Genomic DNA, 55457 nt, shown 5'->3' with positions numbered 1-55457 from the left:
TTGTCCCGCGGACTGTCGGTCAGCGCGATGTAGTTGTGCAGCGACTTCGACTGCTTCGCCCGCCCGTCGATTCCAGGGGTGATCGTCGTGGTGATGACGACCTGCGGCGGCGCGCCGAGCCGTTGCTGGAGGTGTCGGCCGAGCTGTTCGTTGAACAGCTGGTCGGATCCGACGATGGTCAGATCGCTCTGCATCGCGAAGCTGTCGTACCCCTGCAACACCGGGTACACCAGCTCGTGAACGGCGATCTCGCGACCGGCCGCGACCCGTTCGCGGAACATGTCACGGCCCATCAGCTGAGCCTGCGTGACGTGCGCGAACAGTCCGAGGAGCTCCGCGACCGGCATCGCGTCGTACCACTCGGAATTGCGCCGTACCTCGAACACCTCCGGATCGGTCCGCAGGATCAGCGACACCTGCTCGAACAGCGATGCGGCGTTCGCGTCGATCTGCGACGGCGTGAGCACCGGCCGGGTCTCGGAGCGTCCGGTCGGGTCGCCGACGCGGGTGGTGAGGTCTCCGAGCAGGAAGACGACCCGGTGCCCGAGGTCCTGCAGTTGCCGCATCATCCACAGGTTGACCGCGTGCCCGAGGTGCAGGTCGGGCGCGGTGCAGTCGACGCCGTACTTGATCCGCAGCGGCCGCCCGGACTCCAGCCGGGCACGTAGATCGTCCTCGCCGACGACGAGGTCGGTGGTACGGCGTAGGCGATCGATCACAGCATTCATGGGGTTCCTCTCGACCAGGAGGCACCCACGGACCAGTGCCTCCGGAAACACACGGAAGAGGCAGGAACCGAACGGTTCCTGCCTCTGAGGCTCTGGGTGGAGTGGCTGCGCGGACTACCGAAGGCCGGCTCCTCCCAGAGCCGGTCGATAGGTCACGCAGTGCTTGGTCACACTCCGAGGCTAACAGGCATCGGCGGCTGCGGAGAATCCGTTTAGGCTCGAGGGGTGACGGACGAGCGGGTTGTGCTGGTGGACGAGAGCGGACGTGCGGTCGGGACCGAGGCGAAGGCGACGGTCCATCATGCCGCGACGCCGCTGCACCTGGCGTTCTCCAGCTACGTGGTCGACGCGGCCGGGCGGGTGCTGCTGACCCAGCGCGCGTTCGGAAAGCCGACCTGGCCGGGAGTCTGGACCAACAGTTGCTGTGGGCACCCACTCCCGGGCGAGGCGCCGGACCACGCGGTACGGCGCCGGCTCGAGGACGAACTCGGCATCACCGCCGGACCCGGCGATGTGGACCTGGTGCTCCCGGAGTTCCGGTATCGCGCCGAGATGCCGACCGGCGTCGTCGAGAACGAACTCTGCCCGGTGTACCGCGTGTGGTGGACCGGCGCGCCCACGCCGAACCCGTCCGAGGTCGCCGACCTCCGCTGGGTCGCCTGGGACGACGTCCGCACCGTCCCGGACCTTTCACCCTGGTGCCTCCTGCAGCTCGACCAACTCGTCGGCTCGCCCAACGAGTGGCCGACCGCCGATGCATCCCGCCTACCAGCTGCTGCCCAGGTCTAGTTCCAGCAGATCGTTGTGTACGGCGACCGCCGTCGTGCTCGCCTGCCCGGCCGCACCGATCGCGAGCAGAGCCGGCGCCGCCGCGGTACCGACTGCGTACACGCCAGGCACTGTGGTGCGGCCCGCGTTGTCCGTGACGACTGCACCGTCCGCGAGTTGGCAGCCGAGCTGCTCCGCGAGGTCGCTCTGCTGATGCTCGCGTACGGTCACGAAGACCTGCCGGGTCGCCAGTTCCTCACCGTTCGCGAGCTGCACTGCTGCGCCCACCGCGACAACGCGCTCGGTGCGCACCTTCACGCCGGCCAGCGCCAGCCGATGCGACTGTGCCTCTGTGAGCTCATCGCCGTCGGTCAGCAGCACGACGTCGGAGCTCCACCGGCTCAGTAGCAGCGCCCGCGCCACCGAGCGCTCCGGCAAGCCCCGCATCCCGAGCTGAACCAGCGGCTCGTCGCGCACCTCCCATCCGTGGCAATGCGGACACGCCACGACCGACCGTCCCCAACCGTCCGCGACACCAGGCACCTCCGGCAGCTCGTCCCACAGCCCGGTCGCCAGCACCACAATCCGCACGCGCTCTCCGTCGACCACGAAGCCGTCGTCGTCTGCGGTCACCTCGTCGACCCGCCGAGTCCGCAGCTCCACGCCGTACTGCGCCACCTGCCGCCACCCGACCTCCAGCAGCTCCGAAGGCGCGAGCCCCTCAGCACCCAAGTAGTTGTGCACATGCTCAGCCGCCCGGTTCCGCGCCCGACCGTCGTCGTACAGCACCACCCGCCGCCGGGCGCGGCCCAACGTCAACGCAGCCTGCAGTCCCGCCACACTTCCACCGACCACCGCAACATCCATCGGCTCATAATATGAGAACTTGCGTCTCATATCCCGAAAATGGATGGCCCGGCCCAGATCGCGGACGGCCTAATGTCCGGGTGATCGAGATCCGGCCGGTCGAGACGGCCGCCGACTACGAGTCCTGGCGGCAGGTGCGCCTCGCCGCCCTGCCGTACGAACGCGCGCCGAGCGTCGCCGAACTGCAGCAGTCGAAGACGGCAGCTCGGCTGCTGCTCATCGCCGAGGAGGACGGTGTCGTCGTCGCCCACGGTGGTTCCGACCGCTCGAACGAGCCGGACCGAGCGGCGGTCGTCGCCAGGGTCCGCCCGGAGGCGCGCCGGCGCGGCATCGGGACCGCGCTGCTCCGCGAGCTCACCCGGCACGCGGCAGACCTCGGGTTCACGATCGCCGGCTGCAGCATCGACGACGAAGGCTCGTTGGAGTTCGCGAAGCGGTTCGGTTTCCGTGAGTACCTTCGCCAGGTCGAGCAGGTACGGCGGATCGCCGACGAACCGTGGCCGCCCGAGCCGACCGGGTACGACGTGATCCAGGTCGCGGAGCGCCCCGAGTTGTGGGCTGCGGCGTACGAGCAGGTCGCCGTACCGACCCTGCCGGAGCTGGACACCACCGCGACGCTCGACGTGACGGCGGAGGAGTGGGCGACCGAGTGGATCAACGACCCGGCCGCGATGTTCCTGGCAATCAAAGGTACCGAGGTCAAAGGTACCGAGGTCAAAGGCGACGAGGTCACAGGTCACGAGGTCACAGGTGACGAGGTCATCGGTGTCGCCGGTCTGCTGCTCGACACCGACCATCCCGAACGCGCCGAGGTCGCCTACACCGCGGTCCGGCCCGAGTGGCGCGGCAAGGGCGTGGCGTCGACGCTCAAGCGATCGAGCATGGCCTGGGCGGCCGAGCACGGCATCACCGAGATCTACACCTGGACGCAGGAGGGCAACGCGAACATGCGACGGCTCAACGAGCACCTCGGCTTCAGCTACCGGACCGTGAGCGTCAACGTCCGGGCCGAGCTACCGCTGCAGTTCCCGGAGGAGGTCGGCGCCTGACCAGGTCCGCCGTGACGTCTCGGCCTGGCGGATCAGCTCGACGAGCTTGCGGTTGACCGGGGCAGGACGACCAACGGACTCGGCCAGGCGGACGACCTCGCCGTTCAGGTAGTCGATCTCGGTCGGGCGGCCGACTTCGAGGTCCTCCCACATCGACGCGCGCGCGAGCGGGTCGATCGCGAGGACCTTGCTCGCCAGCCGGCGGAACAGGAAATCCGGCAGCCGCAGCACCGTCGGGAAGCGATGCATCGGCACGGCCAGCAACTGCGCCGGCCGGATCCCGGCGGCGTCGAGGACCGCGAGGCCCTCGGCCTGCGCCAACGCCAGGCAGCGGCGGTACGCGCGCTGCGAGAGCTCGTCGCGCAACGGCAGGTTCGACAGCGCGTTGATCGGGTTGTTCAGGTTGAGCAGGAGCTTCGCCCACTGCACCGCGAGGATGTCGTCGTGCTGCGTCAGCGGCAGCCCGGCCCGCTCGAAAGCATCCAGGTACGGCGTCAGCGCCGCATCCCGCTGTACGTCGAGCGCGCCCGCGGTGCCCTGGTGGAACACGCCACCGCCACGGTTCAGCACGTTGAACGGGACCATGCCCGTGACCACCACCTGCGAGGTCAGCCGCGCCCGCAGCACTTCACCGTTGCGGACACCGTTCTGAAAGCTGACCACGACCGCACCGGGCTTCAAGACCCCTGCCAGTTCGTCGGCGGCCCCATCGGTGGCGGCCGACTTCACCGTGACGAGCACCAGGTCCGCGCCGGCCGCGGCTGCCGGCGTCGTCTCGTACCTGACGTCCTCGACGCGGAGGTCCGCGCCGAGGTAGTCGGTCAGCCGCAGTCCGTGCTCGGCGAGCTCGGCCTTCATTCGCGGGCGGCCGATGAACGTCACCGGCGTACCGGTGGCCGCCAATCGACCGCCCAGGTAACACCCGATCCCGCCCGCGCCGTACACCGCGATGTCCATGACATCGCAGGATAGCTAGTGCAGCCGGACCCGTGGGTCGAGGACGGCGTACGCGATGTCGACCAGCAGGTTCGCGATCACGACGGCTGCCGAGGCGAACAGCACGATGCCGATGATCACCGGCAGGTCCTGCTGGTTGATCGCGGTGATCGCGGTCTTCCCCAGACCCGGCAGGCTGAACACGGTCTCGATCACCACCACCCCGCCGATCAGCTGCCCGAGGTCGATCCCGAACTGGGTGACGACCGGCGTCAGCGCGCTGCGCAGACCGTGCCGGACGATCACCCGGCGCTCCCGGATCCCCTTCGACCGCGCGGTCCGGATGTAGTCCTCGCCGAGCACGTCCAGCATCGAGCCCCGGGTCAGCCGGGTGTACGTTGCCGCCAGCAACAAGGCGAGTGCGATCCAGGGCAGCAGCAGGTGCTGGAACCACGGTCCGGCGCCCGCGGCCAGCGGCGCGTAACCGCCGGCCGGGAACCAGGCGAACCCGCTGAGCGTGAGCCGGAAGTACAGGAAGTACAACAGCAGCAGGCCGAGCAGGAAGGACGGGAAGGAGTAGAAGAACAACGAGAACAACGTCAGCCCGCGATCCGCGAGCGACCGCGGATGCGTCGCCGAGATCACGCCGTTGAAGACGCCGAGCGCCAGCCACAGGATGGACGCGCCGAGAGCCAGCGAGAGCGTGACCGGCAGCGCCTGGGCGATGATCTGCGTGACCGGCACCTGGTGGTAGTAGTCGAACCCGAGATCGCCCCGCAGCGCGTTGCCGAGGAAGTTCAGGTACTGCTTCCAAACCGGCAGGTCGAGGCCGAGCCGGTGCTGGATCAGCGCGATCGTCTCCGGTGTCGCCTGCCGGCCGGCGAGCGTCTGTGCGACGTTGCTCGGAGCAACGAAGAACAGCGCGAACACCGCCACGCTGATCAGCCACAAGACCAGGATCCCGTGGCCGATCCGGCGGATCAGGAACTTCAGCATGGTCAGGTCCGATCTGCGCGGGGGTCGAAGGCGTCGCGGACCCCGTCACCGAACAGGTTGAAGGCGAGCGTCGTGATCAGCAGGGCCAGACCGGGGAAGAGGATGAACCACCAGGCGGTGGTGTAGTAGTTCTGCGACTCGTTGATCATCCCGCCCCAGTCCGCGGTGGGCGGCGGCAGCCCGAGGCCGAGGAAGGCCAACGTCGCCTGGGTCACGATCACCACCGGAATCAGCAGCGTGGTGTAGACGATCACCGGCGCGAGGACGTTCGGCAGGATGTCGACGAACATGATCCGCGCGTCGCCGGACCCGAGCGACCGGGCCGCCTCGACGAACTCGCGTTCGCGCAGCGACAGCACCTGCCCGCGGACGATCCGGGCCACGGACGCCCAGCTGAAGCAGCCGATCACCAGCACCGTCACGGTCAGACTCGGCCCGGTCACCGACACCAGCGCGATTGCGACCAGCAGGAACGGGACGGACAGGACGACGTCGATCAGCCGCGCCAGGATCGTGTCGGTGATCCCCCCGAGGAACCCCGCCGCGAGTCCGAGGACGACGCCGATCGCGACCGTGATCGCGGTGGCGATCACGCCCACCAGCAACGAGATGCGGGCGCCGTAGGCGATCCGGACCAGGATGTCGCGGCCGAGGTCGTCGGTGCCCAGCCAGAACGTGCTGTTCGGGCCGCGGGGCAGGCCGTCCGGAGTCAGGCCGATATCGCGGTACTGCTCGTTCGGCGGATGGCCTGTGACGGCGGCGAACACCGGCGCGAAGATCGCGATCAAGACGATCAGCACGATCACGGCCAGCGAGATCATCGCCACCTTGTCCCGGCGCAACCGCCGTACCGCGAGCGAGAACGGGCTCCGCCCCTCGATCGCCTGCGGCTCGTCGGTCACATCGAGCGCTTCTATTGCGGTACTCATCGACGTCCTCGCTTCGCTCCGGGCGCCGACGAGGCACAAAACGGGCTGTGCCTGCTGATGAACTCGCTTCGCTCGCTCATGATGCCTTCAAGTCGGGTACGGCGGTGGAGAGGTCCTCGCCGACGGTCAGCGGGTAGAAGCAGGCGGTCCGGTGGTCGGGCCCATCGGTCAGCACCGGCTCCAGCAGCGGCTCCTCGGCCGCGCAGTCGAGCTTGGCCTTCGGGCAGCGGGTGTGGAACCGGCAGCCGGCCGGCGGGTTCGTCGCCGACGGGATGTCGCCGCCGAGGATGATTTGCTCGCGGCTGTCGGCGGTGTCCGGGTCCGCCACCGGGAGCGCCGACAGCAGCGCCCGCGTGTACGGGTGCCGGGTTTGCTCGAACAGCTCGTGGGTCGGCGCCTGCTCGATGATCTTGCCCAGGTACATCACCGCGATCCGGTCGCTCACGTGCCGGACCACGGACAGATCGTGCGAGATGAACACGTAGGTGAGGTCGAACTCCTTCTGCAGGTCCGCCAGCAAGTTGATGATCTGCGCCTGGATCGACACGTCGAGTGCCGACACCGGCTCGTCACAGATCACCAGCTTCGGCCGTAGGGCGAGCGCCCGGGCGACCCCGATCCGTTGCCGCTGGCCACCGGAGAACTCGGCTGGGAACCGGTTGTAGTGCTCGGGGTTCAGCCCGACCAGCTCCATCAGCTCCTGGACCTTCTTCTTCCGCTCGGCGCCGGAGGCGATGTTGTGCACGGCGAACGGGTCGCCGATGATCGACCCGACCCGGCGGCGCGGGTTCAGCGAGCCGTACGGGTCCTGGAAGATCACCTGGACGTCGCGGCGCAGCGGACGCATCTGCTTGCGCGACAGGTTGGTGATGTCCCGGCCCTCGAACTGAACCGACCCCGACGTCACGTCGTACAGGCGGGCCATGCAACGGGCCAGGGTGGACTTGCCGCAGCCGGTCTCACCGACCAGCCCGAGCGTCTCGCCCTTGCGGACGTCGAGCGTGACGCCCGCGACCGCCTGGACGATCTCCTTGGAGTGCGTCGGGAACTCCTTGCGGACGTTCTCGACCTGCAGAAGTACCTCGTTCATGAAGCCACCGCCTCGTTCACGGTCTCGACGTTGTGGGGGAGCCAGCACGCGGACTGGTGCCGCGCGTCGCCGCCCACGTCGGTCAGCGGCGGCGCCTCCACGCACTTGTCGAACACGTGCGGGCAACGAGCCGCGAACGGGCAGCCCTTCGGCAGGCTGATCAGGCTCGGCGGCGAGCCCGGGATCGGCGTCAGCCGCTCCCCGCTGCGGGCCGGCAGTGAGGCGAGCAGCCCTTGGGTGTACGGGTGGTGGTTGCGGTAGAAGATGTCCCGGCGCGGTGCGCGTTCCATCACCGTGCCGGCGTACATCACGACCACGTCGTCGGCCATCTCGGCCACCACGCCGAGGTCGTGGGTGATCAGGATGATCGCCGTTCCGAACTCCTCCTGCAACCGGCGCATCACGTTCAGCACCTGGGCCTGTACGGTCACGTCGAGTGCGGTGGTCGGCTCGTCCGCGATCAGCAGCGCGGGATCGAGGGCCATCGCCATCGCGATCATCACCCGCTGCCGCATGCCGCCGGAGAACTGGTGCGGGTAGTCGTCGATCCGCTCCGCCGCGCGCGGGATGCCGACCAGGCTGAGCAGGTCGGCGGCCCGTTTCCGGGCCGCCTGCTTGCTGATGTTCTGGTCGTGCGCGCGAATCATCTCGACGATCTGCCAGCCGATCCGGTACTGCGGGTGCAGGCTCGACAACGGGTCCTGGAAGATCATCCCGATCTCCGCGCCGCGCAGCCGGCGCAGCGTTGCCTGGTCCGCGCTGATCAGATCGGTGCCGTCGAAGTACGCCGTACCCGACACCGTCGCGCCCCGCGTGAGGCCGGTGATGGTCTGGGTGGAAACGCTCTTGCCGGAGCCGGACTCGCCCACCACCGCGAGCGTCTGGCCGGCCTCGACGTCGAACGACACCCCCCGGACGGCACGGACGGTGCCGTCCGGGGTGTCGAAGGAGACCCGGAGGTCCCTCACTTCAAGCAGTGCCATGGAATGTCAGCCGCCTTGCTTGTCCTTGGAGATCCAGACGTTGGTCGGGTCGAAGTTCTGCATGGACGGCACGTACACGGCGTTGTGCACCTGGGCGGCGTGGTAATTCGCCTGCTTGGGGTTGGTGATCGGGTAGAACGCCGCCTGGTCCATCACCCGGGCGTCGGCCTTGGCCCACAGGTCGGCGGCCTGCTGGTCGGTGGTGGCGCTGACCGCCTGCTTGATCAGGCTGTTGGTCTCGGGGTCGTTGTAGAGCCCGAAGTTGCTGCCGACCGGCGGGAACGACGCCTCGCCCGAGAACAGCGGGTTGAAGAACGACAGCGCCGCGTTGCCGTACCAGTCGGCGCCCCAGCCGGCCAGCGACAGGTCCCACACGCCGCGCTTCGCGACATCCGGCACCTGCAGGTACTTCACGTAGAAGTCCGCGTTCGGCGAGGGCACACCCTCGACCGTGATCCCGGCCTTGGACAGGTCCTGCTGGACCGTCTGGAACGTCTTGCTGCTGCCCTCGGTCGCGTTGCGGTAGAGGAACTTCAGCTTGAGGTTCGGGAAACCGGCCTCGGCGAGCAGCTGCTTGGCCTTGTCCGGGTTGTACGGGTAGGGGTCGAACTGCTTCGAACCGAGGATGACGTCGGGCAGCACGTGGGTCAGCGGTGGGCTCAGCGTCTTGCCGCCGTTCACCTGCAGGATGTGGTCACGGTTGATCGCGTAGCTGATCGCCTGCCGGACCTTCGGGTTCGCCATCGCCTTGTTGTTGTTCGGCGACGCGGTGTTGTACACGACGTACGGGTTCGAGCTGGACGTGTCGCCGATGTTCAGGTTCGGGTCCTTCTTGGCCTGCAGCGCGGGCAGCTGCGACGGCGGCGGTGCGACGTCCCACTCCATGTCCGCGGTCGGCGTACCGGTCTCCAGCTGCTGCTGGACCGAGTCCTGGGTGACCGTCTCGTTCACCACGATCTTGTCGACGTACGCCTTGCGCACCGGGTCGGAGTCGGCCTTCCACGCGGGGTTGCGGGAGTACGTGATCGACTTCGTCGGCACCCATGAGTCGACCTTGTACGGGCCGTCGGACGGGAAGTGGTTGCCGAGCTCGGTGCTGCCTGGGAGGTAGTTCAGCGACTCGACGGGCGCCGGCGAGAAGGCCGTCAGCGTCAGCATGTCGACGAAGTACGTCGCGGGGTGGGTGAGGTGGAAGACGACGGTGTTCGCGTCCTTGGCCTCGACACCCGGCAGCGGCGTCTTCTCGATGTACGCCTTGATTCCGGCGACCGTCTTCGGCGCCTTGGCGAAACCGTCCGCGAACGCCTGGTAACCGACGATCAGATCGGCGAAGTCCGGGATGCCGCCGAACGGCTGCACCGGGTTGGCGGTGCGCTTCACGCCCAGCACCATGTCCGCCGCGGTCACCGGGCGGGCCGGTGAGGTGTTCCACTGCGCGCCGGGCCGGATCTTGATCGTGTAGGTCTTGCCGTCGGCGCTGATGCCGCCGTTCGCCTGAGTCGGAATCTCGGTGGCGAGATCCGCGACCGGCGTGGTGTTCTTGCCGTTCGGGTCCGCCGGGTAGGTGAACAGTTGCCGGCTCCACATCCGCAGGTTGGTGTACCCGACGGAGTAGTAGCTGATGTTGGGATCCATGTAGTCGACGTCACCCGCGCCGAGCATGTTCAGGGTGCCGCCGGCGACCGGGGTGCCGGCGGAATCGGCGCCGGTCCCGGTCGTGGTACCGCCGCCGCTGCTGCAGGCGGCGAGCGCGACGAGACTCGCCACGGCGGCAAGAGATGCTGCCGCCAGCCGTGTTCTGGCCATTGGTCCTCCTCCGGACTCGATAGCGCCGAACGTAGGTCGGCCGGGGCGGCGGTCCGGGCCAGGTCATCGAAGCGTCACGATCACGTCATTGGCCGCACGCGGGGAACATGACAGATTCATGACGGACGTAACCTCGGGGTGCTTCCCCGGTAGGGGACACTGGAGGGCGTGGCACACAGCTTGCTCCTGGTCGACGACGAGCCCCGGATCCGTCGGGTACTGCGGCTCGCCCTGGAGGACGAGGGGTACCAGGTCGCGGAAGCGGCCAACGGGTACGACGCCTTGGCCGCCCTGCGCCGGGAGAAGCCGGACGTGGTGCTGCTGGATCTGATGCTGCCGGACCGCGACGGGTTCACGGTGTGCCGGGAGATCCGGCGCGCCAGCGACGTCCCGGTGATCATGGTCACCGCGCGCACCGACAGTCACGACGTGGTCGCCGGACTCGAGGCAGGCGCCGACGACTACGTGACGAAACCGCTGGTGGCCAAGGAGTTGTCGGCCCGGATCCGCGCACTGCTGCGGCGGGTCGAGCCGGCCGACGCGCGGCAGTCCGAGCTGCTCGAGGTCGGTGACCTGCGCATCGACGTACCGGCGGCGGAGGTGACCCGCGACGGCGAGGTGCTGCCGCTGACCCGCACCGAGTTCAAGCTGCTCGCCGAGCTGGCCGGTGCCGAGGGCAAGGTGCTCAGCCGCGAGCAGTTGCTGTCCAAGGTCTGGGGCTACGGGTACTTCGGTGACAGCCGGATCGTGGACGTGCACATTCGGCGACTGCGGCTGAAGGTCGAGCGCGACCCGGCCAGCCCGAAGCATGTCGTCACCGCCCGCGGCCTGGGCTACCGACTGGTGAGCTGACGTTGCTGGGGCAACGGTTCAGCCTCCGGGGCCGGGTGATGCTGGCCTACGGACTGCTGGCGCTCGGCCTGTCGACGGTGCTGGCCCTGGTCACCTGGAGCGTCGTCTCGGACTATCTCGTCAAGCAGCGCACGACCGCGGCCGTGACGGTCACCGCGGACAACGCGGCCGCCTTGCGGTACGGGCTGTTCGGTCCGCCCAAGCCGTGCCCACCGATTCGCGAACGGGTGGAATGCGAGGCCCCGACGCTCCAGAAGGGCATCTCGGTGATGGAAGTCCTGAACGGCTTGCCGTCGACCGACGCGGCGGCGTCGATGCTGTACCTGCAGGGCCGCTGGTACTCGCTGACCGGGAAACCGTCGGACCTGCCCGCCGATCTGATCCGGGACGCGACCGCGGGTACGACGGTCGAGCGCCGGATCCAGGTCGGCGATCAGCCGGTGCTCGCGGTCGGCGTACCGGTCGGGTTGCAGGGTGACGCGTTCTTCGAGTGGCATCCGCTCGCCGGCCTGGACGCGACGCTGCAGCGGATCCGGCTGACGCTGATCGCGGCGGCGATCGCGACGGCGCTGGCCGGGCTCGCGGTCGGGCGGCTGGCGAGCACGCTCGCGCTGCGGCCGCTGGCCGAGCTGACCCGGGTCGCGGACCAGGTTGCCCGCGGCAAACTCGACGCGCGGCTGGAGGCGGAGGACGACAAGGATCTCGGCGGACTCGCCCGGTCCTTCAACCAGACCGCGGCGGATCTGGAGCGGCGGGTGGCCGCCGACGCTCGATTCGCGGGCGACGTGAGCCACGAGCTCCGGACGCCGCTGATGACGATGCTGAACTCGATGCAGCTGATCCAGAACCACCGCGCCGAGCTGCCGGCGGCGGTCCGCGAGCCGGTCGAGCTGCTCGGCGACGACCTCGACCGCTTCCGCCGGCTGGTCATCGACCTGCTCGAGATCTCTCGCGACGACGGCGGTGATCGGGGCAGCCGGGAGATCGTCCGGATCGCCGATCTGGTCCGGGCCGCGGCGAACGCGACCGCCGGCCGCGACGTGACAGTCGTCGAGCCCGAGGCCGAAGGGCTCACGCTGCAGGCCGACAAGCGCCGGCTCGAGCGCGTCATCGCGAACCTGGTCGAGAACGCCGAGGACCACGCGGGCGGCTGCAAGGGCGTCGGCGTCGCGGCCGGCGGCCTCGGAGTCGTGATCACGGTCGACGACGCGGGTCCGGGGATCGCGCCCGAGGACCGGACCCGGATCTTCGAGCGGTTCGGCCGCGGCGAGAACTCGGGGCGTGGGCGCGGCGTCGGGCTGGGCCTCGCGATCGTCTCCCGGCATGTCCAGTGGCACCACGGCACGGTCCAGGTGACCGACCGGCCGGGCGGCGGCGCGCGCTTCGTCGTCGAGCTGCCGGCGAAGTGAGCTGACCGCTCCGCCGGTCCGGCCGGCTCGAAAATGAGCTGACGGCTGTTGCCGGTCCGGCTACTTTGGATCCATGGCTACTTGCCTCTGTGTCTAGCTGGCACACCCGCTTTCGCAGGTGAGGTGTGCCCACGAGCTATCACGGAGAGTAACCATCATGATCACCGTTCGCGGTGTAGACATTCGTGTCGGTGCCCAGCTGCTGCTGGCCGACATCTCGTTCACTGTCGGCGCGGGCGACCGCGTCGGGCTCGTCGGCCGCAACGGCGCGGGCAAGACCACGCTGATGCGGACCCTGGCCGGGGAGACCCGGCCCGCCACCGGGCAGATCGCTGTCACGGGTTCGGTCGGCTACCTGCCGCAGGACCCGCGGGCGGCCGATCCCGCGACCACCGTCACCGCGCGGATCCTGTCCGCGCGCGGCCTGGACGCCGCGGTCCGCGATCTCCGCGCGGCCGAGGCGGCGATGAGCTCCGCCCGTACCGAAGTGGAGCAGGACAAGGCGATGGCGGCGTACGCTCGCGCCGATGCCCTGTTCCAGGCCGGTGGCGGGTATGCCGCCGAGGCCGAAGCCGCGCAGCTGGCGGCCGGCGTCGGTCTGCCCAACCGTGCCCTCGAGCAGCCGATCGGCGAGGTGTCCGGCGGGCAGCGTCGGCGCGTCGAGCTGGCCCGGATCCTGTTCGCGCAGCACGACGTCCTGCTGCTCGACGAGCCGACCAACCACCTCGACGCGGACTCGGTGCAGTGGCTGCGGCAGTTCCTGCTGTCGTACCCGGGCGGGCTGATCGTGATCAGCCACGACCGCGAGTTGCTGAGGGCAACGGTCAACCGGGTGTTCCACCTGGACCCGCAGCGGCTGACCGTCGACATCCACAACACCGGCTGGGCGAAGTACCTCGAACAGCTCGAGGTGGACGAGCGGCGCCGGCAGCGCGAGCGCGCGGTCGCCGAACGCAAGGCCGCGGTCCTGCACGCGCAGGCGGCGAAGATGCAAGCCGGCGCCAACATGGCCGTTGCGGCGCGCAACATGGCACGTCGCGCGGACAAGCTGCTCGACGGTCTCGAGCCGGTACGGCGGGCCTCGCGGGTCGCGAAGATCCGCCTCCCGGCCCCGGCACCATCGGGTCGTACGCCGTTGTCCGCGGTCGGTCTGAAGAAGTCGTACGGCGCGTTGCAAGTGCTGGACGGTGTGGACCTGGCCGTGGACCGGGGGAGTCGCGTGGTCATCCTCGGGCTGAACGGTGCGGGCAAGACCACGCTGCTGCGGATCCTCGCGGGCCGCGAGCAGCCCGACGCCGGTCGCGTCGTACCGGGGCACGGTCTGCGGCTCGGGTACTTCGCCCAGGAGCACGACACGCTCGACCTGGCCGGCACCGTCCGGCAGAACCTGGCGTCGGTGGCTCCCGGGCTGACCGACGGCGAGGTGCGAAACGTGCTCGGGTCGTTCCTGTTCAGCGGCGACGACGTGGACAAGCCGGCCGGCGTGCTGTCCGGCGGGGAGAAGACCCGGCTGGCACTGGCCGGACTGGTCCACTCGAGCGCGAACGTGCTGCTGCTCGACGAGCCGACCAACAACCTCGACCCGGCCTCCCGCGACGAGGTACTGGGCGCGGTCGGCAGCTACCCCGGCGCGATCGTCATGGTCACCCACGACGAAGGCGCCATCGAGGCCCTCCGCCCGGACCGCGTCCTGATCCTGCCCGATGCGACCGAGGACCTGTGGTCCGACGACTACCTCGACTTGGTGTCGCTGGCCTGACCACAATCGGCTGCTGTCACCGACGTCTGGGTGGCCGAGCCCGCCATCGGCGGCGACCGCCGTTGTTCCCACGCCAGGGGATACGCGGCTCCTGTGACCGATTCGTGGGTGGGTCTGGATGATCGAGAGTCGGCGCGCGGGCTGGACCGCGCTGTATGACCGCACGCGTTCCCGCACGGTGGGTTCACCCATCGTGTTGTGGGTTCCTGACCCGTGTGAAGGGTGTGGAACCCACAACACCGTGGGTGAACCCACCCTGCGGCGGAAGTCCAAGAACTCCTTCGACCGCGGCACGGCGTACGAGCCCGGATATGCACACGTGTCGGGGTTCTCTGCTCGTACAGCAGCAGAGAACCCCCAACTCGTGGGGTTGACCCATCTCGTCGGCCTGCGCGTGTCGTCCTGTACGACCTGCCACGGGGGCCGTGCCGATGCGCGGAAACCTCCTAGATGATTGCTGCACGGGCCCGAAGGTGTGCACGCTCGACAGTTCGTGTGGTGTGAGGCGAGTGTGTTCGGTGTCCGGTTCACGCTCAGCCGTGGCCTCTGGCACGGGAGACGTCCTGTCGACCTGACACACGCCCCACCCCCGCCGCGGGTGTTGTTGCCGGGGGTGGGGACGGTGGTCTACCGTGAATATATGAAGAGTTCTGCAGATGTGCAGCTCGACTCGTGCAATGTGCGGCTGGTGGATCCGGAGCGGGTGGCCAGTGTTTACGCCAGGATGCCGGGTGAGGGCGACATCGTCGACACGGCCGACGTGTTCAGCCTGCTCGGGGATCCGCGCCGGCTGAAGCTGCTGGTCGCGCTGCTCGACGGGGAGTTGTGTGTCTGCGATCTCGCCGCGATCACCGGGCTGAGCGAGTCCGCGACCTCGCACGCGCTGCGGCTGCTGCGGGCGCATCGCGTGGTCGCCGTACGGCGGGACGGACGGAACGCGTTCTACCGCCTCGACGACGCCCACGTGCGGATGCTGCTGGACCTCGCCGTCGCCCACACCGAGCACACCGACGCCATCCACCCGGAGCGGAACCCGGAACGAAGCCCGGAGCCAAACCCGGAACGAAGCCCGGAACGAAACCCGGAACGAAGCAGCTACCCCGAGAGGAACGACCTGTCCAACGCGCGCGGTCGCGCCGAGCGGTCCGCTGATCCGGGCAGGTCGGCCTCGTGAGCGCGGGCCGCGGCCACGGGCACGGCCACGGTCACAGCCAGGCGGCCGGCGTCTCAGCGGACCGAAAGCTCCTCGGCGGCGCGCTTGCGCTGATCCTCGGCTTCATGGTCGCCGAGGTGATCGTCGGCGTCGCGGCCGGTTCGCTGGCGCTGATCACCGACGCGGCGCACATGCTCACCGACGCGATCGCGATCGCGCTCGCCCTGCTCGCGATCCGGCTGGCCGCGAAACCACCGGCCGGCGGGTTCACGTACGGGTTCAAGCGCGTCGAGATCCTGTCCGCGCAGGCGAACGGCATCACGTTGCTGCTGCTCGCGGTCTACTTCGTGTACGAGGCCGTCCACCGGATGATCGACCCGCCCGAGGTGAAGGGCGCGCTGGTGCTGATCACCGGCGTCGTCGGCATCGTGGTGAATCTCGCCGCCACCTGGCTGATCAGCAAGGCGAACCGCGCCAGCCTGAACGTCGAAGGGGCGTTCCAGCACATTCTGAACGATCTGTTCGCGTTCATCGCGACCGCGGTCGCCGGTCTCGTCGTCCTGCTGACCGGGTTCGCCCGGGCGGACGCGATCGCCGCGTTCGTGGTCGCCGTACTGATGCTGAAAGCCGGCATCTCCCTCGTCCGCGACTCCGGCCGGATCTTCCTCGAGGCGGCGCCGATCGCGATCGACCCGCAGGCACTGGGCGCGGAGCTGTGCGCCGTACCGGGCGTGGTCGAGGTCCACGACCTGCACGTCTGGGAGATCACCTCCGGTGAACCGGCCGCGTCCGCGCACGTCATGGTCGCCGAGGGCCTCGACTGCCACCAGATCCGGGTGCAGATCGAGGAGGTGCTTGCCGCGCGCCACCAGTTGACGCACTCCACCCTGCAGGTCGACCACGCCGTCGCGGGTCAGAGGCCGGATCACTGCACCGATGCGCACGGTCCGGTGCACACGACGGCGCATCGCGCGATCACAGGCGCTGGATCAGCACCTGACCCAGCCAATCCACCTCATTGACCCGCGGTACGGCGAATGCGACGTCCCGCGTGAATCCCTGCCGCTCGTAGTACCCGACCAGCGCTTGGTCGCCACCTGCGAAACAGTCCACCCGCAGCACGCGGACGTCGGCCGCCCGCGCCAGCTCGCGGGCGTGGTCGAGCAGCGCCCCGCCGAGGTTCTGCCCGGCGGACGCGCGGTCGGTGACGAGCAGCCGGATGTACAGCTCGGGCTCGGTCGGCGGCGAAACGTACTCCAGGGCTTCACCGACCGCGATCGCGCCGACGATCTCCTGCCGTGCGGATTCGCCCACCCAGAGGCCGCCGTCCGTGGCGAACCCCGTGACCTGCTCGACGCGGTGCGGACTCGTCGAGTGCGGCCTCGTCCCCCACTGACCAGTTCGTCCGCGCTCCACCAGCCACTCGGTCGCGCCGTCGAGGAGCGCCAGTACCGCCGGTACGTCGTCCCGCCCCGCCCGGCGAATCGTCATCTGCACGAGCCAAGAGTAGTTTGGCGATTGCCGAACGGAGGATGTCGAAATCCGGCCGGCTGTCTCTACTGAGGGGTGTAGAGAGGAGCTCACGATGAGCAAGAAGACCGGAAAACTGGACAAGACCTTCACCGCGCCGCTGCTGAAGAGCGACGCGAAGGGCGGCTGGACGTATGTGCAGCTGCCGGGCTCGGCCGAGTACTTCGGGACCCGCGGACTGGTCAAGGTGCGCGGCACGATGGACGGGCATCCGTTCGAGAGTTCGTTCATGGCACTCGGTGACGGAACGCACAAATTGCCCGTCAAAGGCGAGCTGCGGGACCTGCTCGGAAAGCAGCCGGGAGACGAGATCACCGTTTGTTTGGAGGAACGTCTCGGTTGAGAGTCACTTCCCTTTGATCTGAGATCACCGTCACAACCGGTCATGTCCTGAGTAAGGACTGTGTGAAGAATCAGTGCTGACCGGCTGCTCGGCTGGGGTCGACCGCGGACCGGACCGTACCGTCGAACGTGGGTGGTCCGTCGAAGTCAGGAGTGAACGAGGTGCAACGGGGCTCAAAGGGCATGCTTTTGGCATGCCCGGATCACGGCTGCCGCGAGGTGGTCGGCAGCACGCTCACGGAGCCGGTTTCGCTGTGAGCCCGCTGAACAGGATTCTCGGCATCGCCGGGTTGGTGCTGCTCGTCGTGGGCGCGCTGCTCGGATTCCGTTCGGTCTCGGCGGCCGGCGTCGACTGCGGTTCGGCCTTCCAGCCGGCCCGCGGGATCACCCCGATGGCGTGTGACGGCGCGCTGAGCAACACGAGCACACTGACCATGGTCGTGATGAGCGCCGGCGTGCTCTGCTTGATCGCTGCGCTCGCGATCAAGGTGCTGCGGGACCGCAGCGACGAGAAGGTCGACGCCTGACCGCTGCCCGCTCGAAATCGGGGTGCGGGATGCGGTCCGGGTGCGCCAGGCTGCCGGAGTGATCGAACCGTTCCGGATTGATGTGCCGGACTCCGAGCTGGACGACTTGCGCCGCCGGTTGGACCAGGTGCGCTGGCCGTCCGAGCTGCCGGGTGTGGGCTGGTCGCGCGGCGTACCGCTGGGGTACCTGCGTGACCTCGTCGACTACTGGCGTTCCGCGTACGACTGGCGCGCCGCCGAGGTGCGGCTGAACTCCTGGCCGCAGTACACGACTCTCATCGACGGCGCCGTGGTGCATTTCGCCCACATTCGCTCGTCGGCTGCGGACGCGCTTGCGTTGGTCGTCACGCACGGCTGGCCCGGGTCGATCGTCGAGTTCACCTCGCTGGCGCCGTTGCTGAAGGACTTCCATCTGATCCTCCCGACGATCCCTGGTTTCACTCTGTCGGGGCCGACGCGCGAGACCGGGTGGGAGTACCAGCGGGTCGCGCGCGCGTGGGTGGAGCTGGTGACGCGGCTCGGGTACGAGCGGTACGGCGTCCAAGGCGGTGACTGGGGCGCGGCAGTGTCGCGCGAGGTCGGGCGGATCGATGCGTCGCGCGTGGTCGGCGTACACCTCAATCTGATCCCCGGTGCGGGCGCGACCTCCGAACCGACCCCAGCCGAACTTGCGCCGCTCTCCGAAGCGGAGCGCTCGCGCACGTGGGCGTCGTGGCGCCGGCAGCAAGAGTTCGGGTCGGAGGGCCAGGGGTACGCCGACCTGCAGTCGACCCGGCCGCAGACGCTGGCCTACGCGCTGACCGACTCGCCGGTCGGGCAGCTGGCGTGGATCGCGGAGAAGTTTGCGCTGTGGTCTGATACGCCGATCGACCGGGACCTGCTGCTGACCAACGTCATGCTCTACTGGCTCACCCGTACGGCGGGTTCGGCCGGCGCAATCTACTACGAGCGCGCGCACGCGTCGTACTGGGGTCAGCCGCCGTTGCCCTCACGCACGCCGACCGCATTACTGGATCTGGCACACGAGAACTTCATTCCGCTCCGGCACAAGGTCGCGGACACCGACAACATCGTGCGGTGGACCAGTCATCCGGAGGGCGGTCACTTCGCGGCGCTGGAACAGCCGGAGGTGCTGGCCGCGGACATCCGCGCATTCTTCCAAGGGCTCGCGCACGGCTGACGCTGTTGCCGGTGGTCGCCTGCGCGCGCGTCGGCGGGCGAACTATCGTGGCCGCATGAGTTTCACCGGGTTCCCGGCTGCGGCGCCGGACTTCTACGACGACCTCGAGATGGACAACACCAAGACCTTCTGGACGGAGCACAAACACATCTACGAGTCGGCGGTCCGCGCGCCGATGACCGACCTGATGGCGGAGCTCGAAGACGAGTTCGGCCCGGCGAAACTCTTCCGCCCGTACCGCGACGTACGCTTCGCCAAGGACAAGACGCCGTACAAGACCCACCAGGGCGCGTTCATCGACGTTGCACCCTCCACCGGCTGGTACGTCCAGGTCTCCGCCCCCGGCGTCCGCGTCGCCGCCGGCTTCTACGAGGCCTCGTCGGAACGCCTCGCCCGCATCCGCACCGCCATCGACGACGACCGCCGCGGCGCGCAACTGGAGAAGATCCTGGCGAAGCTGACCCGGGCCGGCTTCGTGCTCCGCGGCGAGAAACTGAAGACCAGCCCACGCGGCTACGACGCCGACCATCCGCGCATCGAACTGCTGCGCCACAAGTCGCTCTCGGTCGGCAAGGACTACGGCTTCGAGCAGATCATCCACACCCCCGCCCTGGTCGGCGAGATCCGCAAGGACTGGCGAGCCGCGAAGCCCCTCATCACCTGGATCACCGACAACACCTGAACTCCCCAGTGCTGTAACGCTCACCGTCCCGCCCCCGATGTGGTGCGCAGGGGGACGCCTTGGGGAAGGCAGAAATGGGGGAACGGTTCTGATGCGGCGCCTGGCAGTTCATCGGTCCAGCGGGTCCGCGACTCGCTAGACACCTGAGCCTGCGCGGATCACCTCGGCCACCTGATCGGCCGAGCACTCGCGGACACAGCCAGCCAGTCGGCTTGTGACTTGCTGGGACGCTGAGCCCTGCGTCGACTGAACGTGCGTCGGCCGTGTCCGCGGGCGAGCAGCTGTCCAACCAGGTGGTTGCCTTGTGCAAGCAATCCGCCGACGTTGGGTCAACCACGGGCTGTTTCGACCGCGCTGAGTCCGCTGACCGCACGCGACCTACCTCACCCCGCAGCTCCAAACCGTCTTGTTCGTTCGTATCTTGAGCTGTCCGGGGGGACACATGGGGGACTTCAAAGAATGGTGCAAACTCTGGCAAGGCTTCCCAGCCGCCTTGGCCAAAGCCTGGGCCCTACTGGCCGCAGTCTTCCTGATCGTCTGGCTACTCCTGCGATAACAACAGAACGAGCGGTGCGCACCCGTACGAACCCGGCCTCGCCGTATGGGGTTGTACCCGGGTGCGCGGGGTGCCCGGAGTGCGCGGGGTGTGCGGGGTGTGCGGGGTGCGCGATGCCGGGGCCGCGCGGTGCCGGGCCACCGGCCTCCCATCGCCAACTGTCGGGGGCTTGAACAGGAACCGGTGCGCGTACACCGGTTATTACCTGTTCAAGGCCCCCGCCGCGCGGACACGCCCCCGGTTTCTGGCGCGGGAGGGTCGGCGTGGGCGGGCGCGCTGGCGCGTGGTGGCGTGTGGTGCTGTGTGGTGGCTTGCAGCCGGGCGGGCATGCTGGACCTGTCGCCCGTGCCCGTCCCGCTTTCCACAAGTTCGAGTCCGGCCCGAGGGATCATCGGTTGTGCCGCGAGTTAGCTTTCGAAGTCTTTCTTGATGGTGGTGAGGATGTCGCGGGTCTTGTTCGGCGGTGGGGCGGCGACGCAGAGGGCTTCCATGGTGGCCGTGTACTGGTCGAGATCCTCGAGCTTGTCCAGGTACAGGGCGCTGGTGAGGTGCTCGATGTAGACCATGTCCGGAAGGTCCTGCTCTGGGAACCGCAGGATGCTGTACGCGCCGCCGGTGGCTGCGTGGCCGCCGACGTTGAAGGGCATCACCTGGAGGGTGACGTTCGGCATCTCGGACGTCTCGATCAGGTGGTCGAGCTGGTTGATCATCGCCTTCACGCCGCCGATCGGCCGACGCAGGACCGCCTCGTCGACGACGGCCCAGACCCGGACCGGCTCCGGACGGGTGAGGATGTGCTGCCGGCTGGTGCGCAGCGCGACGCGTCGCTCGACCTCTTCGGCGGGGATGAGCCCGCGGCCGAGCTGGATCACGGCGCGGATGTAGTCCGGCGTTTGTAACAGGCCCGGGACGAACTGCAGCTCGTAGACACGGATCAGCTGCGCCGCGGCCTCGAGGTCCAGGTACGAGTGGAACCAGCTCGGGAGCACGTCGCCGTACCGGTGCCACCAGCCGGGGTTGTTCGCCTCGCGCGTGAGAGCGAGGAGGCGTTCGCGCTCTTCCTCGTCGTCGACGCCGTACAGCGTCAGCAGGTCGCGGACATCGCGCTCCTTGAGACCGACTCGGCCGAGCTCCATCCGGCTGACCTTGGACTCCGACGCCCGGATCTCCCACCCCGCGTCGGATCGGCTGATCCCTGCTGCCATCCGCATCCGACGGAGGTGCCCGCCGAGAATGATGCGCAGCGCGGTCGGTCCGCTTTGCGCGCCCGACTCGGTCACACCCACCTCCCAGCGGCCCCAGCGGTCTTCATCAGCAACCTCACCCGCAAGTGCACATCATCGCACGTAGCGGCGCCGATCTGGCGAAGTTCTTACCAAAGAGCGTCGGATCTGTCAGTGCGATCACGGAGCGTAAGAGTAGCCCACCCACACCAGCCTCAATTTGTCAGTACATAGTGCGGGCCTGACGCGCCCGCATCCCCCCTCGCGGACGCCGGTTTCAGGCGTGAACCACCCCAATCTGGTCTCGAAATGGAAAACGTGCGGATGCACGTGCATCGGGCGCTTGCATTCGTCGCGTGCCGACGCCATGATTGCTACATGCACAGAAGGTGAGCTGACTCTCGCGAAAAGTGACATCGCGTGGGAGTCGGCAGGCCGGTCCTACAGAGCGCCGACGGACCAGCGTTGGCATGACTGGTTGGGGAACCCGAGTCGATGAACGACGACGACAGTGAAGCTGTGGAGCAGACCGTCCGAGCAGTGGACGGCCGCGCACCCGAGGAACTGACGGAGCGGGAGATCCAGGACCTGGTCGCGCGTTGCCCCGAGCAACAACGCTGGGCGTTCGAGGGCTGGTTGCGCGGCGTCCGTCAACTCGACGGCGACCCGATCGTGAGCTTGGCCCCATGACCACCGACAAAGCAGCAGGAGGACGGAAGATGGTGCGGATCTGGCTGGGTGACCACCTGATCGCCGAGTACGTCGCCGAGCCGGACCGCGCCTCGCGGTACCAGCGGGTGATGACGCCGAAGTTCACCGGATTGCGAATCACCGTTGACAATGCGGCGACCGGCAAGGCCTCGGAGCTCCCGAGCGAGCAGCTCTGGCCGCTGACCGTCCAGTAGGCCCGTACCCGCCCCTCAGGCACGCCAGGACCGACTCTCGCCGGAGAGTCGGTCCTGGCGTTTTCTGTACGTCGGTACGCGCCGCGCCGGCGCCCGCGGCACGGTCCCGCGCGGATCGCCGTACCGGGCTCCAGGCAGTCGCCGCGGCGCCTGGAAACGAGCACAGGAAAGGGCCCCTTCGTCACTCGCCTGGCGAAGGGGCCCTTGCTTCTGAGTTGGTCGATTACTGCTCTATGGTCCTGCGCGCCGCTCAGATCAGGTAGCTGAACTCGCCGTCCTGAACGCCGCCGAAGAACGCTTCGATCTCTGCCTTCGTGAATACCAGCGCCGGGCCGTCGGTGAAGCGCGAGTTGCGCACCGCCACACCACCGTCCGGGAGCTTCGCTACCTCGACGCAGTTGCCGTTCGGGCCGCTGCGCTGGCTCTTGCGCCAGTTCAGCTCGCTGTTCGAGTCGCCGGGCATGCCGTTGTAGATCGCAGTCATCAGCTGCACCTTCCGTACGTCCTTGGCATATGCACGTGCATTTGGCCTTGCATTTGCATCGTACACGTTTTGGGGTCATGTGTCCGCTCCCTTACGTGCTGTGACCGATCTGGCATGAATTGCGGCGCGGAGCGGCTTGCGCCGGCCTCGAACTGGCGCTTTGGGGCGGAGCGTGAGACGGTTTGGGCTCTGGGTAGGTGGGTACTACTGCCCATGCAGGCATGACCGTGGTTCAGCTAAGTGCCACGCCGTGACAACAGTCGCGAGGTCATACCAATGGTCATCAACACCATCGAGCGGGAGTTCTCCCGCAGCGGAGCCCCTACGGATCGGGCCGCCCGCGAAGCAGCCACCCGGGAACTCATGGAGCGCCGGGCTGCCAGCACCGACGAGGTCGAACGACAGCAGCTTCTCGAAGAGGTCGTCGAACTCAATCTCGAAATGGCCAAGGGCATCGCGCGCCGCTTCCGCGGCCGGGGCGCCGAGGCCGACGACCTGGAACAGGTCGCGTACCTGGGGCTGGTCAAAGCAGCTCATCACTACCGTCTGGAAGCCGACACCCCGTTCATCGGGTTCGCGATCCCCACCATCCGCGGCGAGGTCAAGCGGTACTTCCGCGACTGCGCCTGGACGGTACGGATCCCGCGCCGGCTGCAGGAGATGCAGGGCACGATCGCCACCAAGCTGCCGGAGCTCGAGCAGCAGCTGAACCGTGAACCCACCCCGGCCGAACTGGCCGAGCACCTCGACGTCGAGGTGTCCGAGGTGGAACAGGCACTCGCCGCGCGCGGGTGCTTCAACGTCCTGTCGCTCGACCGGCCGGCCGAGGCCGACGCCGAGCTCACGCTCGCCGATGTGGTCGCCGACGACGAGGACGCGAGTATCGACCAGCTGGAAACGGTCGAGATGCTCGAACCGGTGCTCGCCGATCTCGGTGAGCGCGACCGCCGCATCCTGCAGCTGCGTTTCATCGAGGGCTGGACGCAGTCGGAGATCGGCAAGGACATCGGCGTCAGCCAGATGCAGGTGTCCCGGGTGCTGCGCCGGATCCTCGACGACCTCCGCAAGAAGCTGACCTCGCTGCAGGATGCTGCCTGATCACCTGTCTGGTCAGCGGTTTCGAGTAGTTCGTCAGTGATCCCCTGGTAATACAGACAACACCACGGTTCCGCCGGTCCGTCGCCAGCTCGCACTGCGACGGACCGGCGTTTCGCTGTCCGCGTTCCTTGTCCGCGTTCGCTGTCGGTGTTCCTTTGTCGGGCCGCGACCGTACGGCGGTCTTCCCGATGGCGACTCGCGGACCGCTGCTCGTGACTGCGGGTGCCCGGTGGTTGCACAATGGGGAGAACGAGGGGACGAGTCGTTGCTGTTGGCACTGCGGATGTTCAAGACCGTGCCGCTGGACGCGGTCGCGGTTCTGCGTGCCTACCCGCCGATGGTGGTGTGCTTCGCTGCTGCGCTGACCGGCACCGCGCTGGTGTTCGACGTCTTCTATCTCGTCGCCAGCCCCGGGCTCCTGCTGGCACTGGTCTATACGGTGCCGGTCCTCGCCGGACTGGTCGCCGGGCTGGTCGCAGCCGCTGACGACGTCGACCTGGAGCGACGGGTGCTGCTGCGGACGGTCGGTGTGGCCGTTGCCCTCGGCATCACCAATGCGATCGTTGTCGCGATGATCGCCGCGATGATCCGCACCGATCCGTCGAACTGGGGCGCCGGTGCCCAGGCGGTACTGTTCGCCGGCTGCTCCATCTTCGCGATCGCGCTGTCGATCGTTGCCTGCCGCAAGCTGATCGATGCGCTCGGCATCGAGTTGCGCACTCAGCTCCCGCACCGTCGTCCGCCGCGGAGTCCGCTGCCCCCGCCGGCGGCCCTGCGTCCGAAGGTGAGCAAGGAATCCGCTGCCCGCGCACAGCCGGCCGCGCCCGTCCCACCACCGACCGAGCCCCCCGAGCCGCCGGCACGGCAGGAAAGCGTTTTCGTTCCGCCGCCGCTGAAGGTCGTCGACCCCGACGAGCCGCGTCCGGTGACGGCCGCGGGCGCGGTCGGATCGCACACGTCGCGCGTCCGCCGTACCACCGCTCGCCGCCCCAACAAGCCGGGCCGCCGACCCGGGACGTGAGCCGCGGAACCTGGGCCGCGGGACCTGAGCCGCGCGGCCGAGCAGCCGGGCCGCTCGGCGCGCGGGACTGTCCTCGAACTGCGAGACTGAACAGCGGATCAGGGGAGGCTGGCTGTGTGGGATCTGATCATCGTCGGAGCCGGGCCCGCGGGGGCGTCGGCCGCGCTCGGGGCGCTGACGACGGATCCGTCGCTGTCGGTGCTGTTGCTCGACCGGCACGAGTTCCCTCGGGACAAGGCCTGCGGTGACGGGATCGCGCCGCACGTCCTCGATCTGCTCGCTGGTGTCGGTGTCACCGGGATCCTCGACGACTGGACGCCCGTACGGCGCTTCGTGCTGAACCGCGGCGCGGTCGGCGTGGATCGGCAGATGGCGCGACCGACCTGGGTGGTGCCGCGGACGGTCTTCGATCATCGGCTGGTCGACGCGGCGCGTTCGGCGGGTGCCGAATTCACGAAACGGCGCGTGCGTGAGGTCGTGGTGCAGCGCCAGTCGGTCGCGATCGACGATCTGCACGCGCGGTTCGTCGTCGGAGCCGACGGCGCGCATTCCGTCGTACGGCGGGAGCTCGGGTTGAAGGCGGGGCCGGCGGCGCTGGCGATTCGCGGGTATGCGCCGACGCCGGCGGCGCGCGCGGCGAGTCAGGTGATCGCGTACGGGCCGGGGCGGCAGCCGTCGTACGCGTGGTCCTTCGATCGCGGTGACGGGTGGTCCAACGTCGGGTACGGCGAACTGCTCGGTGCCCGCCCGACCCGGAGCGACCTGCTCACCAACCTGGAGACCTTGCTCCCGGGCGCGACCGAGGGCGGGAAGTCGTGGTGGGGGCATCACCTGCCGCTCGCCGGGTGGTCGTGGCGGCCGCGCAGCGGACCCGTACTGCTCGCGGGTGACGCCGCCGGGCTGATCAATCCGATGACCGGGGAGGGCATCTACTACGCGGTCGCGACCGGGTTGCTGGCCGGCGGTGCGATCGTGGAGGCTCTGCGCGCGGGCAGTTCGGACGCTGGTACGCCGTACCGTCGGCGGACGTCACGGCTCCTGGCTCGGCACCTGCGCGACACCGCACTCGTCGCGCAACTCAGTCGCTCCGATCGGATCCTCGACGGTGGCATCCGCGCTGCTGCTGAGGACCAGGCCGTTTTCGACGACCTGGTTGAGCTGGGGCTCGCCGATGGCGTGCTGACCCGGCGGCTCCTCCGCAGCATTCTTCGCTGACTCGCGGGGCGGTCGCATGATGGATTCATGGACCAGATGGATGCATGGGCCGTGGACCGGCCCGGGCCGATCGACAGCGGTCCGCTGAAGCGGGTACGCCGTACTGTCCCGGAGCCGGGGGCGGGCGAAGTGCTGGTGAAGGTGGAGGCGTGCGGTCTCTGCCGGACCGACCTCCACCTGGCCGAAGGCGACCTCGAACCCAAGCGGCCCGGCGTTGTCCCGGGCCATCAAGTGGTTGGCACGGTGGTGAACTCGGGCGAGCGGTTCGAGACGGGGGATCGGGTGGGGATCGCCTGGCTGCGGGGGACCTGCGGCGGGTGCGAGTTCTGCCGTCGCGGCGCCGAGAACCTTTGCCCGCGGTCCGTGTACACCGGGTGGGATGCGGACGGGGGGTTCGCCGAGTACGCCGTGGTGCCTGAGGATTACGCGTACGCGCTGCCGGCCGATCGCCCCGCGGCGGAGCTCGCGCCGTGGTTGTGCGCCGGCATCATCGGGTACCGGTCGCTCCTTCGTGCGAACCTGCCGCCGGGTGGCCGGCTCGGGATCTACGGGTTCGGGTCGAGCGCACACCTGACCGCGCAGATCGCCGCGGCGCAGGGCGCTGAGCTGTTCGTGATGTCGCGCGGTGAGGGTAACCGCGCGCTGGCGCGTGAGTTGGGTGCCGCGTTCGTCGGCGGGACGACGGATCGGCCGCCGGCCCCGCTGGACTCGGCGATTGTGTTCGCACCGGCCGGCGAGGTCGTGCCGTACGCACTCGAGGCGGTCCGACCGGGCGGGACCGTTGCGGTCGCGGGCATCTACCTGTCCGACGTACCGGCGCTGAACTACGAACGCCACCTCTTCCACGAACGCGACCTCCGCAGCGTCACCTCCAACACCCGCCGAGACGGCGAAGAACTCTTCCGCCTCATCGCCCGCCTCCCCGTCCGCCCTCACATCACCACCGTCCCCTTCACCCAGGTCGACCAAGCCCTCACCGCCCTGGCCCACAGCCGCACCAGCGGCTCGTTGGTCGCCCTCCCCGAGCGACGAGCGACGTACGGCGGTGAGGCCCGTTGAGTGTGGTGAAGGCGGTGGGTGAGAGCGGTGTGGTGAGGGCGGTGTGCTGAGGCGGCGTGGTGAGGCGGCGTGGTGAGGGCGGTGTGCTGCGGCGGCGTGGTGAGGCGGCGTGGTGAGGGCGGTGTGCTGCGGCGGCGTGGTGAGGCGGCGTGGTGAGGGCGGTGCCGGGTGAGGTCGGTGGCGGGTGAAGGTGAGGATGTTTCGGATACTGAACCGATGGGACTCGGAGTGCGTTAGAAGTGAGTGAAGATTCGAAGTCGGGATACTGCCCGACTTCAGACCTCGCTGCTAGCTGCGTTAGATTTGATCAAATCCAGCCAGCCGTCAAGGAGCGTGAGGGTGCGTATGTCGGAACTGAGCCGCCGTTCGCGGTCGGTGCTGACGAACTCCGGGCTGACGAACTCCGGGCTGGCGAACTCCGGGCTGGCGAACTCCGGCTGGTTTGCCCGAGAGGGCGGCCGGTGCTGAACAAGGTCATCGGCGCGGTGGGTGCGGTCCTGCTGATCGTCGGCATCGTGCTCGCCGTACGCCCGGTTCAGGCCGGCCGGGACAGTTGTGGTTCGGTGTTCCAGCCTGACAAGGGCATCACCCCCATGCAATGCGACGCCCGCCTCGACAGCCGCACGATCCTCGTCACCGGCTTCCTGGCCGGCGGCGTCGCCTTGCTCGCCACCACCATCACCCTCGCCGCAGTCCGCGACCGCCGCACCCGCGTGACCGCCTGACCACCTGGCTCCGAGACGCCGGCCTCGTCGCACCTGCCGTGACCGCCTGACCACCTGGCTCCGAGACGCCCGTCCGCCGCACGTGCCGTGACGCGTACCGGCGTCGGCGGAGCAGTCCGTTGGATCCCTTTGAGGAGGGTTTTCGACGCGACGATGGAGGATTTTAGGCGTCGTACGGTGGAAAACCCTCCTTTGATCCACGGTCTCGAAACCCTGGGCCCGCATCGCCCGCGTCACCGGCGTCACCGACGTCGCCCGCATCGCCGGCGTCACCGGCGTCGCCGGCGTCGCCCGCGTCGTCCGGCCCGGCTTGCCTTTCGCGGCTACCGACCACCACTGCACGGTGGAAGCTGAGCCATTCATCACGACTCGCTGCGCGGCGGAAAGATTTGGGAGGAACTTCGGGTCGGGTGCATCCGCGGGGGTTGTTGGGGCGGAAGTAGCAGACAACAACCGACTGTAGGAGGAGTTCCGATGGCTGTTCGCAAGGCTGTTGCAGTGGTCAGTGCAGGTCTGTTGCTTGCCGGGGGGCCGGTGGCGGCGGCTCAGGCGGCGCCGGCCGCGAGCGCCACCGTTTCCGTTCTGCACGGGGTTCCGGGGGCGACCGTCGATGTGTACGCCAACGGGCAGAAGTTGCTCACGAACTTCAAGCCGGGCACGCTGACCGATCCGTTGAAGCTGCCCGAGGGTGAGTACGACCTCAAGGTCACCGCGGCCGGCAAGACCGCCGCGCTGATTCAGGCGAACGACGTCGCGGTCCCGGGCGGTGCCAACGTCACCGTGGTCGCGCATCTCGATGCGTCGGGCAAGCCGGTGCTGACGCCGTACGTCAATGACACGTCGAAGCTGGCCGCCGGGCAGGCGCGGATCACGGTCCGGCACACGGCGGCCGCGCCGGCGGTCGACGTACGGGCGGGTGGCAAGCCGGTGTTCACCGGGCTGACGAATCCCAAGGAGGCGAAGGCCGATCTGCCGGCCGGAACCGTGAAGGCGGACGTCGTGCTCGCCGGTACGTCGACCGTCGCGCTCGGCCCGGCCGACGTCGATTTGAAGGAAGGCACGAACACGATCGTGTACGCGTGGGGTAGTGCGGCTGACAAGAACCTGAAGCTCGCGGTCCAGACGATCTCCGGTCTGCACGGGAACCCGTCCGGCGTGCCGGGTGGGACCGGCGGCCAGGCGGCGCAGCAGGACCTGCCGGTGTGGCCGGCGGTGGCGGTCGCGGTGCTCATGCTCGCGTTGCTCGGCGGTGGTACGGCGGCGGTCCGGACCCGATCGTGACCCAGAAACGTCGTGTAGTCGTCCTCGTGGCGGCCGCACTGCTCGCGATTCCCGGCTGCGGGTCCACCTCGCCCGCAGCCGGGCCGGGAGACGGCGCACCAGCGGACGCCGCACCGTCGACAGCGCGTACGTCGGCCGTGCCAACGGTGAAATCGTCGGGCCTGCCAACGAGCGTGCCGTCGGCAGCGGTGCGATCGCACGACGCAGGCATCCCGGCGGCACCAGCGGGCGAGGCGGCGGCGCCGACCCGTTTGATGGTTCAGTCCGTCGGGATCGACATCCCGATCCGCGCGGTCGGCGTGGCCGCCGACGGCCAGATGGAACTCCCGCCGAACCCAGCCGTCATCGGCTGGTACCGCTTCGGCCCAGCGCCCGCGAACCCGGAGGGTTCGGTGGTTCTCGGCGGCCATCTCGACAGCAAGGAGTACGGTGTCGGGCCGCTGGTCCGGCTGCGCAAACTCCGGGCGGGGCAGCTCGTCCGGATCACGTCGTACGGCGGACGCACGACGACGTACCGTGTCGACTCGGTCCGTGAGGTCGACAAGCATCGGCTGGCCCTCGCGGACGTGTTCGATCGGAGCGGAACGCCCAGGCTCCGGATCGTGACGTGTGGCGGACCCTATGATCCGGACAACGGTGGATATCAGCAGAACCTGGTCGTCGGTGCCGCGCGCATCTGATGGGACGGCCAACGGCCGGGCTAGAGTCGCTGCCGTGACCAGCATTGCCGGCGAACCCACGCCGGCCGAGATCGCCGAGGGCTTCGCCGCGGGACGCGAGGACAGTCTCGCGGCCGCGTACCGGCGCTGGTCGCGGCTGGTCTACACGCTGGCGCTGCGAGGACTCGGTGACCGGGGCGATGCGGAGGATGTGACCCAGCAGGTGTTCGTGTCGGCGTGGCGGGGGCGGCAGACGTTCGATCCGGCGTCCGGTGCGCTGGGGTCCTGGCTGACCGGGATCGCCAGGCACCGGATCGCGGACCGGCTCGAGGCGCGCAATCGAGACCGCCGTAACGCGGCGGCCGTGGGGGAGGGTACGGCGGTGCGGGCGACCGTCGACGACCAGCTCGTGGACCGCGTGCTGCTGGCCGACGAACTCGACCGCATCGGCGAGCCGCGGCGGACGATTCTGCGGCTCGCGTTCTACGAAGACCAGTCGTATCCGCAGATCGCGGAGCGGCTGAACCTTCCGCTCGGCACAGTGAAGAGTCACGCGCGGCGTGGCCTACTGTCCTTGCGGGACCGTTTGAAGGAGGTGAACAGTGACGCATCTTGACGAGGAACTCCTGGCCCAATGGGCGCTGGAGGGAACCGATCCCGACCCGGACGCGGCTGACCACCTCGCGACCTGCGCCGAATGCCGGGCCGCCCTGTCCGAACTCCGCGCGCTCAGCGGCGAGCTGCGCGAGGTCCCGGAACTCTCGACGCCGTCGACGGCCGTCTGGTCCGGCATCACGACCGAACTCGGCCTCGATTCCCCAAGTACCCAGCAGCAAACCGCCGCGGCGCAGGGCCGGCGGTACGGCCGTGGCATGCTGGCGCTGGCCGCCGGCGTGGCGGTGATCGCCGGGATCGGCATCGGCCTCGGCGCGGCGCAAGTGCTGGACAGGGACGACAAGACCACGCAACCGGTGGCCGTCGTGCAGTTGGAACCGTTGCCCGGGAAGAGCGGTGGCGGTACGGCGGACCTCATCCAGTCCGGCAACGAGCTGCAGGTCTCGGTCGAAGGACTCGACGCCGGCGACGGGTACTTCGAGCTCTGGCTGATCAACGCCGACGGCGAACGGATGGTCTCGCTCGGCGTCCTCGACCCGGCGACCGGCGGCACGTTCCGGATCCCCGACAACGCGACCGCCGAGGGCTACCGGATCGTCGACGTCTCCCTCGAGCCGAACGACGGCAACCCCGCCCACTCCCGCGACAGCGTCGTCCGCGGCACCCTCCCCAGCTGAGCTGCAACCAATGCGTCCTTGACCTTGACACCGTGTCAACCCGGAAGGTGGCTGCATGTTCACCATCGGAGACTTTGCGGCGTTCGGGCAGGTGTCGGCGCGGATGTTGCGGCATTACGACGCGCTCGGGCTGCTCCGGCCGGCCGTGGTCGATCAGGTCACCGGCTACCGGTACTACTCGGCCGACCAGTTCAGCCGGCTCAACCGGATCGTGGCGCTCAAGGACCTCGGGTTCAGCCTGCAGCAGGTCGGGGAGATCGTCGACGCGAAGCTGTCCGCCGAGGAACTGCGCGGCATGCTGCGGATGCGCCAGGCGCAACTGGAGGACGAACTGGCCCGCAGCACAGCGCGCCTGACGAGCGTCGAGGCAAGGCTCCGGCTCATCGAGAAAGAGGGTCACATGCCGACTGACGACGTCATCCTGAAACGCATCGCCCCGCTCCGGGTCGCCGAGCTGTCCGCGATCTCACCGAGCTACGACGGTGCCGACATCGGCCCGGTGCTCCAGCCGTTGTTCGGCCAGGTCTTCGAACGGCTCTGGAAAGCCGGGGTCAACCCGTCCGGTGCACCGATCGCGTACTACGAGGACGCCGAGAACGACACGATCCGCGTGCACGCCGCCGTACCTGCCGAAGCCGGTACGGCGGCGGACCTCGAGTTCCTCGAGCTCCCGGAGCTGGACCAGGCCGCCACCATCGTCCACCAGGGCGACATGATGGAGGCCGATCGCAGCATGCAGACGCTGGCCCGGTGGATCGAGGACAACGGCTACCGCAGCCAGGGGTATGCCCGGGAAGTGACACTCCAGTTCGACGAGAACGACCCGGCGAACTGGGTGCACGAGTTCCAGATCGCGGTCACAACACCAGACTGACCGTCGCGAACGAATGCGGCGGCAGGCTCACCCGCAGGCCGCGCGGCTCCGGCTCCACCGTGAGCGGGACCGGAGCCACCGCGTCCGGCGCGGCGGCCGAGTTGTACGCCTGCGGTTTCGATGCCGTCAGCAACCGCCCCGACGACTCCCAGGACGACTCGCCGCGCAGGTCCAGCACGACGTCCAGTGCCGTCTCGGCGTCGAGGTTGCTGAGCGACACCAGCGCGCGCCCGTCTTTCACCGACGCCGATGCAGACAGCAACGAAATCTCGGTGTCGTCGACGGAGCACGACGGCATGTCCAGGACGTGCACCGGCAAGGCGGCGGCGTCCTGATGGCCCTTGTTCATCTCGAACACGTGGTACGTCGGCGTTCGCACCAATCCGCCGTCCTCGGAAGTCAGCAGCATCGCCTGCAACACATTGACGGTCTGTGCGATGTTTGCCATCACCAACCGTTCCGCGTGCCGGTGGAACACGTCGAAGTGCAGGCTCGCGACCAGCGCGTCGCGCATTGCGTTCTGCTGGTACAGGAAGCCAGGGTTCGTCCCCGGCTCCACGTCCCACCAGGTGCCCCACTCGTCCAGGACCAGGCCGATCTTCCGCTCCGGGTCGTACGCGTCCATCAGCGCGGAGTGCGCGCGGATGATCCGCTCGATGTCCTGCGCCTTCGCCATCGTCCGGTAGTAGTCGTCGATGCCGAACTCGGTGGCGCTGCCCTTGTTCTCCCAGGTGCCGGCGATCGTGTAGTAGTGCACGGAGATCGCCTGGAAGATGTTCTTCGGGTCGCGCCCGCAGCCGAGGCAGCTGACCGCCTTCAGCAGCGCCTCGGTCCAGGCGAGATCGTCGTTCGAGGCGCCGGCCGCGATCCGGTACAGCTTGTTGTCGCCGTGGTCCTTCAGGAACGTCGCGTACTGCCGGGCGAGATCGGCGTACGCCTCCGCCCGCTGGTTCCCGCCGCAGCCCCAGGCTTCGTTGCCGATGCCCCAGAACGGCACCTGCCACGGCTCGTCGCGCCCGTTCGCCTTGCGCAGCCGCACCATCGGGCTGTCGCCGTCGCGGGTCAGGTACTCGACCCACTCGCTCATCTCGCGTACGGTCCCGCTGCCCACGTTGCCGTTCACGTACGGCGCCGCGCCCAGCAGCTCGCACAACGCCATGAACTCGTGGGTGCCGAAATGGTTGTTCTCCTCGACGTTGCCCCAGTGGGTGTTCACCATCGACGGCCGGTCCGCCTTCGGGCCGATGCCGTCCTTCCAGTGGTACTCGTCGGCGAAACACCCGCCCGGCCAGCGCAGGTTCGGGATGTTCAGCGCCCGCAGCGCCTCGACGACGTCCAGCCGGATCCCGCGCTCGTTCGGGATGCCGGAGTCCTCGCCGACGTAGAAACCGCCGTAGATACAGCGGCCGAGGTGCTCGGCGAAGTGGCCGTACAGGTGCCGGCTGATGGTCGGTCCGGGGACGTCGAGGTCGATCACGACCCGTGCTTCAGGCATCAAAGCCCTCCTGGTTCTCTACAGTGGCCCCATGGGGAAGCCGTCCGGCGTGGTGACGATGGCCGATGTCGCCCGGGTCGCCGGGGTGTCGACGATGACGGTCTCGAACGTGATCAACGGCCGCCCGCGCGTCGGTGCGGAGACGCGCGAACGCGTGCTGGCGGCGATCGGCGAGCTCGGATACCAGGTGAATCTCGCGGCCCGGCACCTGCGCGCGGGCCGCACCGGCGTGATCGGCCTGGCGGTTCCCGAACTCGAACGCCCGTACTTCGCCCAGCTGGCCGCCCGCCTCGCCGACCGGTTCGAGGCGCACGGCCTGCGCATCGTCACCGAACGGACCGGCGCCAGCCGCGAAGGCGAACTGGAGGCGGTCGCCTTCTCCCGGCTGCGGATGTACGACGGTCTGATCCTCAGCATCGTCGACATCGACCCGGCCGAACTCGGCCAGCTGCGCACCGACGCGCCGGTGGTGATGATCGGGGAGCGGGCGCTGCCGTCGCGCTTCGACCACGTGATGATGGACAACGTCGACGGCACCCGCCAGGCGGTCGGGCACCTGCTCGCCACCGGCGCGCGCCGGATCGCGATGATCGGCGGCGACCCAGGCGGTACGGCGACAATGCCCGCGCTCCGCGCCGAGGGCTACGCGCTCGCGCACGCCGACGCCGGCGTCCCGGTCGATCCGGAGCTGAACGTGCGCTGCTCCTTCGGGCTGCGCGACGGGTACGACGCGATCGGCGTACTGCGCTCGCGCGGGATCGCGTTCGACGCGGTGTTCGCGCTCACGGACGTGGTGGCGATGGGCGTACTGCGGGCACTTGCCGACGCCGGCCTGCGGGTGCCGGAGGACGTCCAGGTGGTCGGCTTCGACGACATCGACGAGGCGGCGTACCTCGTCCCGGCGCTGACCACGGTGAACCCGGGGCACGACGAGATGGCCGACGCGATCACCACGCTGCTCACCGCCCAGCTGGACCACGCCGGCGGCGAGCCGAAGGAAATCGTCGTGCCCGCCCGGCTGGTGCTCCGCGGCACGACCCGCTGAACCTCGTCCGCGTCGCACAGGTCAAGATATATCGATAAACCACCCACGCTGACAAGAGCCCTGCGCCCTCCGCGTCACGCCATGCCGTGCCATGCCATGCCGTGCCACGCCGCACGCCACGCCGCACGCCACGCCGACGTCGGTCCATGCCCACGTCCAGGGGTTGCCCACTGAAGTGGAGGGTTGCCCCCTGGAATTGTGAGTGGGCAACCCTCCACTTGAGGGGTTGCCCACTCGCCTGGAGGGTTGTGCCGAGGGGAGGGGTGGCCCGTCGCTCCCGTTTCCTGCCGTGCTCGATCAAACGAGGGTTTTCGGCGTATGGCGGGAGAAATACCTCCTACTTCGAGGCGATAACTCTCCTAAGACGGCTTCCGTGGGGGCGTGATGCCTGTCGAGTTGGGGGGTTGCCCGTCGAGGTGGAGAGTTGCCCATCTGGAGGCGGGGTTGCCTGCTGCGGATTCTCTGCGGGAGCTCCCCCGTGCGGGGGTGGGGGGTTCGCACGGGGGAGCGTAAGAGCGCCTCGGCGGGATCACCGCCGAAACTGGCCGCGAGGTGGTCGGTCTACTGCAGGAGTTCGGTGATCTGCTGCAGCTGTGCAGCGTTCAGCGGACCGAACTCGACCGCGCGGGCGTTCTCCTCGGCCTGGGCGACGGTCCGGAAGCCGGGGATCGGGACGGTCCGCGGGCTGCGCGCCCACAGCCAGGCGAGGGCGCCCTGGGCGAGCGTCCGTCCGTCGCTCTGCAGGACGTCGCGGATCGCGGACACCTTCTCCCACCACTCTGCCGCGGGCTTGCCGCCCTCGTCGAAGTACCGCAGCCAGGCCGGTGGCAGCGTCCGGATGTCCGCGCCGGTGGCCGGCGTCTTCTCGTCGCGACGACCGAGGATGCCCATCCCGAGCGGGGTCCGGTTGATGCTCGCCAGGTTCTCGCGCTCGCACAGCGCGAACATTGCCGGCGCGTCGTGCAGGACGCTCGCCTCGTGCTGGATCGCGGCGCAGTGCTCGCCCTGGGCGAACAGCGCCGCGCTGTGCACGGTGTCGGTGCTCCACGCGTACGCCCGGATCAGCCCTTCGCGGATCAGTTCCTCGCAGGCCTCGCGCAGCGGCAGTGCGATCTCGTCCGTGGTGTCACAGTGCAGTTGGTAGAGGTCCACGTAGTCGGTGTTCAGCCGTTCGAGGGAGGCCCGGACGGCCTTGTGGACGTACTCCGGTGATGTGTCCTGGTGGTGCATCACCCGGGTGGCCTCGTCGAACGTGTTGCCCCACTTGGTGGCGATCACCACCTGGTCGCGGATTCCTTCGAGCGCCTTGCCGAGTACGCGTTCACTGTGGCCGGCGCCGTACACGTCGGCGGTGTCGAAGAACGTCACCCCGAGCTCGACCGCCCGCCGGATCGCCCGCACCGACTCCTCGTCGTCGACCTCACCCCAACCGAGCGGCTCCCCACCCGGCGTGCTGAACGGCCCCCCGATCGCCCAGCAGCCGAAGCCGACCGGACTGACCTCGATCCCAGCTCTTCCCAACGTGCGCATTTCCATACCCCCGACCCAACCAGCCCCGCCGCCGTCGGTCCAATGAATCTTTCTCCCGGATTTGATGCATCAGACGCATCAACCAAATCTAACAGCACTTATATAAGTGCTGTTATGATCGGCCCATGGAGGATCCCAGCGAGCAGAGTTTGTGGCGGCCGTTGCACGAGTTGCTGGCCCGGATGGACGGCGAGATCGGGCGGATCTACGCCGAGCGGGGCATCGAGGGGCTCAAGCCGACGTACGTCCGGGAGCTGCTGCAGTTGCATTTCAGAGGCCCGCTGACGATCACCGAGCTGGCCGACGCGGTCGGGCGGACGCATTCGGCGCTCAGTCAGAAGGTGGCCGCGATGCGGTCCGCAGGTCTGGTGCGGACCGTGCCGGGCGCGGACGCGCGGAGCAAGCGGGTCACGCTCACCGCCAAGTCCAAGAAGCTCGTCGAGTTGCTGGCCGCAGAGTGGCGAGCCACCGAGGCCGCGATCGCCGAGCTCGAGGCCGAGCTGCCGTACCCGATGAGCCAGGTCGTCCGTGATGTCGAGGAAGCCCTGGCCCGCAAAGGCTTTCACGACCGCATCGCGGAGAAGCTGCGGTGAAGCGCGCGTTCATCGATCTCAGCCCGCTGCGCGTACCGACGTACCGGCGGCTGTGGATCGGTCAGGTGCTGTCGGCGTTCGGCGGCCAGTTGACCTTCGTCGCGGTGATGTTCCAGGTCTGGGACCAGACCGCGAGCCCCGCCTGGACCGGTGCGGTCGGCCTCGCGCAGGCGTTGCCGCTGATCGTGCTCGGGCTGTTCGCCGGCGCGCTCGTCGACCGGTTCGAACGGCGCCGGATCTACCTCGTCACCACGATCGGGCAGTTGCTCACGGCAACCGTCATGGCGAGCCAGTTGGCCGTCGGCCGGGTTCTGGTCGGCGTCCTGCTGGCGCTCGTCGCGGTCCAGTCCGCCCTCGGCGCGGCGGCCGGACCGGTGGCGCGGACCGTGCTGCCGCAACTGCTGACGCGTGATCAGCTGGCTGCCGGCCTCGCGCTCAACCGGATCGGATTCCAAGGCGCGATGCTGCTCGGCCCCGCGCTCGGCGGCGTGATCATCGGCGCGTGGGGTGTCGGTGTCTGCTACTTCGTCGACGCGGTCACCTTCCTCGCCGCGCTGTACGGCGTCCTCGGCCTGCCGGCGATGCGCCTGGAGACCACCGCCAAGCCGGGGTTGCGCGGGGTGTGGGACGGGTTGGTGTTCATCACCGCGACGCCGGTGATCAGGGGTGCGCTGATCACCGATCTGGCGGCAACCGTGCTGTCGATGCCGATCAGCCTGTTCCCGGTGATCAACGCGGAGCGGTTCGGCAACAATCCGCGGACACTCGGCCTGTTCCTGACCGCGATCGCCGTCGGTGGCGTGGCCGCGTCGGTGTTCTCCGGCTCGTTCACCCGGCTGCCACGGCACGGGCTGGTGATGTTGTGCGGCTCGGCCGCGTGGGGGATCGCGCTGCTGCTGTTCGCGTTCTCGCCGTGGGCGTGGGTCGCGTTGGTCTGCCTCGCCTTCGCGGGCGCAGCGGATACCGTCGCGGTTGTCTCGCGCGGCACGATCGTCCAGTTGCACACGCCGACCGAGTTGCTCGGGCGGGTCAGCGCCGCCGAGCAGATCGTCGGCTCGGCGGGACCGGACCTCGGCAACCTGCGCGGCGGCGTGGTCGCTCAACTGACGTCGCCGGTCGCCGCACTGGCGTCAGGTGCGCTGCTCTGTGTCGCCGCCGTCGCAGCGGTGGCCGGAACGACACCAGGATTGCGCGCGCCGGAACCTGTCCCCGCTCAGGACTGACGGCGTTACGGCTGCAGACCGACGGTGCGGAAGCCGGCGTTGCCCATCGACGAGTCCGGCGTGTTCGACGAGCGGGCGGCGACGCGGTAGCGGTTGCAGTACGAGTCGTGGCACAGGTACGAACCACCGCGGATCACCCGCGCCGCACCGAGCGACGGGCCCTGCGGGTTCTCGGTGGGGGAGAACTTGTAGTACCGCGGACCGAACCAGTCGGCGCACCACTCCCAGACGTTCCCGACCATCTGCCACAACCCGAACCCGTTCGGCCGGAACGTCCGGACCGGAGCAGTGGTGAGGTACCCGTCTTCCTCGGTGTTGGTCCCCGGGAACTCGCCCTGCCAGATGTTGCACTGCCACTGGCCGTCGTCGTCGAGCAGGTCGTCGCCCCACGGGTACCGGGCGTTCCCGAGTCCGCCGCGGGCGGCGTACTCCCACTCGGCCTCGGTCGGCAGCCGTCGGCCGGCCCACTTGCAGTACGCGACGGCGTCGTTCCAGCTGATGTGCACGACGGGATGGTCGTCGAGCCCGTCCAGGTCGGAGCGGGAGCCGCCGGGATGCCGCCAGTCGGCGCCGCGGACGCCGGCCCACCACGGCGTACCGGCCGCCGGGCCCATCACCTCGTCCGGCTCGGCGGCCAGCGCGAGGTGGAACACGGCGGAGAACCCGAAGGTCTCCGCCTCGGTCCGGTACCCGGTCGCGTCGACGAAGCGCGCGAAGTCGGCGTTCGTCACGCTGGTCGCGTCGATGCTGAACGGCGCGACCTCGACGTCGTGGACCGGCGTTTCGCCGTCGGCGGCGTTCTCGTCGCCGTGGGTGTTGCCCATCGCGAACGAGCCGCCGCCGAGCACGACCTGCTCGACTCGATGCTCGCCCGGTGATCCGGCTGAGGTAGGTGGCGGGAGCGGGAGGTCGAGCGGGGTCAAGGCTCGTGCGGGCGCGCAGCAGGCCGGGTGCTCGTCGCTCATGCCCGCCAGCTTAATCGGCGTCGCGGCGGCTCAGCCGAGGTGTGGCGGGCCCTGCTCGATCCGACGTAGGATCGGGTCGAGCCGGTAGAAGTCGCTGCCGCCGATGAGCTGCCGCTCGTCCCACCAGGTCGCCCCGGCCTCGGCGAGCGGCTCGATCAGGGCGCGGGCCTGGGCCGGATCGCCCGGGCTGATCCCGCCGACAATCACGTCGTACGTCGCATCGCGGCCGGCGCGTTGTTCGCCGATGAATGCGATCAGGTCCCGCAGTTCGTCGACCGGCGGTGCCTCGCCGTGATTCGCGGACGCGAACAGCGGTACGGCGCCGTCCCAGCGCGCGGCCCGGCGCATCGGGGCCTTGCGCGGCCAGTACCCGGCGATCCACACCGGCGGCCGCGGCTGCTGCACCGTCGCGGGCAGCAGTTCGACGTCGTCGACCCGGTAGTGCGCGCCGCTGTGGTGCACGCGTTCGCCGGACCAGTACGCCGTCAGCAGGTCGAGGCCCTCGTCCAGCCGCGCGGCCAGCACCTTCGGGTCGGTCTCGTCGCCGAAGCTGCCGAACTCGTCGTCGATCGGTCCGCCGAGTCCGGCGCCGAAGATCACCCGGCCGCCGCTCAGCCCGTCGAGTGTGGCGACCTGCCGGGCGAGCTGCTCGGGCCGGCGCCGCGCGATCGGCGTGACCAGCGGACCGAGCTTGATCCGCGAGGTCGCGAGCGCTGCCGCGGTCATCAGCATCCACGGGTCGCCGAACGGCTGCCCGCGCCGCCGCTCCTTGCTGTGCACCACGTGGTCCCACAGGAACAGGCCGTCCCAGCCGGCCTCCTCGGCCGCCGTCGCCACCCGGGCTACGGTCCGGGCGTCCGCGAAGTCGCCGAAGTTCGGGATGTTGATCGAGAAGCGCATGCGTCACTCGCTCAGTCGTAGGTGGAGGAACGGAATCGTGTCGCCCGGCAACAGGTACGTCTCGACCTCGACGAAACCGTGGGCCTTCGCGAACCGTACGCCGTCGGTGTTGCTGCTCAGGATGTGCGTCTCGATCCCGTCGCCGAGCTTCCGCCCGCGGCGTAGGCAGTGCTCGTAGATCGCCGTACCGAAACCACGTCGCCGGTAGGCCGGGAGCACCCGGGCGATCACGACCGCCGCCGCGCTCTCCTCCGACGGCGGTCGGACGGTGGAGCAGCCGACCAGCACGTCACCGTCGTAGGCCACCTCGAGCACGTTCCGCGTCGAGCGCTCGCGGATCTCGTCGACGGACAGCGGGGCGGTCGGGATGATCTCGTTGTGCACGCGCTGCCAGTCGAGCAGCGTCCGGTCGTCGGCGACCGGCACGATCCGCAGTTCACTCACTGGGCAACCCAACCTCCGCGCGAGGCTCGCGGTCAAACCGAATCCCCCTCGCCTGCGGAAGTAGTACGGTCCATGGCTTGCGGATCTTGTTCGTGGGTAACAGCTTCACGGCGCGGAACAACCTGCCCGGCCTGATCAAGAGCCTGGCCGCCGCGCGGGACCTCACGGTCGAGTCGAAGCTCATCTCGGCCGGTGGGGCGTCGCTGCGGCAGCATCTCAACGCGGGCAAGGCCCTCGACGACATCGCGACCGGCGGTTACGACACCGTCGTACTGCAGGAGCAGAGCACGCTGCCGATCAAGAGCCCGGACCGCTTCCGCGCGAGCGCCCGTGACTTCGGCGAGGCGATCAGCGCCGCCGGCGCACGCACCGCGCTGTACCTGACCTGGGCCCGCCGCAACGCCCCGGAGACCCAGCAGGCACTGACCGACGCGTACGGCGCCGCCGCAGTGGAGCTCGGTGCGACGCTCGTACCGGTCGGCATGGTGTGGGAACGCTTCTTCGAGCGGTACGACGAGCCCGCGCTGCACGATGCCGACAACAGCCATCCGGCGCTCGCCGGGAGCTACCTCGCCGCCTGCGTGTTCCTGATCGCCTTGCTCGAAGCGGACCCGGTCGGCATCGACACCCCGGTCAAGGGTCTCGACGCCGAGACCGCGGCCCTGCTTCGCCAAGCAGCGTGGGACATCTGCAGCTCTATGTAACCTTGCGGATCTGCTCGAGGACGGTGATCGGCGCCAGCATTGTGGCGTCGTCCAATGGTGCCTTCCCGGTGTCGAGCATGTCGAGGAAGATCTTGAGGCCGGGGAGTACGTAGTCCGAGGACAGCCCGATGTCGTGGCTGAGCAGTCCGGTGCGGCCGACCACCTCCGCGTGGAACGGCACCCGCCCGTCGCCGGTCGGCTTCACCAGTTGCAGCGTCACGAGTACGTCGCCGGTCCGGTAGCGAGCTACCACGGTCGATCCGACGCGCTCCACCGTCACCGGACCCGGTTCGCCCGGAACCAGCCGCTGCGCCACGTCGGCCGCGTGGATGCCGTAGAAGAAGATCCCGCTGTACTCACTGTCCGGATCGGCCGGCCCGGTCACGGTCACCGCCTGCAGCTCACCCACCTCGGCAGCGGCGAGTGCGTCCGCGTCCGGCACCCAGCGCACCGCGGAGTACGACGTCACCGGCGCACCGCCGCGTTGCGCCGCGTCCAGGATCGCCCGCGCATCCGCCGTACTCGCGGCCAGCGGCTTGTCCACCCACACCGGAACGCGCGCCTCGAGGAACGGTACGGCGTGCTCACGGTGCAGGGCGCCGTCGCGGCTGGTGACGATCAGCGCGTCGACGCTGCCGAGCAGATCGGTCGTCGTCGGCACCAGCTGCGAGATGCCACCGGCGTCGGCCAGCTTGCGATTGCGTTCGTCGTCCGGCCCGACCAGCGCCACGATGCGCGTGCTGCCGTCGACCGGATGGACGTTCAGGTGCTCGATGATGTGGTCGGCGTGGCTGTTCTCGGTGCCGACGAGGGCGACGCGCCGGGTCATCAGGGCTCCTTCAGTTCGACCGGTTGCCCGGTGCGGGCGGACTCGTAGACGGCGAGGACGGTCGCCAGCGAGCGGCGGCCGTCCTGCAGTGTCACCGCCGGCGGCCGGCCGTCGCGGACGGCGGCGATGAAGTCGCGGTACTGCGCCAGGTGCGCGACCTGGGTCGGACCCCAGCCGTCCGGCCCGTCGACCACCGGCGCCTCGGGTGCGCCGGCGTCCGCGGCCGCGAAGTACGCGAGCTGGTCGTCGTCGAGGATCGCCGTCCCCTGATCGCCGTGCACCGTCAGCCGCACCGGGCGGCCCGGGTACGCCGCCGTACTGGCGAGCATCAGCCCGATCGCCCCGCTCTCGAAGCGGATCGACGCGCCCGCGAGGTCCTCGACCTCGATGCCTTCGTGCGCGAGCCGGCCGGTCTGCGCGCTGACCTGGACCGGGCGGCCGAGCATCCAGACCAGCAGGTCGAGCGCGTGGATGCCCTGATTCATCAGCGCGCCGCCGCCGTCGACAGCCAGCGTGCCGCGCCAGTCGTCGCCGTCGTAGTACGACTGCGGCCGGAAGAACGCCGACTCGGCGATCCCCGAGGTCACCCGACCGAGCGCGCCGCCGTCGATCGCGGCGCGGATCTGCGCGACCGGCGGCTGGAACCGCCGCTGGCTGATCACCGACACCGTCAGCCCGGTCTCCCGCTGCACGTCGATCAGCCGATCGGCCGCGGCGAGCGTGATGTCCACCGGCTTCTCCACGATCACGTGCTTGCCCGCACGCAGCGCCTCGATCGCGACGTCGGCATGCAGCGCGCTGGGCAGGCAGATCGCGACCGCGTCGATCTCTTCCGCCGCGTAGGCCTCGGCCGGTGTCGCGTAGGCGCGGCCGCCGTACTGCGCGACGAGCTCGCCGGCGCGCTCGAGGTTCTGGTCGACGACGGCGGCCAGCACCGCCTCCTCGCCGAGGGTGTCGACAAGGCGAGCGTGCACGGCGCCGATCACACCGGCTCCGATGAGCGCGAAACGCATAGAACCTCTCTTCAGTCGGTCGTTTCTTCAGCTGTCTGTGCAGTTGTCTGAGCTGCCGTCCACGGGATCGGTGCGCCGCCGGTCTCGGCGGACCGTTGCGCGAGCAGGGCGAGCCGCGTGGCCAGCAGGCCGCGCTCGGTGGTGATGTCCGGCTCGTTGCCTGCAGCAAGCGCCTGCAGGGGAAGCTCGGCCGGGCGGAAGCCGGTCGGCAACGGTACGTCGTGCGGCGCCAGCTCGGTGGTGGTGAGGACGAGCCGGTTCCGGGCCCAGAGCAGCTCGGCGGTGCCCTCGGTGCCGACCAGCTTCATCCGGTAGTCGCCGTGCACAGGCGATCCGGCCGGCGTCATCCAGTCCACGCCCGCGGTCACGAGCGCGCCGGGTCCGCTCAGGGTCGCCACGCCGTACGAACTGCCCACGGTCGAACCGCTCACGCTGCCGCCGGTCAGACCGGTGAACAGCAGCGCGGCGTCGATGTCGTGGACAGCGAGATCGTTCAGGATCCCGCCGTACCGGGCGCGGTCGAAAAACCAGTCCGGGCGGGTCGGCCGGTTCAGTTTGTGCGGGCCGGACGACGTGACGCCATGGATCGTGCCGAGCCGGTCCGCGATCTCCAGGGCAGCCAGCGTCACCGGGTAGTACCGCTTCTCGAGCAGCAGCGTGACATGGCGGCCGGTGCGGCGGGTTGCCTCGGCGATCGCGTCGAGATCCTCGAGCGTCGTGCACAGCGGCTTGTCGGCGATCACCTGACAACCGGCCTCGAGCGCGTCGACCACGACCCGGCCGCGGTCGCCGTAGATCCCCGCGACCATGACCACGTCGGGCTTCGCCGCGGCGAGCATCTGCCGGTGGTCGGTGAACACCGCCGCGCCGTACGGCGCGGCCCACTGCTCGGCGGTCGCGTGGGACGGATCCGCGACCGCGACCAGCTCGAACTCCGCGACCTGGTCGACCTCCGCGGTCGCGTAGGCGACGTGCGGATGGGCGGCGCCGGCGATGGCGATGCGGGTCATGATGGTGATTCCAGCATGCAACCGGTTGCAGGTCAACGCGTCACGGCGCGTTCCGGGGCGGAGCGGCGGTGGTCGCGCGGGTCACCAGGTGGGTCGAGATCGTGATCGGGCCGGTGGCCGGCCCGGTCGATTCCAGCAGGTCGACCAGCAGTTTCGCGGCCGCCGTACCGGCCGTCGCGGCACCCGCGGAGACGCTGGTCAGGGCAGGGGTCATCAGTGGGGCGAGGGTGTCGTCACAGCCGACCAGACTGAAGTCGCCGGGCACCGAGAGGCCGCGCACCTCGAGCCCGGCCAGCACGCCCTGCGAGACCACGTCGTCGAACGCGATCGCCGCCGTCGCGCCGGACCGGACCAGCGCCGCGACCGAGTCCCGCCCGGCCGCATAGGTCGGACGGCCGACCTCGATGACCTCCACCGTCAGCCCGGCCGCCTCGGACGTCTGGGTCAGCACCGCGCGGCGCTGCTGGTCCGACCACGAGTCCCGCGGGCCGGCCAGGTACGCGAGCCGCTCGTGACCGAGTTTCCGCAACAACAGCACGGCCTCTGTCATGCCGCCGGACGAATCGATCAGCACCCGCGGGATGCCGTCCAGGTCGCGATTCACCAGGACGACCGGCCGGTGCGCGGCGAGGTCGCGGATCAGGTCCTCCGACAACCGCGGCGAGGCGAGCACGAAACCCTCGACCTGCGGGCCGAGTCGCGCGATCAGCTTCGCCTCCCGCTCGGCGGACTCGTCGGAGTCGCCGAGGAACACCGCGAGGTCGGCGGCCTCCGCGGCCAGTTGCAGGCTGCGCACCAGCGGCGGGAAGAACGGGTTCGCGATGTCCGGTACGACGACGGCGATGTTCCCGAACCGCCCGGTCGACAGCGCGCGCGCCGCCTGGTTGCCGACGTACCCGAGTCGCGCGGCCACCGCGCGGACGTGCTGGACGGTCTCTGGACTGAGCAACTGCGGCCGGGTGAACGCGCGCGAGACCGTCGACCGCGACACCTCGGCGGCGGCCGCCACGTCGCGAATCGTGACCCCGGACGGGCGGGGCGAACGCGGTGACATGCGACCACGATAGTGCAACCGGTTGCAGAACCGCCTCCGGTCGATCGGGTGCACCGGGTAATCCGTGCGCGGTGGCTTCAAAGCGGCGCGGAAACGAGTAACACTGGACTGGCGGGGGGAGCGTTGCGGGTCCGGTTGTGAGACCGGCCGATGGGCACTGGGGTGAACATGGTGGACGTCGAGCTGCGATATCTGCGGATCTGGCGGGCAGCCGTGATTCTGCTCGCGGTCGTCGGGGTACTTGCCGCGCTGGTGTTCGTGTCACCGACGACCAACCTGGCGGTCTTCGTCGTGGCCGCCTTCACAGCCGGAGCGCTGTGTCTGAGTATCGGTCTGGGCCGGGAACTCCCGTCCTCGGACCTGCTGTCCACGGTGCCGCGCGGTGCGGTGCTCGGTGGACTGGGCGTGATCTCGATCTGCGGGTACGCCGCGGCGATCGGGATGCGGACGGTGACGCTGCTCCTGCTCGTCGTGGGCGTGTCGCCACCAGTCGTCGGCTGGCTGCGATCCGGCCGCTCCGGGCAGACCGAGCGGACTGAGCGGACTGGGCGGACCGGGCAGACCGAGCGGCCGGGCCTGGCGGTGCCGAGCCTCCCGCGCCCGCTCAAGTTGCCCAAGGCATCGATCCGGCACCGGAAGCCCTGGCGGAGGCCGGTGCCCAAACCGGCCCGGAAGGCGGTCCGGGAGCTGGCCGGCAACACCGTCGAGCCACCCGCCGAGTGGCCGATGCCGAGTTTCGTCCATGCCGTGGTGCGGAGCGTCGGCGAGCTCAGCGACGAGGAGCTGTGCCTGGCCTGGCGGCGCAGTTTCAGCCAGCTGCAGCGGCCGATGAGCGCCGACCAGCGCCAGGCGATGATCGACGTACGGCGCGCATACCTGGACGAACTCGAACGCCGCCACCCGGAGTCGTTCGCGAGCTGGCTCGCCTCCAACCCGCGCGCGGCCGGCAACCCGGCCCGCTTCTTCATCCACCGCGCCGACCACTGAGGCCGGCGCGGGTCCGGTCAAGGGAGGCTGTTGCGCAGGTCGGCGGCGATCAGTTCGACCGCATGCCGGCCGGCGGACAGGGCGGCCGGGAAGTTCAGGAACGCGTGCATCGTGTCCGCGTACTCGACCAGGCGCGCCTCGTCCAGCCGGGCCGCATACGCGAGCGCGTCGTCGCGTAACCAGTCCCGCCCGGCCGCGAGCACGAGGGCGGGCGGAAGCCCGGCGAGGGACTCGGCCCGCAGCGGAACGGCGGTCGCCGGTACGTCACCTTTCGGGAAGTACCACTCGAACCACTCCGCGTCCCGATGCAGGTCGAGCGTCGGGTAGCAGAGGATCTGGCGATCGGGGAGCGGCGCGCCTTCGTCCCGCGCGAGCAGGCACGCGCCGGCCGCCAGCGCCGCGCCCGCACTCTGCCCGCCGACCGCGACCCGGCCGTCGCCCTCGAGGTTCTCCCGAATCCACCGCAGGGTCTCGTGAACGTCCAGCAGCCCCGCCGGGAACGGGTTCTCGGGCGCGAGCCGGTAGTTGAGCGAGACCACCGTGATGTGCGATCGGGCCGCGATCCCGGATGCCGCGTACTCGATGTCACGCAGATGCCCGCCGATGAACGCGCCGCCGTGCAACCACAGCAGCACCGGCTGCGGCGACCGCGACATCCGATAGATCCGTGCTTCCAGCGACCGCCCCGGCAGGTCGATCACGAGGTCCGCGACGCTCGGCCGCGGATCACGCTCACCCGCCAGCGCCGGATCGGGCAGATCCTCACGGTCGGCCAGCAGCGCCTGATACGGGTCCAGACCGGGGTACCCGGGCTGGTCGGCGAGCAGCTTTTGCAGTGCGTCCGTCTCCGGACCGTACGCCGGACTGTCGACAACCTCGTGGCTCATACGTTGATCAGTCCCAGGTGGCGTGCGGCGTGCGCGAACAGCACCCCGTCCGGTGTCGTCGACACGTACTCCGCGAGCGCCCCGATGCCGCCGTCGAACCCGGCACCCGTTGACGGATCCGCCCAGGTGTCCTCGTCGTACTGCGCGATCTCGTCCAGGAGCGCGGCGCCGACACCGCGGAACCGGTGCAGCACGAGTTCGGACGGGATCCGTCGTCCCGCCTCGACGCCACCGAGGTTCATCGCGCGCCCGATGTCAGGTGTCTCCCAGCGCGGGTCGAGGCTCCAGTGCAGATGGCCCGCGCGGGCGTCCCGCAGTACGGCGAGGGTGATTTCGTCCCACATCAGCACGTGCGCGACCAGGTCGTGCAACGAGTCGCAGAAGTCGCCGAGCGGCCCGGCCGTGACGTCGTACGGGGCGCGGAGTTCGGCTTCGGTCAATCCTTCGGTCCGGCCCAGCAGCAGATCCTGATCGCGCCGGATCAGCTCCACCGCCTGCGCCGGTGTTGTCGTGGCTGTACGCATGCGGACAATGAATCAGGCCGGGCAGCGTGGCGCCGGTCGATTGCGCGAACAGCTCAATCCAACGGCCGGTTGATCCGATGCGCGACACTGGTCCCCGGCCGTCAGCACCGGCCGGCGACAACGGGCATGGACAACTGAGGGAGCGGCTGTGCGGATCGGGATCGTCGGCGCGGGTGGGGTAGGCGGATACTTCGGCGCGCGATTGGCCGCCGCCGGGCAGGACGTGGCGTTCGTGGCCCGGGGCAAGCACCTGGAGGCGATCACCGCCGACGGGCTCGTGGTCCACAGCCCGGCCGGTGACCTGCAGTTGCCGGTGCAGGCGACCAGCGACCCGGCCGTCATCGGGGTGGTCGACTACGTGCTGATCTGTGTGAAGACGTGGCAGTTGCCCGAGGCGATCGAGTCGATCCGGCCGCTGGTCGGCCCGGACACCGCGATCGTCACCGTACAGAACGGAGTCGAGGCGCCAGAGCAGGTCGCCGCAGTGTACGGGCGCGGCGCCGTACTGCCCGGTGCTGCCGAGGTCATCGCGTACGTCGAGGGTCCGGGCGTCATCCGGCATCTCGGCAATGGCAAGCTCAACTTCGGCGAGTGGGACAACCAGGTCACCTCGCGCGTGGAGCGGCTGCGGGACGCGATCGTCGCATCCGGACTGCAGGTGCGGGTTCCGGACGACATCTGGGCGGCGTTGTGGACGAAGTTCCTCTCGGTCGTCCCCGGTGGCGGACTCGGTACGGCCACCGGCGCTCCGTACGGCGTACTCCGCGCGCATCCGCCCACGCGACGGCTGCTCACCTCGGCGATCGCCGAGATCCGCGACGTTGCGCTCGCCCGCGGGATCACGCTGCCCGAAGACGTCGTACCGAGCACGCTGGCCTGGATCGATCAGCTGCCGGCCGACGGGACCACCTCACTGCAGCGCGACCTGATTGCGGGGCGTCCGTCGGAGCTCGATGCCTGGACCGGCGCGGTCGTGCGTCTCGGCGCCGACGCCGGCGTCCCGACTCCGGTGAACACCTTCCTCTACGAGCTGGCTACTGCCAGAGCGCTTGCTGCTGGCAACTGATTCCTGTCGCGGTTACTCGAGTCCGAGGTCGGTCAGGACGTCCGGAACCGGGCGGTTCGGCGGGGCCGCGGTGACCAGGCCGCGGATGCAGCCGGTCATCACCATCCGGAAGTACGCCTCCGAGGTGATCGGCGGCAGTTCGAGGACCGCCGGGCCGAGCAGTTCGTCGGAGGCGAGCAGGGCGTGGACCTTCGCGAGCTCCCGCTGGTTCGGCCCCTCGTGGTACGGCCGGTGGCGTTCCTCGGCCGCGGTCAGGTTGATCGCGAGCGACGCGACCGTACCGGACATCATCACCGCACCGGCCGGACTGTAGCCGCGCCGGCCGAGGGCTTCAACGGCCTCCCGCTGCAGGCGCACGCCGGACGCGCCGCGCGGGAACAGCCCCTGCATGTACGCCGCGAGTCCCGGGTGCTCGAGGAGGAACACGCGGAGCTGGCGAGCGAACGACAACAGGTGCGCCGCGACGTCCTCGTCCGGGTCGTCGACGATCTGCAAGTCCCGCAGTACGGCCTCACCGACCACCGCCTCGAGGCCGTGCTTGCCGTCGATGTGCCGGTACAGCGCAGTCGGGGTGACGCCGAGCGCGGTGGCGACCCCGTTCACGGTGAGGTCGGACAGCCCGAGTCGCAGACCCTCCCGCTCGATGTCCGCGAGCGTGACCTGTGCCTGGCGGCCGCCGGTCTTCCGGCGGGGCGGATTCGCTGTCACAACGCTCCTTCTCGGGGCTGACCTCAAAGTTATGCTACTAACTTAGATCGATACCGTCACCGACGGTGATTGTTCTGTCCCTACTCCTTCAGGAGATCATGGTGAGCGCACCTCGCCCCACCCGGCGCACGATCCTCAAGGCCGCCGGCGGGCTGACTGTCGCCGCCGGCCTCGGCGCCGGCACCATTCTGGCCACTTCGGCCGCCGCGAACGCCGCCGACGACGGATTCGGCCTGCACATCACTGAGCGGAACGAAGCCGATCCACGGATGCGGTACTACCGCTTCGCGACCGACCAGATCGGCTGGGACCCCGCCGTCAACGTCCTGCTCCCGAGCGACTATCACACCAGCGGCCGGACGTACCCGGTCCTGTACCTGCTGCACGGCGGCCTCGGCGATTTCATCGAGTTCGACCGCCTCCGCATCCGCGAGTGGACCGCGAATCTGCCGATCATCATCGTGATGCCCGACGGCGGCAAGGCCGGCTGGTACTCCAACCCGGTCGCCTCCAACACCGGCCCGCGGAACTGGGAGAACTTCCACCTCAACCAGCTGGTGCCGTGGATCGACGCCAACTTCCGCACCTACGCCGAGTTCGCCGGCCGCGCCGTGTCCGGCTTCTCGATGGGTGGCTTCGGCGCGCTCAAGTACACCGCGAAGTACTACGGCCACTTCGCCTCGGTCAGCTCCCACTCCGGCCCCGCCAGCCTCCGCCGCGACGCCGGACTGGTCGTGCACTGGGCCAACGTCTCCTCCGCGACCGTCGACCTCGCCGGCGGCTCGATCTACGGCGTACCGCTCTGGGACGAGAAGCGCGTCAGCGCCGACAACCCGATGGAGAACATCGAACGCTACCGCGGCAAACGCATCTTCCTCGTCGCCGGCACCAGCCCCAGCCCCGACCCGTTCGACTACGCCAACGAAACCCAGGTCCTGGCCGGCCAGCGCGAATTCAAAGCCGCCCTCGACCGCGCCAACATCCCGTACATCGCCCACGAAGACGAAGGCGGCCACAAGGTCCGCATCAACCGCATGACCGAAGACCTCAACGGCATCATCGCCCACCTCAAGAAGGCCTGACCCCTCCGTGGCAGCCGGCGGCCCCTCGACGGACCGCCGGCACCCCACTTCCGCACCCACCCCACCAGCGCGCCGCCCTCGGGTCGCCTGGGCGGCACCCGCTGGATCGCTGCGCAGGTTGCCGCTGGCGGCTTCTTTCGCCGCTGGCGGTTTGTAACCCGTCAGCCGCAACACAAGCCGGCAGTGCCGGCGGGGGGCGGGGAGGGCTAGTCGGTGGCCAGGCGGGTGAGGAGGTGGGCGAGGGTTTGTTGTTCTTCGGGGGTGAGGCGGGACAGTTCCTCCGCCATGACGGCTCGGCGCTTTTCGCGGAGCGTGCTGAGGATCTTGCGGCCGGCGGGGGTGAGGTCGACCAGGGTGGCGCGGCGGTCGCTCGGGTCCGGGGTACGCGCGACCAGGCCGGCGGACTCGAGGTCGTCGACGACGGAGGTCGCCGAGCGGGGCACGATGCCCAGGCGCGCGGCCAGTTCGCTCAGGCGTAGTGCCGCACCGGCGCCGTCGAGCGTTCGCAGTACCCGGAACTGGCCGTGCGTGACACGTTCGCCGAACTCCTCCCGCGACGCTCGCCGCTGGCGCCGAACGATGCCGTCGAGCAAGCCGGCGATCTGCTCCGCGATGTCCTCGGCCTCAGGCATGCCCGAAGCCTAACGGGCCCTACCCCAACCCCCGCGGCAACAGCCACACCAGCCCAGCCCCCGAACGGCCGTACCTCCTGCCGACGTGCCCCGGCAGCAGGGAATAGCTGAAGATCTTGTGAGGTTCACTCATAGTGAGTTAGACTCAGTATATTGGTTCGAACGGAAGGAACTGGATGTCGCAGATTTCTGGGTTACCCGGTGGGGGAGGCGGCGGCGGGCGTGCGATGCGGTCGTTGTTGAAGGACTCCTCCGTTCGGCATCACAAGTTGTCGGCGGGGACGTTGCGCCGGATCATCGGGTTCGCGCGCCCGTACCGCGGCTGTCTCGCCGTCTTTCTGGTGCTCGTTGCGCTCGACGCCGGCACCGGCGCGGCGGCACCGTTGCTGTATCGCGAGATCATCGACCGCGGCATCGTCCCCGGCAATGCGAAGCTCGTCGTCTGGCTCGCGCTCGTGGTCGCCTTGCTGGCGATCCTGAACAGCGCGATCACCCTCGCCGAACGCTGGTTCTCGTCGCGGATCGGCGAAGGTTTGGTGTACGACCTTCGTACCGCGGTCTTCGATCATGTGCAGCAGTTACCCGTCGCGTTCTTCAGCCGTACGCAGACCGGCGCCCTCATCCAGCGCCTGAACGGTGACGTCCTCGGCGCACAGCAGGCGTTCACCTCAACCCTGTCGAATGTCGTCAGCAATCTGCTCAGCGTCACGCTCGTGCTCGCGGCAATGTTCGTGATGTCGTGGCAGATCACGCTGCTCGCGCTCGTGGTGCTCCCGTTGTTCGTGATCCCCGCCCGCCTGCTCGCCGGGAAGTTGCGCGAGGCAACCTCCGAGACGTACAAGCTCAATGCGACCATGGCGCAGACCATGACCGAGCGGTTCAACGTCGCCGGCGCGGTGCTCGCCAAGGTGTTCGGCCGGACGGAGGACGCGTCGCGTGAGTTCGCGGGCAAGGCCGCGCGGGTTCGCGACATCGGCGTCACCACGTCGATGTACGCCGGGGTGTTCCGCGTCTCGCTGACCCTGGTGGCGGCGCTCGCGGTCGCGCTGGTGTACGGCGTCGGTGGTGTCTTCGCGGTCGAGGGGATGCTCGGAATCGGTACGGTCGTCGCGCTGACGGCGTACCTGAACCGCCTGTACGGCCCGCTGACCGCCCTGTCAAACATCCAGGTCGACGTGATGACCACCCTGGTCAGTTTCGAGCGCGTGCTCGAGGTGCTCGACCTGCCGCCGATGGTTGCCGATCGCAAGGATGCGGAGACGCTGCCCGCCGACGCGGAGCCGTCGATCGAGTTCGACCAGGTGTCGTTCCGCTACCCGTCGGCCGACGAGGTATCGCTCGCTTCGCTGGAGTCGGTCGCGACGTTGTCGGCCGAGGCCGGTGAAGAAGTGCTCAAGGACGTGACGTTCACTGTCGAGCCCGGCCAGCTGGTCGCCGTCGTCGGTCCGTCCGGCGCCGGCAAGTCCACGTTGTCGTCGCTCGTCTCGCGGATGTACGACGCGACAGGCGGTGTGGTCCGCGTCGGCGGGTACGACGTACGCGACGTCACGCAGGCGTCCTTGCGCGCGGTGATCGGAGTCGTCACGCAGGACTCGCACATGTACCACGACACGATTCGCGCCAACCTGCAACTGGCGCGCCCGGACGCAACCGACGACGAACTGCACGCGGCGCTGGAGGCGGCGCAGATCGCGACGCTGGTCGACAGCCTGCCGGACGGTCTGGACACCGTGGTCGGCGACCGCGGGTACCGCCTCTCGGGTGGTGAACGCCAGCGTCTCGCGATCGCCCGGCTGCTGCTCAAGTCGCCGTCGATCGTGATCCTCGACGAGGCCACCGCCCACCTCGACTCCGAGTCCGAGGCCGCCGTCCAGACCGCGCTCGCGAACGCGCTGGTCGGCCGTACGTCGCTGGTGATCGCGCACCGCCTCTCGACGATCCGCAACGCAGACGTCATCCTCGTCCTCGACGACGGCCGCATCCAGCAACGCGGCACCCACGAGGAACTCCTCCGCGAAGGCGGCCTGTACGCCGACCTGTACGCAACCCAGTACGCCGCAGCCGCCTGACCGATCCGGCGGACCTCCAGGTATGCAGAAACCGCCGCTGAGGCCCTGTTCGGCACCGAAATGCGGGGTTCTGCATACCTGGACGTCCACGCGCGGCCAGGCGGGCGGGCCGGACGTGCTCAGCAGACGGACCCCAGGTCGCGAGACCGGCATCGGTCGGGAGAGGATCACGACATGAGAGATCGGATGACTGCGGCCGCTACGGAGCTGGTGTACGACGCTCCGGCGGAGGACTGGTTGGCGGCGTTCCCGCTCGGCAACGGCCGGATCGGGGCGATGTGGTTCGGCGGGACCGGCCGGGACCGGATCGCGCTGAACGACGAGACGCTGTGGTCCGGGAGCCCGGAGACGAACCGCCGGCTCGCGACGCCGGGTGGGGAGGTCGGTGCGGCCGCGGTTGATCGGGTTCGGACCGCGTTGGCGCGAGGGGACGTCCGTGCGGCGGAGGAGCTTTCGACCGCGTTCCACAGCGGTTACTCGCAGACCTACCTTCCGCTCGGTGACCTGTTGCTGGACTTCCAGGGCGCGGGTGATGTGACGAGCTACCGCAGGCGTCTCGACCTGGACACCGCGGTCGCTCGGGCCGAGTACGAGGTGGACGGTGCAGCGGTCTGGCAGGAGGTCTTTGTCAGTGCGCCGGCGCAGGTATTGATCCTACGTCTCGGCAGTTCGCGGCCGCTCACGGTCGCCCTCAGTCTGACCTCGCAGCTCCGCGCGACCACGCAGGCGCTCGGCGGCGACGGGCTCGCGCTGCTCGCGACCTGCCCGTCGTCCGTCGCGCCGCCGCACGCCGACGTGCCGGATCCGGTTCAGTACTCCGACGGCGCGGACCGGGGGATGAGCGCGGCCGTCGTACTGCGCTCGCGCACCAACGGCACTGTCACCGCGGCCGACGACCGCCTGACGATCACCGACACCACGGAGTTGCTCGTCGTCCTCTCCACCGCGACCGGGTACGTCGACCCGCACACCGCCCCGACCCGCACCGCCGAGGAATGCCGAGACGCTGCGGACGCCACGGTCCGCGCCACCCTGACCCAGGCAGAGGGAAGCAACGAGGGGCTCCGCGCCGAGCATGTGGCCGACTACCAGGCACTCTTCCGTCGTTCGGTCCTGACGCTCCCGTCGAGCGCAGACCTGCCCACCGAGTTGCCCACCGACCGCAGGCTGACCGAGGCCGGCGACGACCCTGCGCTGGCGGCCTTGATCTACAACTTCGGGCGCTACCTGATGCTCTCGAGCTCGCGGCCGGGCGGGCTGCCGACCACGCTGCAGGGGATTTGGAACGAGCACCTCCAGCCGCCGTGGAGCAGTAACTACACGGTCAACATCAACACCGAGATGAACTACTGGCCGGCCGAGGTCACCTCGCTGTCCGAGTGCCACCAGCCGCTCCTCGACTACGTGCAGCAGCTCGCCCGAGCAGGCAGTCGGACTGCCGAGCAGTTGTACGGCGTTCGCGGTTGGACCGCGCATCACAACGCCGACGCCTGGTGCTGGACGGCGCCGGTCGACGGCAACCCGAAGTGGTCGAACTGGCCGATGGCCGGCGTGTGGCTGTGCCGCCATCTGTGGGACCACTACGCGTTCACCGGCGACCGCGAGTTCCTGCGCGATGCCTGGCCGGTGCTGCGCGGCGCCGCCGAGTTCTGCCTCGACTGGCTGATCGAACTCCCGGACGGAACGCTCGGTACGTCGCCCTCGACCTCCCCGGAGAACGAGTACGTCGCCCCCGATGGGCAGCCGGCCTCCGTGAGCACGTCGTCGACGATGGATCTGTCGCTGATCGCCGACCTGTTCGACCGCTGCGTGCAGACGACCGCCGAGCTCGGCATCACCGACCCGCTGATCGCCGACATCGAGACCGCTCGCAAACGGATCCCTGAGCCGACAATCGGTGGCCGTGGGCAACTACAAGAATGGCTCGCGGACCTCCCCGAGGCCGAGCCGCAGCACCGCCACACCTCGCACCTGATCGCGCTCCACCCCGGCGATCAGATCACTCCGGACGGTACGCCGGAACTCGCCGCGGCCGCTGCCCGCACCCTGGAGTTGCGTGGTGACAAGAGCACCGGCTGGTCGCTGGCGTGGCGCATCTCGTTGTGGGCCAGGCTGCGTGACGGCGAGGCCGCGCACCGGCTGGTTCGCGAACTCCTGACGCCCGCGTCGGATTCGGGCACGGACTACGTGGGTGACGGGTCAGGCCTGTACCCGAATCTGTTCTGCGCGCACCCGCCGTTCCAGATCGACGGCAACTTCGGTGCGACCGCCGGGATCGCGGAGATGCTGCTGCAGAGCCACACCGGGGAGGTCGAACTGTTCCCGGCGCTGCCGGACGTCTGGTCGGAGGGGTCGATCACCGGTCTGCGCGCCCGCGGCGGCATCACGGTCGACCTCGACTGGTCCGCCGACGGCGCCCACGCCGTACTCACGGCCGACCGGGACACCACGGTCACCCTCCGCCACGGTGAGCACCGCGCAACCCTGGCGCTTCGCGGAGGCGAAAGTGAAACGATCGCGCTCCGCCAAGGCGAAGCACACACCCGCACCCAGATCCACCGGTTGGCGCGCCGTGACCAGCCGTGACCCGGCGGCGGCGCGAAAAACCTGAAATCGAACGATCTGAAGGGACCTGAAACGACGCGGGGCGGCCGCGGACCGGGTCCCCGGGCGCCCCACCGCGTCAGGTTTTGTGGTCATACAGAGCGGGCAGGGGGTC

57 protein-coding genes (1 of these 57 running past the window's edge) are annotated in these 55457 nt (G+C 69.3%); 33 read left to right on the top strand and 24 right to left on the bottom strand.

Annotated elements, in window-relative coordinates; all coding sequences use genetic code 11:
* Window positions 1-728, bottom strand: partial view of a tyrosine--tRNA ligase gene (gene tyrS, locus AB0B82_RS05350; protein ID WP_360162773.1) — the 5' portion only. 457 nt of this gene lie to the left of the window's left edge; the window shows 728 of its 1185 coding nt (coding positions 1-728); its start codon is at window positions 726-728; its stop codon lies beyond the left edge, outside the window.
* A 225-nt stretch (window positions 729-953) separates the two neighbouring features.
* On the opposite strand from tyrS, the gene idi reads away from it, so the two are divergent.
* Window positions 954-1517 (top strand): isopentenyl-diphosphate Delta-isomerase, encoded by a 564-nt coding sequence (gene idi / locus AB0B82_RS05345; protein WP_360162770.1) that lies wholly within the window; start codon window positions 954-956, stop codon window positions 1515-1517.
* On the opposite strand, the gene AB0B82_RS05340 is transcribed toward idi, so the two are convergent.
* On the bottom strand, window positions 1494-2363 hold the full coding sequence (locus AB0B82_RS05340) for an NAD(P)/FAD-dependent oxidoreductase (protein WP_360162767.1): 870 nt from the start codon (window positions 2361-2363) through the stop codon (window positions 1494-1496). The genes idi and AB0B82_RS05340 overlap by 24 nt on opposite strands.
* A gap of 80 nt (window positions 2364-2443) precedes the next feature.
* On the opposite strand from AB0B82_RS05340, the gene AB0B82_RS05335 reads away from it, so the two are divergent.
* Window positions 2444-3412: a GNAT family N-acetyltransferase gene (locus AB0B82_RS05335; protein ID WP_360162764.1), complete on the top strand. Its 969-nt coding sequence runs from the start codon at window positions 2444-2446 to the stop codon at window positions 3410-3412.
* On the opposite strand, the gene AB0B82_RS05330 is transcribed toward AB0B82_RS05335, so the two are convergent.
* The 6 genes from AB0B82_RS05330 to AB0B82_RS05305 all read right to left on the bottom strand — a co-directional run bounded on the left by AB0B82_RS05330 (window position 3377) and on the right by AB0B82_RS05305 (window position 10152).
* Entirely contained in the window at window positions 3377-4369 is a 993-nt protein-coding gene (locus AB0B82_RS05330; protein ID WP_360162761.1) for a 2-dehydropantoate 2-reductase, read from the bottom strand. The two genes, AB0B82_RS05335 and AB0B82_RS05330, sit on opposite strands and share 36 nt — an antisense overlap.
* Window positions 4370-4384: 15 nt before the next feature.
* Window positions 4385-5344, bottom strand: coding sequence for an ABC transporter permease (locus AB0B82_RS05325; protein ID WP_360162758.1), 960 nt, complete (start codon window positions 5342-5344; stop codon window positions 4385-4387).
* Between the two features lie 2 nt (window positions 5345-5346).
* Window positions 5347-6273, bottom strand: coding sequence for an ABC transporter permease (locus AB0B82_RS05320; RefSeq protein WP_360162755.1), 927 nt, complete (start codon window positions 6271-6273; stop codon window positions 5347-5349).
* 76 nt (window positions 6274-6349) lie between these two features.
* Window positions 6350-7363 carry an oligopeptide/dipeptide ABC transporter ATP-binding protein gene (locus tag AB0B82_RS05315; RefSeq protein WP_360162752.1) on the bottom strand — a complete coding sequence of 338 codons (1014 nt, stop codon included), beginning with the start codon at window positions 7361-7363 and terminating at the stop codon, window positions 6350-6352.
* On the bottom strand, window positions 7360-8346 hold the full coding sequence (locus AB0B82_RS05310; protein WP_360162749.1) for an ABC transporter ATP-binding protein: 987 nt from the start codon (window positions 8344-8346) through the stop codon (window positions 7360-7362). The genes AB0B82_RS05315 and AB0B82_RS05310 overlap by 4 nt, the downstream gene beginning before the upstream one ends.
* Window positions 8347-8352: 6 nt before the next feature.
* A complete protein-coding gene (locus AB0B82_RS05305) occupies window positions 8353-10152 on the bottom strand; it encodes an ABC transporter substrate-binding protein (protein WP_360162746.1) in 1800 nt (599 codons plus the stop codon).
* Between the two features lie 168 nt (window positions 10153-10320).
* Here AB0B82_RS05305 and AB0B82_RS05300 point away from each other — a divergent pair, with 168 nt between their 5' ends.
* The 5 genes from AB0B82_RS05300 to AB0B82_RS05280 all read left to right on the top strand — a co-directional run bounded on the left by AB0B82_RS05300 (window position 10321) and on the right by AB0B82_RS05280 (window position 16347).
* Complete coding sequence (locus AB0B82_RS05300) at window positions 10321-11004, top strand: response regulator transcription factor (RefSeq protein ID WP_360162739.1); 684 nt, start codon at window positions 10321-10323, stop codon at window positions 11002-11004.
* 38 nt (window positions 11005-11042) lie between these two features.
* Entirely contained in the window at window positions 11043-12413 is a 1371-nt protein-coding gene (locus AB0B82_RS05295; RefSeq protein ID WP_360163128.1) for a HAMP domain-containing sensor histidine kinase, read from the top strand.
* Between the two features lie 157 nt (window positions 12414-12570).
* On the top strand, window positions 12571-14172 hold the full coding sequence (locus AB0B82_RS05290; protein WP_360162737.1) for an ABC-F family ATP-binding cassette domain-containing protein: 1602 nt from the start codon (window positions 12571-12573) through the stop codon (window positions 14170-14172).
* 640 nt (window positions 14173-14812) lie between these two features.
* The gene (locus AB0B82_RS05285; RefSeq protein ID WP_360162735.1) at window positions 14813-15346 is read left to right on the top strand and encodes a metalloregulator ArsR/SmtB family transcription factor; all 534 of its coding nucleotides are present in this window, start codon (window positions 14813-14815) and stop codon (window positions 15344-15346) included.
* On the top strand, window positions 15343-16347 hold the full coding sequence (locus tag AB0B82_RS05280; RefSeq protein WP_360162733.1) for a cation diffusion facilitator family transporter: 1005 nt from the start codon (window positions 15343-15345) through the stop codon (window positions 16345-16347). Before AB0B82_RS05285 ends, AB0B82_RS05280 begins: the two co-directional genes overlap by 4 nt.
* Here the strand turns inward: AB0B82_RS05280 and AB0B82_RS05275 are convergent.
* On the bottom strand, window positions 16301-16816 hold the full coding sequence (locus AB0B82_RS05275) for a GNAT family N-acetyltransferase (protein ID WP_360162731.1): 516 nt from the start codon (window positions 16814-16816) through the stop codon (window positions 16301-16303). The two genes, AB0B82_RS05280 and AB0B82_RS05275, sit on opposite strands and share 47 nt — an antisense overlap.
* Window positions 16817-16910: 94 nt before the next feature.
* Between AB0B82_RS05275 and AB0B82_RS05270 the strand changes: the two genes are divergently transcribed.
* The 4 genes from AB0B82_RS05270 to AB0B82_RS05255 all read left to right on the top strand — a co-directional run bounded on the left by AB0B82_RS05270 (window position 16911) and on the right by AB0B82_RS05255 (window position 19586).
* Window positions 16911-17198 carry a DUF1905 domain-containing protein gene (locus AB0B82_RS05270; protein ID WP_360162729.1) on the top strand — a complete coding sequence of 96 codons (288 nt, stop codon included), beginning with the start codon at window positions 16911-16913 and terminating at the stop codon, window positions 17196-17198.
* 253 nt (window positions 17199-17451) lie between these two features.
* Window positions 17452-17724, top strand: a complete 273-nt coding sequence (locus AB0B82_RS05265; protein ID WP_360162727.1) for a hypothetical protein — start codon at window positions 17452-17454, stop codon at window positions 17722-17724.
* Between the two features lie 58 nt (window positions 17725-17782).
* Window positions 17783-18904, top strand: a complete 1122-nt coding sequence (locus AB0B82_RS05260) for an epoxide hydrolase (RefSeq protein WP_360162725.1) — start codon at window positions 17783-17785, stop codon at window positions 18902-18904.
* A gap of 55 nt (window positions 18905-18959) precedes the next feature.
* Window positions 18960-19586 (top strand): DUF2461 domain-containing protein, encoded by a 627-nt coding sequence (locus AB0B82_RS05255; RefSeq protein ID WP_360162723.1) that lies wholly within the window; start codon window positions 18960-18962, stop codon window positions 19584-19586.
* 963 nt (window positions 19587-20549) lie between these two features.
* Here the strand turns inward: AB0B82_RS05255 and AB0B82_RS05250 are convergent.
* Complete coding sequence (locus AB0B82_RS05250) at window positions 20550-21422, bottom strand: helix-turn-helix transcriptional regulator (protein ID WP_360162721.1); 873 nt, start codon at window positions 21420-21422, stop codon at window positions 20550-20552.
* A gap of 438 nt (window positions 21423-21860) precedes the next feature.
* Between AB0B82_RS05250 and AB0B82_RS05245 the strand changes: the two genes are divergently transcribed.
* Entirely contained in the window at window positions 21861-22055 is a 195-nt protein-coding gene (locus AB0B82_RS05245; protein ID WP_360162719.1) for a hypothetical protein, read from the top strand.
* Window positions 22052-22270, top strand: a complete 219-nt coding sequence (locus AB0B82_RS05240; protein WP_360162717.1) for a hypothetical protein — start codon at window positions 22052-22054, stop codon at window positions 22268-22270. The genes AB0B82_RS05245 and AB0B82_RS05240 overlap by 4 nt, the downstream gene beginning before the upstream one ends.
* A 250-nt stretch (window positions 22271-22520) precedes the next feature.
* Here the strand turns inward: AB0B82_RS05240 and AB0B82_RS05235 are convergent, their stop codons facing one another.
* The gene (locus AB0B82_RS05235) at window positions 22521-22754 is read right to left on the bottom strand and encodes a DUF397 domain-containing protein (protein ID WP_360162715.1); all 234 of its coding nucleotides are present in this window, start codon (window positions 22752-22754) and stop codon (window positions 22521-22523) included.
* A 276-nt stretch (window positions 22755-23030) separates the two neighbouring features.
* Between AB0B82_RS05235 and AB0B82_RS05230 the strand changes: the two genes are divergently transcribed.
* The 11 genes from AB0B82_RS05230 to AB0B82_RS05180 all read left to right on the top strand — a co-directional run bounded on the left by AB0B82_RS05230 (window position 23031) and on the right by AB0B82_RS05180 (window position 31978).
* Window positions 23031-23852, top strand: a complete 822-nt coding sequence (locus tag AB0B82_RS05230; protein ID WP_360162713.1) for a SigB/SigF/SigG family RNA polymerase sigma factor — start codon at window positions 23031-23033, stop codon at window positions 23850-23852.
* 265 nt (window positions 23853-24117) lie between these two features.
* Window positions 24118-24873 carry a hypothetical protein gene (locus AB0B82_RS05225; protein WP_360162711.1) on the top strand — a complete coding sequence of 252 codons (756 nt, stop codon included), beginning with the start codon at window positions 24118-24120 and terminating at the stop codon, window positions 24871-24873.
* 114 nt (window positions 24874-24987) lie between these two features.
* On the top strand, window positions 24988-26088 hold the full coding sequence (locus AB0B82_RS05220) for an NAD(P)/FAD-dependent oxidoreductase (RefSeq protein ID WP_360162709.1): 1101 nt from the start codon (window positions 24988-24990) through the stop codon (window positions 26086-26088).
* 27 nt (window positions 26089-26115) lie between these two features.
* Complete coding sequence (locus AB0B82_RS05215; protein ID WP_360162707.1) at window positions 26116-27147, top strand: zinc-dependent alcohol dehydrogenase family protein; 1032 nt, start codon at window positions 26116-26118, stop codon at window positions 27145-27147.
* Between the two features lie 339 nt (window positions 27148-27486).
* Window positions 27487-27615 (top strand): hypothetical protein, encoded by a 129-nt coding sequence (locus tag AB0B82_RS05210; protein WP_360162705.1) that lies wholly within the window; start codon window positions 27487-27489, stop codon window positions 27613-27615.
* Window positions 27609-27872 (top strand): hypothetical protein, encoded by a 264-nt coding sequence (locus tag AB0B82_RS05205; RefSeq protein WP_360162703.1) that lies wholly within the window; start codon window positions 27609-27611, stop codon window positions 27870-27872. Before AB0B82_RS05210 ends, AB0B82_RS05205 begins: the two co-directional genes overlap by 7 nt.
* A 474-nt stretch (window positions 27873-28346) precedes the next feature.
* On the top strand, window positions 28347-29153 hold the full coding sequence (locus tag AB0B82_RS05200; protein ID WP_360162701.1) for a DUF4397 domain-containing protein: 807 nt from the start codon (window positions 28347-28349) through the stop codon (window positions 29151-29153).
* Window positions 29154-29341: 188 nt separating this feature from the next.
* Complete coding sequence (locus tag AB0B82_RS05195; protein WP_360162699.1) at window positions 29342-29833, top strand: class F sortase; 492 nt, start codon at window positions 29342-29344, stop codon at window positions 29831-29833.
* A gap of 34 nt (window positions 29834-29867) precedes the next feature.
* On the top strand, window positions 29868-30428 hold the full coding sequence (locus AB0B82_RS05190) for a sigma-70 family RNA polymerase sigma factor (protein ID WP_360162697.1): 561 nt from the start codon (window positions 29868-29870) through the stop codon (window positions 30426-30428).
* The gene (locus AB0B82_RS05185) at window positions 30415-31104 is read left to right on the top strand and encodes an anti-sigma factor (RefSeq protein WP_360162695.1); all 690 of its coding nucleotides are present in this window, start codon (window positions 30415-30417) and stop codon (window positions 31102-31104) included. The genes AB0B82_RS05190 and AB0B82_RS05185 overlap by 14 nt, the downstream gene beginning before the upstream one ends.
* 55 nt (window positions 31105-31159) lie before the next feature.
* Window positions 31160-31978 (top strand): MerR family transcriptional regulator, encoded by an 819-nt coding sequence (locus AB0B82_RS05180; protein ID WP_360162693.1) that lies wholly within the window; start codon window positions 31160-31162, stop codon window positions 31976-31978.
* Here the strand turns inward: AB0B82_RS05180 and AB0B82_RS05175 are convergent.
* Window positions 31962-33473, bottom strand: coding sequence for an alpha-L-arabinofuranosidase C-terminal domain-containing protein (locus AB0B82_RS05175; RefSeq protein WP_360162691.1), 1512 nt, complete (start codon window positions 33471-33473; stop codon window positions 31962-31964). The two genes, AB0B82_RS05180 and AB0B82_RS05175, sit on opposite strands and share 17 nt — an antisense overlap.
* Before the next feature lie 31 nt (window positions 33474-33504).
* On the opposite strand from AB0B82_RS05175, the gene AB0B82_RS05170 reads away from it, so the two are divergent.
* The gene (locus AB0B82_RS05170; protein WP_360162689.1) at window positions 33505-34518 is read left to right on the top strand and encodes a LacI family DNA-binding transcriptional regulator; all 1014 of its coding nucleotides are present in this window, start codon (window positions 33505-33507) and stop codon (window positions 34516-34518) included.
* A gap of 561 nt (window positions 34519-35079) precedes the next feature.
* Here the strand turns inward: AB0B82_RS05170 and AB0B82_RS05165 are convergent.
* The gene (locus tag AB0B82_RS05165; RefSeq protein ID WP_360162687.1) at window positions 35080-36048 is read right to left on the bottom strand and encodes an aldo/keto reductase; all 969 of its coding nucleotides are present in this window, start codon (window positions 36046-36048) and stop codon (window positions 35080-35082) included.
* Between the two features lie 125 nt (window positions 36049-36173).
* On the opposite strand from AB0B82_RS05165, the gene AB0B82_RS05160 reads away from it, so the two are divergent.
* Together AB0B82_RS05160 and AB0B82_RS05155 are read left to right on the top strand one after the other, a co-directional pair.
* Window positions 36174-36641, top strand: coding sequence for a MarR family transcriptional regulator (locus tag AB0B82_RS05160; RefSeq protein WP_360162685.1), 468 nt, complete (start codon window positions 36174-36176; stop codon window positions 36639-36641).
* Window positions 36638-37864 carry an MFS transporter gene (locus AB0B82_RS05155; protein ID WP_360162683.1) on the top strand — a complete coding sequence of 409 codons (1227 nt, stop codon included), beginning with the start codon at window positions 36638-36640 and terminating at the stop codon, window positions 37862-37864. Before AB0B82_RS05160 ends, AB0B82_RS05155 begins: the two co-directional genes overlap by 4 nt.
* Window positions 37865-37869: 5 nt before the next feature.
* On the opposite strand, the gene AB0B82_RS05150 is transcribed toward AB0B82_RS05155, so the two are convergent.
* Genes AB0B82_RS05150 through AB0B82_RS05140 form a run of 3 tightly spaced genes read right to left on the bottom strand, consistent with a single transcriptional unit; the run spans window position 37870 to window position 40173 of the window.
* Complete coding sequence (locus AB0B82_RS05150; RefSeq protein WP_360162681.1) at window positions 37870-38829, bottom strand: formylglycine-generating enzyme family protein; 960 nt, start codon at window positions 38827-38829, stop codon at window positions 37870-37872.
* Window positions 38830-38859: 30 nt separating this feature from the next.
* Window positions 38860-39729, bottom strand: a complete 870-nt coding sequence (locus AB0B82_RS05145) for an LLM class flavin-dependent oxidoreductase (RefSeq protein ID WP_360162679.1) — start codon at window positions 39727-39729, stop codon at window positions 38860-38862.
* 3 nt (window positions 39730-39732) lie between these two features.
* The gene (locus tag AB0B82_RS05140) at window positions 39733-40173 is read right to left on the bottom strand and encodes a GNAT family N-acetyltransferase (RefSeq protein WP_360162677.1); all 441 of its coding nucleotides are present in this window, start codon (window positions 40171-40173) and stop codon (window positions 39733-39735) included.
* A 77-nt stretch (window positions 40174-40250) separates the two neighbouring features.
* On the opposite strand from AB0B82_RS05140, the gene AB0B82_RS05135 reads away from it, so the two are divergent.
* Window positions 40251-40877, top strand: a complete 627-nt coding sequence (locus AB0B82_RS05135) for a hypothetical protein (RefSeq protein WP_360162675.1) — start codon at window positions 40251-40253, stop codon at window positions 40875-40877.
* On the opposite strand, the gene AB0B82_RS05130 is transcribed toward AB0B82_RS05135, so the two are convergent.
* From AB0B82_RS05130 to AB0B82_RS05115, 4 genes are read right to left on the bottom strand one after another with little or no spacing between them, the layout of a single operon-like run.
* Window positions 40870-41706, bottom strand: a complete 837-nt coding sequence (locus AB0B82_RS05130; RefSeq protein WP_360162673.1) for a Gfo/Idh/MocA family oxidoreductase — start codon at window positions 41704-41706, stop codon at window positions 40870-40872. The genes AB0B82_RS05135 and AB0B82_RS05130 overlap by 8 nt on opposite strands.
* Window positions 41706-42719: a Gfo/Idh/MocA family oxidoreductase gene (locus tag AB0B82_RS05125; RefSeq protein WP_360162671.1), complete on the bottom strand. Its 1014-nt coding sequence runs from the start codon at window positions 42717-42719 to the stop codon at window positions 41706-41708. Before AB0B82_RS05125 ends, AB0B82_RS05130 begins: the two co-directional genes overlap by 1 nt.
* Window positions 42720-42730: 11 nt before the next feature.
* Window positions 42731-43729: a Gfo/Idh/MocA family oxidoreductase gene (locus AB0B82_RS05120; protein WP_360162669.1), complete on the bottom strand. Its 999-nt coding sequence runs from the start codon at window positions 43727-43729 to the stop codon at window positions 42731-42733.
* A gap of 40 nt (window positions 43730-43769) precedes the next feature.
* The gene (locus tag AB0B82_RS05115; protein WP_360162667.1) at window positions 43770-44783 is read right to left on the bottom strand and encodes a LacI family DNA-binding transcriptional regulator; all 1014 of its coding nucleotides are present in this window, start codon (window positions 44781-44783) and stop codon (window positions 43770-43772) included.
* Window positions 44784-44933: 150 nt separating this feature from the next.
* Between AB0B82_RS05115 and AB0B82_RS05110 the strand changes: the two genes are divergently transcribed.
* Window positions 44934-45770, top strand: a complete 837-nt coding sequence (locus AB0B82_RS05110; RefSeq protein WP_360162665.1) for a hypothetical protein — start codon at window positions 44934-44936, stop codon at window positions 45768-45770.
* A gap of 17 nt (window positions 45771-45787) precedes the next feature.
* Here AB0B82_RS05110 and AB0B82_RS05105 read toward each other — a convergent pair whose 3' ends face one another.
* The gene (locus AB0B82_RS05105; protein ID WP_360162663.1) at window positions 45788-46657 is read right to left on the bottom strand and encodes an alpha/beta hydrolase fold domain-containing protein; all 870 of its coding nucleotides are present in this window, start codon (window positions 46655-46657) and stop codon (window positions 45788-45790) included.
* Window positions 46654-47181, bottom strand: coding sequence for a DinB family protein (locus tag AB0B82_RS05100; protein ID WP_360162661.1), 528 nt, complete (start codon window positions 47179-47181; stop codon window positions 46654-46656). Before AB0B82_RS05100 ends, AB0B82_RS05105 begins: the two co-directional genes overlap by 4 nt.
* A 148-nt stretch (window positions 47182-47329) precedes the next feature.
* Here AB0B82_RS05100 and AB0B82_RS05095 point away from each other — a divergent pair, with 148 nt between their 5' ends.
* Window positions 47330-48247, top strand: a complete 918-nt coding sequence (locus tag AB0B82_RS05095) for a 2-dehydropantoate 2-reductase (protein WP_360162659.1) — start codon at window positions 47330-47332, stop codon at window positions 48245-48247.
* A 12-nt stretch (window positions 48248-48259) separates the two neighbouring features.
* Here AB0B82_RS05095 and AB0B82_RS05090 read toward each other — a convergent pair whose 3' ends face one another.
* The gene (locus AB0B82_RS05090) at window positions 48260-48955 is read right to left on the bottom strand and encodes a TetR/AcrR family transcriptional regulator (RefSeq protein WP_360162657.1); all 696 of its coding nucleotides are present in this window, start codon (window positions 48953-48955) and stop codon (window positions 48260-48262) included.
* A gap of 65 nt (window positions 48956-49020) precedes the next feature.
* Between AB0B82_RS05090 and AB0B82_RS05085 the strand changes: the two genes are divergently transcribed.
* The gene (locus AB0B82_RS05085; protein ID WP_360162655.1) at window positions 49021-50037 is read left to right on the top strand and encodes an alpha/beta hydrolase-fold protein; all 1017 of its coding nucleotides are present in this window, start codon (window positions 49021-49023) and stop codon (window positions 50035-50037) included.
* A gap of 206 nt (window positions 50038-50243) precedes the next feature.
* Here the strand turns inward: AB0B82_RS05085 and AB0B82_RS05080 are convergent, their stop codons facing one another.
* A complete protein-coding gene (locus tag AB0B82_RS05080; protein ID WP_360162653.1) occupies window positions 50244-50669 on the bottom strand; it encodes a MarR family transcriptional regulator in 426 nt (141 codons plus the stop codon).
* Between the two features lie 176 nt (window positions 50670-50845).
* Here AB0B82_RS05080 and AB0B82_RS05075 point away from each other — a divergent pair, with 176 nt between their 5' ends.
* Entirely contained in the window at window positions 50846-52738 is a 1893-nt protein-coding gene (locus AB0B82_RS05075; RefSeq protein ID WP_360162651.1) for an ABC transporter ATP-binding protein, read from the top strand.
* Window positions 52739-52912: 174 nt separating this feature from the next.
* Window positions 52913-55324, top strand: a complete 2412-nt coding sequence (locus AB0B82_RS05070) for a glycoside hydrolase N-terminal domain-containing protein (protein WP_360162649.1) — start codon at window positions 52913-52915, stop codon at window positions 55322-55324.
* The last annotated feature ends 133 nt before the right edge of the window (window positions 55325-55457 follow it).

This window comes from Kribbella sp. NPDC048915, from assembly GCF_040649595.1.
Taxonomy (GTDB): domain Bacteria; phylum Actinomycetota; class Actinomycetes; order Propionibacteriales; family Kribbellaceae; genus Kribbella.
The sequence above is the reverse complement of the archived record's forward strand: the minus strand, read 5'-3'. Positions and strand labels throughout refer to the sequence as shown.

What these genes read in the sequence shown, in the direction of transcription:
- AB0B82_RS05230 (WP_360162713.1), top strand. Translation starts at nt 23,031, where the DNA reads ATGGTCATCAACACCATCGAGCGGGAGTTCTCCCGCAGCGGAGCCCCT.
- AB0B82_RS05275 (WP_360162731.1), bottom strand. Translation starts at nt 16,816, where the DNA reads ATGACGATTCGCCGGGCGGGGCGGGACGACGTACCGGCGGTACTGGCG.
- AB0B82_RS05340 (WP_360162767.1), bottom strand. Translation starts at nt 2,363, where the DNA reads ATGGATGTTGCGGTGGTCGGTGGAAGTGTGGCGGGACTGCAGGCTGCG.
- AB0B82_RS05290 (WP_360162737.1), top strand. Translation starts at nt 12,571, where the DNA reads ATGATCACCGTTCGCGGTGTAGACATTCGTGTCGGTGCCCAGCTGCTG.
- AB0B82_RS05080 (WP_360162653.1), bottom strand. Translation starts at nt 50,669, where the DNA reads ATGCCTGAGGCCGAGGACATCGCGGAGCAGATCGCCGGCTTGCTCGAC.
- AB0B82_RS05305 (WP_360162746.1), bottom strand. Translation starts at nt 10,152, where the DNA reads ATGGCCAGAACACGGCTGGCGGCAGCATCTCTTGCCGCCGTGGCGAGT.
- AB0B82_RS05075 (WP_360162651.1), top strand. Translation starts at nt 50,846, where the DNA reads ATGTCGCAGATTTCTGGGTTACCCGGTGGGGGAGGCGGCGGCGGGCGT.
- AB0B82_RS05110 (WP_360162665.1), top strand. Translation starts at nt 44,934, where the DNA reads ATGGGCACTGGGGTGAACATGGTGGACGTCGAGCTGCGATATCTGCGG.
- AB0B82_RS05245 (WP_360162719.1), top strand. Translation starts at nt 21,861, where the DNA reads ATGAACGACGACGACAGTGAAGCTGTGGAGCAGACCGTCCGAGCAGTG.
- AB0B82_RS05180 (WP_360162693.1), top strand. Translation starts at nt 31,160, where the DNA reads ATGTTCACCATCGGAGACTTTGCGGCGTTCGGGCAGGTGTCGGCGCGG.
- AB0B82_RS05175 (WP_360162691.1), bottom strand. Translation starts at nt 33,473, where the DNA reads ATGCCTGAAGCACGGGTCGTGATCGACCTCGACGTCCCCGGACCGACC.
- AB0B82_RS05100 (WP_360162661.1), bottom strand. Translation starts at nt 47,181, where the DNA reads ATGCGTACAGCCACGACAACACCGGCGCAGGCGGTGGAGCTGATCCGG.
- AB0B82_RS05310 (WP_360162749.1), bottom strand. Translation starts at nt 8,346, where the DNA reads ATGGCACTGCTTGAAGTGAGGGACCTCCGGGTCTCCTTCGACACCCCG.
- AB0B82_RS05105 (WP_360162663.1), bottom strand. Translation starts at nt 46,657, where the DNA reads ATGAGCCACGAGGTTGTCGACAGTCCGGCGTACGGTCCGGAGACGGAC.
- AB0B82_RS05160 (WP_360162685.1), top strand. Translation starts at nt 36,174, where the DNA reads ATGGAGGATCCCAGCGAGCAGAGTTTGTGGCGGCCGTTGCACGAGTTG.
- AB0B82_RS05070 (WP_360162649.1), top strand. Translation starts at nt 52,913, where the DNA reads ATGAGAGATCGGATGACTGCGGCCGCTACGGAGCTGGTGTACGACGCT.
- AB0B82_RS05200 (WP_360162701.1), top strand. Translation starts at nt 28,347, where the DNA reads ATGGCTGTTCGCAAGGCTGTTGCAGTGGTCAGTGCAGGTCTGTTGCTT.
- AB0B82_RS05295 (WP_360163128.1), top strand. Translation starts at nt 11,043, where the DNA reads ATGCTGGCCTACGGACTGCTGGCGCTCGGCCTGTCGACGGTGCTGGCC.
- AB0B82_RS05115 (WP_360162667.1), bottom strand. Translation starts at nt 44,783, where the DNA reads ATGTCACCGCGTTCGCCCCGCCCGTCCGGGGTCACGATTCGCGACGTG.
- AB0B82_RS05320 (WP_360162755.1), bottom strand. Translation starts at nt 6,273, where the DNA reads ATGAGTACCGCAATAGAAGCGCTCGATGTGACCGACGAGCCGCAGGCG.
- AB0B82_RS05325 (WP_360162758.1), bottom strand. Translation starts at nt 5,344, where the DNA reads ATGCTGAAGTTCCTGATCCGCCGGATCGGCCACGGGATCCTGGTCTTG.
- AB0B82_RS05170 (WP_360162689.1), top strand. Translation starts at nt 33,505, where the DNA reads ATGGGGAAGCCGTCCGGCGTGGTGACGATGGCCGATGTCGCCCGGGTC.
- AB0B82_RS05125 (WP_360162671.1), bottom strand. Translation starts at nt 42,719, where the DNA reads ATGCGTTTCGCGCTCATCGGAGCCGGTGTGATCGGCGCCGTGCACGCT.
- AB0B82_RS05330 (WP_360162761.1), bottom strand. Translation starts at nt 4,369, where the DNA reads ATGGACATCGCGGTGTACGGCGCGGGCGGGATCGGGTGTTACCTGGGC.
- AB0B82_RS05240 (WP_360162717.1), top strand. Translation starts at nt 22,052, where the DNA reads ATGACCACCGACAAAGCAGCAGGAGGACGGAAGATGGTGCGGATCTGG.
- AB0B82_RS05120 (WP_360162669.1), bottom strand. Translation starts at nt 43,729, where the DNA reads ATGACCCGCATCGCCATCGCCGGCGCCGCCCATCCGCACGTCGCCTAC.
- AB0B82_RS05285 (WP_360162735.1), top strand. Translation starts at nt 14,813, where the DNA reads ATGAAGAGTTCTGCAGATGTGCAGCTCGACTCGTGCAATGTGCGGCTG.
- AB0B82_RS05130 (WP_360162673.1), bottom strand. Translation starts at nt 41,706, where the DNA reads ATGACCCGGCGCGTCGCCCTCGTCGGCACCGAGAACAGCCACGCCGAC.
- AB0B82_RS05150 (WP_360162681.1), bottom strand. Translation starts at nt 38,829, where the DNA reads ATGAGCGACGAGCACCCGGCCTGCTGCGCGCCCGCACGAGCCTTGACC.
- AB0B82_RS05315 (WP_360162752.1), bottom strand. Translation starts at nt 7,363, where the DNA reads ATGAACGAGGTACTTCTGCAGGTCGAGAACGTCCGCAAGGAGTTCCCG.
- AB0B82_RS05215 (WP_360162707.1), top strand. Translation starts at nt 26,116, where the DNA reads ATGGACCAGATGGATGCATGGGCCGTGGACCGGCCCGGGCCGATCGAC.
- AB0B82_RS05145 (WP_360162679.1), bottom strand. Translation starts at nt 39,729, where the DNA reads ATGCGCTTCTCGATCAACATCCCGAACTTCGGCGACTTCGCGGACGCC.
- AB0B82_RS05235 (WP_360162715.1), bottom strand. Translation starts at nt 22,754, where the DNA reads ATGACTGCGATCTACAACGGCATGCCCGGCGACTCGAACAGCGAGCTG.
- AB0B82_RS05255 (WP_360162723.1), top strand. Translation starts at nt 18,960, where the DNA reads ATGAGTTTCACCGGGTTCCCGGCTGCGGCGCCGGACTTCTACGACGAC.
- AB0B82_RS05270 (WP_360162729.1), top strand. Translation starts at nt 16,911, where the DNA reads ATGAGCAAGAAGACCGGAAAACTGGACAAGACCTTCACCGCGCCGCTG.
- AB0B82_RS05165 (WP_360162687.1), bottom strand. Translation starts at nt 36,048, where the DNA reads ATGCGCACGTTGGGAAGAGCTGGGATCGAGGTCAGTCCGGTCGGCTTC.